The sequence below is a fragment of the Kineococcus rhizosphaerae genome, from assembly GCF_003002055.1.
Lineage (GTDB): Bacteria > Actinomycetota > Actinomycetes > Actinomycetales > Kineococcaceae > Kineococcus > Kineococcus rhizosphaerae.
The window spans coordinates 458,682-516,352 of the sequence record NZ_PVZF01000001.1 but is presented as its reverse complement, the minus strand read 5'-3'; the positions used below and the strand labels follow the sequence as shown (position 1 = coordinate 516,352).

53 protein-coding genes (2 of these 53 cut by a window edge) are annotated in these 57,671 nt (G+C 73.1%); 31 read left to right on the top strand and 22 right to left on the bottom strand.

Translation table 11 applies throughout. From position 1 onward, the window contains the following. A protein-coding gene (locus CLV37_RS02545; RefSeq protein ID WP_106206628.1) for a CitMHS family transporter crosses the window boundary here: on the bottom strand, positions 1 to 1,009 show its 5' portion. 410 nt of this gene lie to the left of the window's left edge; only the first 1,009 of its 1,419 coding nucleotides appear in the window; it begins with the start codon at positions 1,007 to 1,009; its stop codon lies off the left edge, out of view. A 217-nt stretch (positions 1,010 to 1,226) separates the two neighbouring features. Here CLV37_RS02545 and CLV37_RS02540 point away from each other — a divergent pair, with 217 nt between their 5' ends. From CLV37_RS02540 to CLV37_RS02510, 7 genes are all read left to right on the top strand, one after another. Beyond that, positions 1,227 to 2,846, top strand: a complete 1,620-nt coding sequence (locus CLV37_RS02540; protein WP_106206626.1) for a sensor histidine kinase — start codon at positions 1,227 to 1,229, stop codon at positions 2,844 to 2,846. Then, complete coding sequence (locus tag CLV37_RS02535; RefSeq protein ID WP_211298306.1) at positions 2,847 to 3,515, top strand: response regulator transcription factor; 669 nt, start codon at positions 2,847 to 2,849, stop codon at positions 3,513 to 3,515. It begins immediately after the preceding gene. A 107-nt stretch (positions 3,516 to 3,622) separates the two neighbouring features. Beyond that, entirely contained in the window at positions 3,623 to 5,221 is a 1,599-nt protein-coding gene (locus tag CLV37_RS02530) for a putative bifunctional diguanylate cyclase/phosphodiesterase (RefSeq protein WP_170127012.1), read from the top strand. Between the two features lie 79 nt (positions 5,222 to 5,300). Further along, positions 5,301 to 6,860, top strand: coding sequence for a methyl-accepting chemotaxis protein (locus CLV37_RS02525; RefSeq protein ID WP_106206622.1), 1,560 nt, complete (start codon positions 5,301 to 5,303; stop codon positions 6,858 to 6,860). Between the two features lie 98 nt (positions 6,861 to 6,958). Beyond that, positions 6,959 to 7,780: a TrmH family RNA methyltransferase gene (locus CLV37_RS02520; protein ID WP_106206620.1), complete on the top strand. Its 822-nt coding sequence runs from the start codon at positions 6,959 to 6,961 to the stop codon at positions 7,778 to 7,780. A 4-nt stretch (positions 7,781 to 7,784) separates the two neighbouring features. Beyond that, entirely contained in the window at positions 7,785 to 8,360 is a 576-nt protein-coding gene (locus tag CLV37_RS02515) for a Uma2 family endonuclease (protein WP_106206618.1), read from the top strand. A 6-nt stretch (positions 8,361 to 8,366) separates the two neighbouring features. Further along, on the top strand, positions 8,367 to 9,329 hold the full coding sequence (locus CLV37_RS02510; protein WP_106206616.1) for an NAD(P)H-dependent glycerol-3-phosphate dehydrogenase: 963 nt from the start codon (positions 8,367 to 8,369) through the stop codon (positions 9,327 to 9,329). On the opposite strand, the gene CLV37_RS02505 is transcribed toward CLV37_RS02510, so the two are convergent. From CLV37_RS02505 to CLV37_RS02465, 9 genes are all read right to left on the bottom strand, one after another. Beyond that, positions 9,288 to 9,650, bottom strand: coding sequence for a polyketide cyclase (locus CLV37_RS02505; protein ID WP_106206614.1), 363 nt, complete (start codon positions 9,648 to 9,650; stop codon positions 9,288 to 9,290). The genes CLV37_RS02510 and CLV37_RS02505 overlap by 42 nt on opposite strands. Continuing rightward, a complete protein-coding gene (locus CLV37_RS02500) occupies positions 9,647 to 10,186 on the bottom strand; it encodes a YbaK/EbsC family protein (RefSeq protein ID WP_106206612.1) in 540 nt (179 codons plus the stop codon). Before CLV37_RS02500 ends, CLV37_RS02505 begins: the two co-directional genes overlap by 4 nt. Then, on the bottom strand, positions 10,183 to 10,689 hold the full coding sequence (locus CLV37_RS02495; RefSeq protein WP_106206610.1) for a YbhB/YbcL family Raf kinase inhibitor-like protein: 507 nt from the start codon (positions 10,687 to 10,689) through the stop codon (positions 10,183 to 10,185). Before CLV37_RS02495 ends, CLV37_RS02500 begins: the two co-directional genes overlap by 4 nt. A 57-nt stretch (positions 10,690 to 10,746) precedes the next feature. Next, positions 10,747 to 11,157: a flagellar assembly protein FliW gene (locus tag CLV37_RS02490; protein WP_170127011.1), complete on the bottom strand. Its 411-nt coding sequence runs from the start codon at positions 11,155 to 11,157 to the stop codon at positions 10,747 to 10,749. Between the two features lie 207 nt (positions 11,158 to 11,364). Next, a complete protein-coding gene (gene fliW / locus CLV37_RS02485) occupies positions 11,365 to 11,766 on the bottom strand; it encodes a flagellar assembly protein FliW (protein ID WP_146149269.1) in 402 nt (133 codons plus the stop codon). Between the two features lie 68 nt (positions 11,767 to 11,834). Continuing rightward, positions 11,835 to 12,740 carry a flagellar hook-associated protein FlgL gene (gene flgL, locus CLV37_RS02480; protein ID WP_106206604.1) on the bottom strand — a complete coding sequence of 302 codons (906 nt, stop codon included), beginning with the start codon at positions 12,738 to 12,740 and terminating at the stop codon, positions 11,835 to 11,837. Positions 12,741 to 12,770: 30 nt separating this feature from the next. Continuing rightward, positions 12,771 to 14,138, bottom strand: a complete 1,368-nt coding sequence (flgK, locus tag CLV37_RS02475) for a flagellar hook-associated protein FlgK (RefSeq protein ID WP_106206602.1) — start codon at positions 14,136 to 14,138, stop codon at positions 12,771 to 12,773. Between the two features lie 14 nt (positions 14,139 to 14,152). Then, the gene (gene flgN, locus CLV37_RS02470; RefSeq protein WP_106206600.1) at positions 14,153 to 14,644 is read right to left on the bottom strand and encodes a flagellar export chaperone FlgN; all 492 of its coding nucleotides are present in this window, start codon (positions 14,642 to 14,644) and stop codon (positions 14,153 to 14,155) included. 93 nt (positions 14,645 to 14,737) lie between these two features. Next, positions 14,738 to 15,157 (bottom strand): hypothetical protein, encoded by a 420-nt coding sequence (locus CLV37_RS02465; protein WP_106206598.1) that lies wholly within the window; start codon positions 15,155 to 15,157, stop codon positions 14,738 to 14,740. A gap of 171 nt (positions 15,158 to 15,328) precedes the next feature. Between CLV37_RS02465 and CLV37_RS02460 the strand changes: the two genes are divergently transcribed. From CLV37_RS02460 to CLV37_RS02400, 13 genes are all read left to right on the top strand, one after another. Next, positions 15,329 to 16,225, top strand: coding sequence for a sigma-70 family RNA polymerase sigma factor (locus CLV37_RS02460; protein ID WP_245885203.1), 897 nt, complete (start codon positions 15,329 to 15,331; stop codon positions 16,223 to 16,225). Positions 16,226 to 16,352: 127 nt separating this feature from the next. Next, positions 16,353 to 18,020 (top strand): CDP-glycerol glycerophosphotransferase family protein, encoded by a 1,668-nt coding sequence (locus CLV37_RS02455; RefSeq protein ID WP_106206596.1) that lies wholly within the window; start codon positions 16,353 to 16,355, stop codon positions 18,018 to 18,020. Positions 18,021 to 18,049: 29 nt separating this feature from the next. Beyond that, the gene (locus tag CLV37_RS02450; RefSeq protein ID WP_106206594.1) at positions 18,050 to 18,763 is read left to right on the top strand and encodes a phosphocholine cytidylyltransferase family protein; all 714 of its coding nucleotides are present in this window, start codon (positions 18,050 to 18,052) and stop codon (positions 18,761 to 18,763) included. Between the two features lie 105 nt (positions 18,764 to 18,868). After that, complete coding sequence (locus CLV37_RS02445) at positions 18,869 to 20,431, top strand: tetratricopeptide repeat-containing glycosyltransferase family 2 protein (protein WP_170127010.1); 1,563 nt, start codon at positions 18,869 to 18,871, stop codon at positions 20,429 to 20,431. A 280-nt stretch (positions 20,432 to 20,711) separates the two neighbouring features. Next, positions 20,712 to 21,536: a flagellin N-terminal helical domain-containing protein gene (locus CLV37_RS02440; protein WP_106206590.1), complete on the top strand. Its 825-nt coding sequence runs from the start codon at positions 20,712 to 20,714 to the stop codon at positions 21,534 to 21,536. A 133-nt stretch (positions 21,537 to 21,669) separates the two neighbouring features. Continuing rightward, positions 21,670 to 23,157, top strand: a complete 1,488-nt coding sequence (gene fliD / locus CLV37_RS02435) for a flagellar filament capping protein FliD (protein WP_106206588.1) — start codon at positions 21,670 to 21,672, stop codon at positions 23,155 to 23,157. 133 nt (positions 23,158 to 23,290) lie between these two features. Then, positions 23,291 to 23,710, top strand: coding sequence for a flagellar export chaperone FliS (gene fliS / locus CLV37_RS02430; RefSeq protein WP_106206586.1), 420 nt, complete (start codon positions 23,291 to 23,293; stop codon positions 23,708 to 23,710). After that, a complete protein-coding gene (locus CLV37_RS02425; protein WP_146149268.1) occupies positions 23,707 to 24,084 on the top strand; it encodes a hypothetical protein in 378 nt (125 codons plus the stop codon). The genes fliS and CLV37_RS02425 overlap by 4 nt, the downstream gene beginning before the upstream one ends. A gap of 95 nt (positions 24,085 to 24,179) precedes the next feature. After that, a complete protein-coding gene (locus CLV37_RS02420; RefSeq protein ID WP_106206582.1) occupies positions 24,180 to 25,241 on the top strand; it encodes a glycosyltransferase family 2 protein in 1,062 nt (353 codons plus the stop codon). Between the two features lie 96 nt (positions 25,242 to 25,337). After that, positions 25,338 to 28,100 carry a hypothetical protein gene (locus CLV37_RS02415; protein WP_106206579.1) on the top strand — a complete coding sequence of 921 codons (2,763 nt, stop codon included), beginning with the start codon at positions 25,338 to 25,340 and terminating at the stop codon, positions 28,098 to 28,100. Positions 28,101 to 28,509: 409 nt separating this feature from the next. Beyond that, on the top strand, positions 28,510 to 30,942 hold the full coding sequence (locus CLV37_RS02410) for an IPT/TIG domain-containing protein (RefSeq protein WP_146149267.1): 2,433 nt from the start codon (positions 28,510 to 28,512) through the stop codon (positions 30,940 to 30,942). 353 nt (positions 30,943 to 31,295) lie between these two features. After that, on the top strand, positions 31,296 to 31,847 hold the full coding sequence (locus CLV37_RS02405; protein ID WP_146149266.1) for a glycosyltransferase family protein: 552 nt from the start codon (positions 31,296 to 31,298) through the stop codon (positions 31,845 to 31,847). A 57-nt stretch (positions 31,848 to 31,904) separates the two neighbouring features. Further along, a complete protein-coding gene (locus tag CLV37_RS02400) occupies positions 31,905 to 32,462 on the top strand; it encodes a Uma2 family endonuclease (protein WP_106206571.1) in 558 nt (185 codons plus the stop codon). Positions 32,463 to 32,475: 13 nt separating this feature from the next. On the opposite strand, the gene CLV37_RS27355 is transcribed toward CLV37_RS02400, so the two are convergent. Together CLV37_RS27355 and CLV37_RS27350 are read right to left on the bottom strand one after the other, a co-directional pair. Then, on the bottom strand, positions 32,476 to 32,646 hold the full coding sequence (locus CLV37_RS27355) for a hypothetical protein (protein ID WP_170127009.1): 171 nt from the start codon (positions 32,644 to 32,646) through the stop codon (positions 32,476 to 32,478). Beyond that, the gene (locus tag CLV37_RS27350; protein ID WP_170127008.1) at positions 32,643 to 32,804 is read right to left on the bottom strand and encodes a hypothetical protein; all 162 of its coding nucleotides are present in this window, start codon (positions 32,802 to 32,804) and stop codon (positions 32,643 to 32,645) included. The genes CLV37_RS27355 and CLV37_RS27350 overlap by 4 nt, the downstream gene beginning before the upstream one ends. A gap of 195 nt (positions 32,805 to 32,999) precedes the next feature. Between CLV37_RS27350 and CLV37_RS02395 the strand changes: the two genes are divergently transcribed. Further along, a complete protein-coding gene (locus CLV37_RS02395) occupies positions 33,000 to 33,431 on the top strand; it encodes a hypothetical protein (RefSeq protein ID WP_106206570.1) in 432 nt (143 codons plus the stop codon). 4 nt (positions 33,432 to 33,435) lie between these two features. On the opposite strand, the gene CLV37_RS02390 is transcribed toward CLV37_RS02395, so the two are convergent. From CLV37_RS02390 to CLV37_RS02375, 4 genes are read right to left on the bottom strand one after another with little or no spacing between them, the layout of a single operon-like run. Then, complete coding sequence (locus CLV37_RS02390) at positions 33,436 to 34,095, bottom strand: M15 family metallopeptidase (protein WP_106206568.1); 660 nt, start codon at positions 34,093 to 34,095, stop codon at positions 33,436 to 33,438. Continuing rightward, positions 34,092 to 37,448, bottom strand: a complete 3,357-nt coding sequence (gene cydD / locus CLV37_RS02385; protein ID WP_106206566.1) for a thiol reductant ABC exporter subunit CydD — start codon at positions 37,446 to 37,448, stop codon at positions 34,092 to 34,094. Before cydD ends, CLV37_RS02390 begins: the two co-directional genes overlap by 4 nt. Further along, positions 37,445 to 38,479: a cytochrome d ubiquinol oxidase subunit II gene (gene cydB / locus CLV37_RS02380; protein ID WP_106206564.1), complete on the bottom strand. Its 1,035-nt coding sequence runs from the start codon at positions 38,477 to 38,479 to the stop codon at positions 37,445 to 37,447. Before cydB ends, cydD begins: the two co-directional genes overlap by 4 nt. A 10-nt stretch (positions 38,480 to 38,489) precedes the next feature. Continuing rightward, the gene (locus CLV37_RS02375; RefSeq protein WP_106206562.1) at positions 38,490 to 39,935 is read right to left on the bottom strand and encodes a cytochrome ubiquinol oxidase subunit I; all 1,446 of its coding nucleotides are present in this window, start codon (positions 39,933 to 39,935) and stop codon (positions 38,490 to 38,492) included. A 120-nt stretch (positions 39,936 to 40,055) separates the two neighbouring features. Between CLV37_RS02375 and CLV37_RS02370 the strand changes: the two genes are divergently transcribed. Together CLV37_RS02370 and CLV37_RS02365 are read left to right on the top strand one after the other, a co-directional pair. Beyond that, a complete protein-coding gene (locus CLV37_RS02370) occupies positions 40,056 to 40,430 on the top strand; it encodes a BlaI/MecI/CopY family transcriptional regulator (protein WP_106206560.1) in 375 nt (124 codons plus the stop codon). Between the two features lie 10 nt (positions 40,431 to 40,440). Continuing rightward, positions 40,441 to 41,370, top strand: coding sequence for a M56 family metallopeptidase (locus CLV37_RS02365; protein ID WP_106206558.1), 930 nt, complete (start codon positions 40,441 to 40,443; stop codon positions 41,368 to 41,370). On the opposite strand, the gene CLV37_RS02360 is transcribed toward CLV37_RS02365, so the two are convergent. The 3 genes from CLV37_RS02360 to CLV37_RS02350 all read right to left on the bottom strand — a co-directional run bounded on the left by CLV37_RS02360 (position 41,349) and on the right by CLV37_RS02350 (position 45,671). After that, the gene (locus CLV37_RS02360; protein ID WP_170127007.1) at positions 41,349 to 42,347 is read right to left on the bottom strand and encodes a GNAT family N-acetyltransferase; all 999 of its coding nucleotides are present in this window, start codon (positions 42,345 to 42,347) and stop codon (positions 41,349 to 41,351) included. The genes CLV37_RS02365 and CLV37_RS02360 overlap by 22 nt on opposite strands. Beyond that, positions 42,344 to 44,734 carry a putative bifunctional diguanylate cyclase/phosphodiesterase gene (locus CLV37_RS02355; protein WP_146149265.1) on the bottom strand — a complete coding sequence of 797 codons (2,391 nt, stop codon included), beginning with the start codon at positions 44,732 to 44,734 and terminating at the stop codon, positions 42,344 to 42,346. Before CLV37_RS02355 ends, CLV37_RS02360 begins: the two co-directional genes overlap by 4 nt. An 85-nt stretch (positions 44,735 to 44,819) precedes the next feature. Continuing rightward, positions 44,820 to 45,671: an EamA family transporter gene (locus tag CLV37_RS02350; protein ID WP_170127006.1), complete on the bottom strand. Its 852-nt coding sequence runs from the start codon at positions 45,669 to 45,671 to the stop codon at positions 44,820 to 44,822. Between the two features lie 87 nt (positions 45,672 to 45,758). Here CLV37_RS02350 and CLV37_RS02345 point away from each other — a divergent pair, with 87 nt between their 5' ends. After that, entirely contained in the window at positions 45,759 to 47,348 is a 1,590-nt protein-coding gene (locus CLV37_RS02345) for a PP2C family protein-serine/threonine phosphatase (protein ID WP_170127005.1), read from the top strand. On the opposite strand, the gene CLV37_RS02340 is transcribed toward CLV37_RS02345, so the two are convergent. From CLV37_RS02340 to CLV37_RS02330, 3 genes are all read right to left on the bottom strand, one after another. Further along, on the bottom strand, positions 47,323 to 49,608 hold the full coding sequence (locus CLV37_RS02340; protein ID WP_170127004.1) for a diguanylate cyclase domain-containing protein: 2,286 nt from the start codon (positions 49,606 to 49,608) through the stop codon (positions 47,323 to 47,325). The genes CLV37_RS02345 and CLV37_RS02340 overlap by 26 nt on opposite strands. A 149-nt stretch (positions 49,609 to 49,757) precedes the next feature. Next, positions 49,758 to 50,339, bottom strand: coding sequence for a hypothetical protein (locus tag CLV37_RS02335; RefSeq protein ID WP_106206545.1), 582 nt, complete (start codon positions 50,337 to 50,339; stop codon positions 49,758 to 49,760). Continuing rightward, positions 50,336 to 52,465, bottom strand: a complete 2,130-nt coding sequence (locus tag CLV37_RS02330) for a hypothetical protein (protein ID WP_106206543.1) — start codon at positions 52,463 to 52,465, stop codon at positions 50,336 to 50,338. The genes CLV37_RS02335 and CLV37_RS02330 overlap by 4 nt, the downstream gene beginning before the upstream one ends. A gap of 497 nt (positions 52,466 to 52,962) precedes the next feature. Here CLV37_RS02330 and flgB point away from each other — a divergent pair, with 497 nt between their 5' ends. The 7 genes from flgB to CLV37_RS02295 form a co-directional block, all read left to right on the top strand. Next, complete coding sequence (gene flgB, locus CLV37_RS02325) at positions 52,963 to 53,313, top strand: flagellar basal body rod protein FlgB (RefSeq protein ID WP_106206541.1); 351 nt, start codon at positions 52,963 to 52,965, stop codon at positions 53,311 to 53,313. Positions 53,314 to 53,365: 52 nt separating this feature from the next. Next, on the top strand, positions 53,366 to 53,761 hold the full coding sequence (flgC, locus tag CLV37_RS02320; RefSeq protein ID WP_106206539.1) for a flagellar basal body rod protein FlgC: 396 nt from the start codon (positions 53,366 to 53,368) through the stop codon (positions 53,759 to 53,761). Between the two features lie 107 nt (positions 53,762 to 53,868). Continuing rightward, positions 53,869 to 54,204 (top strand): flagellar hook-basal body complex protein FliE, encoded by a 336-nt coding sequence (gene fliE, locus CLV37_RS02315; RefSeq protein ID WP_106207371.1) that lies wholly within the window; start codon positions 53,869 to 53,871, stop codon positions 54,202 to 54,204. Beyond that, positions 54,204 to 55,832, top strand: coding sequence for a flagellar basal-body MS-ring/collar protein FliF (gene fliF, locus CLV37_RS02310; RefSeq protein WP_106206537.1), 1,629 nt, complete (start codon positions 54,204 to 54,206; stop codon positions 55,830 to 55,832). Before fliE ends, fliF begins: the two co-directional genes overlap by 1 nt. Before the next feature lie 3 nt (positions 55,833 to 55,835). Beyond that, entirely contained in the window at positions 55,836 to 56,861 is a 1,026-nt protein-coding gene (gene fliG / locus CLV37_RS02305) for a flagellar motor switch protein FliG (protein WP_106206535.1), read from the top strand. Beyond that, on the top strand, positions 56,845 to 57,591 hold the full coding sequence (locus CLV37_RS02300) for a FliH/SctL family protein (protein ID WP_146149264.1): 747 nt from the start codon (positions 56,845 to 56,847) through the stop codon (positions 57,589 to 57,591). The genes fliG and CLV37_RS02300 overlap by 17 nt, the downstream gene beginning before the upstream one ends. Before the next feature lie 41 nt (positions 57,592 to 57,632). After that, on the top strand, positions 57,633 to 57,671 hold the start of the coding sequence (locus CLV37_RS02295) for a FliI/YscN family ATPase (RefSeq protein ID WP_106207369.1). It continues 1,284 nt past the right edge of the window; only the first 39 of its 1,323 coding nucleotides appear in the window; the start codon lies at positions 57,633 to 57,635; the stop codon falls past the right edge of the window.

Genomic DNA, 57,671 nt, shown 5'->3' with positions numbered 1-57,671 from the left:
CCGCCGCGAACACCATGGACACGACCGAGACGATGCTGGAGGAGTGCTCCTTGATCCGCGCGACCTGCTCGACGGGCCGGGGGAAGTTCACCAGCAGCGCGACGGCGGCGGCCACCATGAACAGGAAGGGCAGCGGCAGCACGTCCATCCCCAGCAGCACGAGCAGCGCGACGGTGAGGGCGCCGTTGAACCAGATCAGCTTCGGGCGCAGGGTGGGACGGTCGGGGTCGAGGGCGCCGCGGGTCATGCCGTCGTCCGCGCCGTCGGTGCCGCCCGCCCCGCCGGACCCGCCGCCGGAGCGGGGGCGCGCCGGGCCGCCGGCCGTGACGAGTTCGCGGGTCTCGACGGTCTGGACGGTGTCCACGTCGAGTTCCAGGCCGAGTTCGAGACCCTGCCGGGCCAGCCGCCGCTTCTCCGAGACCCCCAGCGCCCAGGCCATGAGGACCACCGTGACCAGGCCGGCGAGCATGCTCGGCACCATCGGGTTGAACAGTTCCGAGGGCGAGACGCCCAGGGCGGTCGCGGCGCGCACGGTCGGCCCGCCCCACGGGATGATGTTCATGACGCCGGCCGCCAGGTTCGCCACCACGGTCAGGACGACGGGGGACAGCTTCAGGCGCAGGTACAGCGGCAGCATGGCCGAGACGGTGATGATGAACGTCGTCGAGCCGTCGCCGTCGAGGGAGACGAGGGCCGCCAGGACGGCGGAGCCGATGACGACGCGGACGGGGGAGTTCCCGCACACGCGCAGGATCAGCCGGATGAGCGGGTCGAACAACCCGACGTCGATCATCAGGCCGAAGTAGACGATCGCGAAGAACAGCAGGGCCGCCGTCGGGGCGAACGTGCCGATCTGGTCCATCACCGCGTCGCCGATGCCCGTCCCGGAGCCGGCCAGGACGGCGAAGCACAGCGGGACGAGGATGAGGGCGACGACCGGGGTGAGCCGTTTGGTCATGATGAGGACCATGAAGAGGGCGACCATGGTGAATCCGAGGGCGACAAGCATCGTTGCTCCGTGATCTGCGGGGGTTCTCGGCGGGTTCTCGGCGGGTTCTCTGGCGGTTCTCTGGCGGTTCTGTCGCGGTTCGGCGTCGAACGGGTACGCCGGAACGTTAGGGACCGCCCGGGGCCCGTGCCCGGTTGCGCGCACTGATCGCGACAACGCTCGATCCGTGCGTTGTGCGCGTTCTGCTCAGGCCCGGACGGGGCTACCGTTGCCGACCGTGGACCCCCGACGATGGCCGTTCTCCCGCCAGGTGCTGGCGGTCCTGCTGCTCCTGGTCGCCGTCGTCCTGGCCGTGGGGTGCGGGGGCTCGCTGTACCTGCTGAGGCAGCAGGCCGCCGTGGAGTCGCGCAACCGCAGCCTCGACGTGGCCCGCACCCTGGCCGAGGACGATGCCGTCCGCTCCGCCGTCACCGCCGCCAGCGACGCCGACCCGCTGCCGAACGCGCAGTTGCAGGACGGGCCCATGCAGCGCGAGGCCGAGGCCGTGCGCACGCGCACGGGGGCCCTGTTCGTCGTCGTCACCGACGACCGCGGGCTGCGCCTGGCGCACCCGAACCCGGCCCTGCTGGGGCGGCGGGTCAGCACCGACCCCACGCAGGCCCTCGCGGGCCGCGAGGTCGTGACCGACGAGACGGGCACGCTGGGGGCCTCGGCGCGGGCCAAGGTGCCGGTCTACGCGCCGGGCAGCGCGCGGGTCGTCGGGGAGGTCAGCGTCGGTGTGGGGGCCGCCGCCGTCGCCGACCGGGCCCGCGACGCCCTGTGGCCGGCCCTGGCCGTGGCCGCGGGGGCGCTCGTCGTCGGCCTCGTCGGCGCCGACGTCCTGGCCCGCCGCCTGCGCCGGCTCACCCACGGGCTGCAACCGGAGGAGCTCGGCGGGATCCTGCAGGCCCACGACGCCGTCCTGCACGGCATCGCCGAGGGCGTCGTCTCCCTGGGCCCCGACGGGCGCGTCGTGCTGGCCAACGCCGAGGCCGCGCGGTTGCTGGGCCGTCCGGTCCCGGCCGGGTCGACGCTGGAGGACCTGCCGACCGCCGTCCGGCACGTCGTCGACCAGCCGCCGGCCGTCCCGGCCACCGCCGTCGTCGGCGACCGGGCCCTGGTGCTCTCGGCCCGCCGCGTCGAGCGCAACGGCCGGCTCCTGGGGCACGTCGTCACCGTCGCCGACCGCACCGACGTCGAGCTCCTGACCCGCCAGCTCGACGCCGTCCGGGCCGTCGGGGAGGTGCTGCGCGCCCAGCGCCACGAGTTCGCCAACCGGCTGCACCTGGTCTCGGGGCTGCTGGAGACGGGCCGCGCGAGCGAGGCCGGGAACTACGTGCGGACGTTGCTGGCGACCGGGCCGCTGGGGTGGCGCGTGGAGGGCCTGGACGCCGTGGCCGACCCCTACCTGCAGGCGTTCGTGGCGGCCAAGGCCGCCCACGCCCGCGAGCGCCAGGTGGTGCTCGCCCTCGGGGAGGTGTCGGTCGCCGGTCGCGTCGCCGACCCCGTCGACGTGACGACGGTGCTGGGCAACCTCGTCGACAACGCCGTCGCCGCGGCCGTCGGCAGTGCGGGGGCGCGGGTCGAGGTGGATCTCGTGCAGGAGGGTTCCGACCTCGTCCTGGCGGTCTCCGACTCCGGGGACGGGGTGCCGGAAGGACTGCGGGACAGCGTCTTCGAGGTCGGGGTGACGACGGGGGACGAAGGTCACGGCATCGGGCTGGGGCTGGTGCGGCAGGTGGCCCGGTCCCGGGGCGGGGACGCCTGGCTGGCTCCGGCGGTCCCGGGTCAGGGAGCGGTGTTCGTGGTGCGCCTGCCCGGTGCGCTCACGCCCGTGCACGCCGTGGAGGTGTCCTAGGTGCTGCGCGTCCTCGTCGTCGACGACGACTTCCGGGTGGCGTCGCTGCACGCCGGGTACGTCGAGGCCGTCGCGGGGTTCGAGGTGGCCGGGACCGCCGGGTCGGTGGGCCAGGCCCGTGCGGTGCTCGCGCGGTCGAACCCCGTGGACCTGCTGCTCGTGGACGTGTACCTGCCCGACGGCTCCGGGCTCGACCTGCTGGGCGAGCACGACGCCATCGTCGCCACGGCCGCCGGGGAACCGGCCACCTTCCGCCGGGCCGTCCGTTCCGGGGCCCTGGGGTACCTGCTCAAACCCTTCGGCGAGGCCGTCCTGCACACCCGGCTGCGCGCCTACGCCCGCTACCGGCGGGTGCTGGCCACGGCCGCCGACCACGGCCAGCCGCTGGACCAGGACGTCGCCGACGGGGCCTTGCGGGCCCTGCACGCCGAGAACGGGGCCGCCCGCTCGGCCAGCGCCGCCAGCGGGGCCACGCGCGACCTCGTCCTGCGGGCCCTGCACGAGGCCGCCGAACCGCTGTCGGCCGCCGACGTGGCCGCCGTCACGGGCATCTCGCGCGCCACCGCCCAGCGGCACCTGGCGGCCCTGGACGGCGAGGGCCGGCTGGCGCTGCGGCTGCGCTACGGCGCGACCGGCCGTCCCGAGCAGCGCTATGGCCCGATCGGGTGACTTCGGGGCCGTCCGGGGTGGCCCGTGCTGACGCGGCCGGACGGGTGAAGTAGACAGATCGTGGTCGGACGGTGACCATGAGCAGTTATCTAGGGGAGGAGCCGAGGATGAGCCGCTGGCCCTGGACGGCCCGGCACCAGGCAGGCGACGACGTGCGCACCCGCGTCGTCCCCTGGGCGATCTTCTCCCCGCTCGTCGTGGTCGGCGTCTTCGCCCTGTGGCGGGTCGCCTACGACGGCGGCCCCGAGCTGGGCGAGCTCGTCGCCGCGCTCATGGGCGGCGTCGTCTCCTCGTGCCTGCTGCTCGTCCTGGCCCTGCAGTCCGCCGTGCGCCTGGACGCCGACGGGCGCAACCGCCGCACCGAGCTCGACGCCGCCCTGCGCCAGGCCCTGCACGACCCCCTGACCGACCTCGGCAACCGGCAGCTGTTCACCGACCGCCTCCAGCACGCCCTGGCCCGCCGCGGGTCGAAGGCCTGCGCCGTCCTGTACCTCGACCTCGACGGGTTCAAGACGGTCAACGACACCCACGGCCACGCCGTCGGCGACATCGTCCTCGTCGAGGTCGCGCACCGCCTGCGCGCCGCCGTCCGCCCCGAGGACACCGTCGCCCGCTTCGGCGGCGACGAGTTCGCCGTCCTGTGCGAGGACCTGACCGACGAGCTGAACGCCTCGCGCATCGCCGAACGCGTCGTCAGCTCCATCTCCGACCGGCCCGTGGAGTTCGGCGACGACCGCCGCCTGAACATCACCCCCAGCGTCGGCATCGCCCTGGCCCACGACGAGGCCGACGCCTCCAAGCTCCTGCGCCGCGCCGACGCCGCCCTCTACCGCGCCAAGGAGAGCGGCAAGGCCCGCTCGGAACTGTTCGACGAACGCATGCAGGCCCAGGCCGTCGACGCCCTGCAGACCGAGGACGACCTGTCCCTGGCGCTCGCCGAAGGCCAGTTGCGGCTGCACTACCAGCCGATCGTGGACCTGCGCGACGGCCACGTGCAGGGCGTCGAGGCCCTGCTGCGCTGGCAGCACCCGCGCCGCGGTCTGCTGCAGCCCGCGGACTTCGTGCCGCTGGCCGAACGCAGCGGTCTCATCGTCGACATCGGCAAGTGGGTCATCGACGAGGCCTGGCGGACCCTGGAGAACTGGTACGCGACGATCGAGGACTGCCGGCTGACCATCGCGGTCAACGTCTCGCGCCGCCAGCTCGCCAACGCCGAACTGCTCGACGCCGTCGCCACCAACCAGCCCACCGGCCCCGCCGGGAACGCGCTGCTCGTGGAGGTCAGCGAGGAACTGCTCGTCGCCGACGCGAACGCCGGGTTCTCCACCCTGCACGCGCTGCGGATGATGGGGGTGCGCGTCGCCGTCGACGACTTCGGCGCGGGGGTGTCCTCGTTGAAGCACCTGCAGTCCATGCCCATCGACCACGTCAAGGTCGACCGGCACTTCATCGCCGGCCTCGGCCTGCACCGCCAGGACGAGGCCGTCGTCGCCGGGATCATCGGGATGGCCAAGAACATGGGCGTCGGCGTCGTCGCCGAGGGCGTGGAGTCCCACGACCAGCTCGACGCGCTGCGCCGGCTCGGCTGCGACTCCGCCCAGGGGTTCCTGCTGGGCCGTCCGAGCGCCGACGTCCGCGACGTCATCGACCTGCCGGCCCTGGAGACCGGGCGCGACGGGACGCCCCGCCCGGTCGTCGTCCGCTGACCTCAGGCTTGATCGACACCTGCCGATGAGCAGGTGAGCGGAGCGTCACGGAGGCGCCGGCGGACGGGGGTTCGGGAACATGGGCGAGCGGCGGACCACACTGGCGACGGGCATCGTCGGCGCGGCCGGGTCGGCGGCGGTCGTCGCCTGCGTGCTGGGGACGGTGGGGCTGTCCCAAACCCACGCCCAGGCCAGCCAGCTGTCCACCCTGAAGACCCACGCGCTCGTCGTGCAGGGCGCGGTCCAGGACGTCGCCGAGAAGCACGAGACGGAGGCGCTGAAGTCGCTGTCGGCGATGATCGCGCCGACCCTGGCGGACGCCTACAAGGCCCAGCAGGACGCCGCCTCAGCCGTCGTCGAGACCAGCATGGCGACGCTGAGCGAGAAGACCACCGGCGAGCAGGCCCGGCTCGTCGCCGACATGCAGACCCAGCTCGACGCCATGAACGCGCTGCTGGCCGCCGGGACCAGCGACGACCCGGCTGCCACCAAGGCCGCGAACGAGAAGTACGACGCGGCGAACGAGGCCTACACCCGGGACATCGCCGCCCTCAAGACCAGCTCGGACCGGGCCGTCGCCGACCTGGTCGCCTCCTCGGAGGCGGCCGCGCACCGCACGACCGTCCTCACCCTCGCGCTGCTCCTGGTCGGCCTCGCGCTCTCCGCGGTCGTCTCGGCGTTCGTCGTGCGCCGCGTGCGCGGTGACGCCAACCGCATCGCAACCGTCGCCGAGGCGCTCGAGGCCGGGGACCTGACCGTCACCTCCGGCATCGAGCGCACCGACGAGCTCGGGCGGATGGCCGCGGCCCTGGACCGCTCCATCGCCCGGTTGCGCACCGAGTTCGCCTCCGTCGCCGCCGGCGCCGACACCCTCGGGCACTCCTCGCAGGCGCTGGCCGAGGCGTCCGCGGGCTCCGCCGCCGCCTCCGACCGGGCCGGCAGCCAGGTCCGCTCGGTCTCGTCCGACATCTCCACCGTCTCCACCAGCCTGCAGGCCGTCTCGGCCGGGTCCGAGCAGATGGGCGCCGCCATCCGGGAGATCTCCTCCTCGGCCGCCGAGGCCACCGGCGTCGCCGCGCAGGCCGTCCAGGTCGCCGAGCGGACCACCGCCACCGTCGCGCGGCTGGGCGAGAGCTCGGCCGAGATCGGGTCGGTCATCAAGGTCATCACCGCGATCGCCGAGCAGACGAACCTGCTGGCCCTCAACGCGACCATCGAGGCCGCCCGCGCCGGGGACGCCGGCAAGGGGTTCGCCGTGGTCGCCGGGGAGGTCAAGGACCTCGCCCAGCAGACCGCGCAGGCCACCGAGGACATCTCCCGGCGCGTCACCACCATCCAGTCCGACACCGCCGGGGCCGTCACCGCGATCTCGTCCATCACCGAGGTCATCGCCCGCATCAACGACCTGCAGACCACCATCGCCTCGGCCGTGGAGGAGCAGACCGCCACCACCTCGGAGATCTCCCGCTCCATCGCCGACGCCGCCGACGGCGCCGGCCGCATCACCACCGGCATCGACGGCGTCTCGGCCGCCACCGACGCGACCGACCGGTCCGTCGTCGCGACGCGCACCGCCGCCGACGAGGTGTCGGGCGTGTCCGAGCAGTTGCGGACGCTGGTGGGGCGCTTCCGGCTCTGACGGGTCCGGGAAACGGCACGTTGCCTCCGCGGTCCCCTTCACCGGGCCCGGGGAGGCAACGTGCCGGTTCCGCGTCGGTCGTGGGATAGCGTTCGACCGTGCCGCGGATCGACCTCGACGACCTGACCGATCCGGAGCACTCGGGGTTCCTGCGCGACTACACCTCCCTGCGCGACGTCCAACTGCGCACCCGCCGCGAACCCGCCGAGGGGCTGTTCCTCGCCGAGAGCGTCGAGGTCATCCGCCGGGCCCTGGAGTCCGGGTACGTCCCGCGCTCCTTCCTGATCTCCGCAGCCCGCTACGGCGAGCTCGCCGACGAACTGCCCGCCGACGTCCCGGCCTTCGTCGCCCCGCCGCACGTCGTGGAGGAACTCACCGGCGTCGACCTGCACCGCGGGGCGCTGGGGTCGTTCGTGCGGCCCGCCCCGCGCTCCGTGGCCGACCTGCTCGCGCAGCTGCCGTCGGGCCCGGCGCGCCTGGTCGTCCTGGAGGACATCGCCGACGCGACCAACGTCGGGGCGATCGTCCGGTCCGTCGCGGCGTTCGGCGTGGACGGCGTGGTCGTCTCGCCGCGGTGCGCCGACCCCCTCTACCGCCGCAGCGTGCGCGTCTCGATGGGCACCGTCCTGCACCTGCCGTGGGCCCGGGCGACCTCCTGGCCGCAGGACCTGGACCTGCTGCGGGAGGCCGGGTTCACGGTGGCGGCGCTCGCCCTGTCGGACGACGCGGTGGCGCTGGGGGAGTTCGCGGCCCCCGACCGCCTGGCGTTCCTGCTCGGCACCGAGGGCGACGGGCTCTCCCGGCGGGCCGTCGCGGCCGCCGACGTCGTGGTGCGCATCCCGATGGACCCGCGGGTGGACAGCCTCAACGTGGCCGCGGCCAGCGCCGTCGCGCTGTGGGAGACGCGCGTCCTATCCTGACCGGGTGAGTCTCGGCGTCCCGCAGCTCGGCGTCCCGGTGGACGTGTGGCTCACCGCGCCCGCGGGCTCCGGTGAAGTGCTGGAAGTCGTCGACGGGGCGTTCGTGACCAAGAGGATCGGCGGCAACCCGCACCACTACCTCGCCGTCAGTCTGCTGCTGGAGTTCGAACGCCAGTGGGGTGCCGTGGCCACCGCGCCCGGGAACTGGGCGATCGAGCTGGCGCCGGACGGGAGCGTCGTCCGCGGCCGGGTTCCGGACGTGCTGGTCGACGGTGACGAGCTGCGCACCGTGGACGTGTACGTCGGAGTGCCGGCGGCCGCCGTCGAGGTGTGGTCCCCGGGGAACACGCTGCGCGAGATGAACGAGAAGCGCGGCGAGTACCGGGCCGCGGGCCTGCCGGTCCTGCTGGAGGCGTTCCTCAGCGACTCGGGGGACGTCCACCTGGACTGGATGGTGAACCTGGGTCGGCACTGGTCCACCGTCGCGACGAGCGAGGGTGACACGGTGCTCGACGTACCGGCTCGGCCGGGTGTCCACGAGGCGTTCTCCGTCGTGCCCAACTCCCTCCTGCGGCGCTGATCCGGCGTGGTGCACGTCGCCGTCCTGGGAGCCGGAGCGTGGGGAACCGCCGTGGCCGGGGTCCTCGCGCGCAACGCCGAGAGCGTGGCGCTGTGGTGCCGACGGCCCGAACTCGCCGCCGAGATCACCGCGACGGGGGAGAACACCGGGTACCTGCCCGGGGTGCCGTTGTCCCCCCGGATCGCGGCGACCGCGCAGTTCTCCGGGGCGGTCGACGGAGCGTCCCTCGTCGTCCTGGCGATCCCGTTGCAGCAGTTGCGGTCACGAGTCTCCGGGTGGCGCACGGAGTTCCCCGACGTCCCCGTCGTGAACCTCGCCAAGGGCGTCGAGGCGGCGACGGGGGAGTTCGGCACGGAGATCGTCCGCGACGTCCTCGACGTCCGGCACGTCCTGGCGCTGTCGGGTCCGAACCTGGCCGCCGAGATCGCCCGCGGGCAACCAGCCGCGACCGTCGTCGCGGGCTCGAACCTGTCCGTCGCGCAGGAGGTGTGCGGGTCCTTCAGCACCCCCGCGTTCCACGCGCACGCCGTGACCGACGTCCTCGGCGTCGATGTCGCGGGTGCGTTCAAGAACGTCGTCGCGCTGGCCGTCGGGATGGTCGAGGGCGCGGGGCTGGGCGCGAACGCGCGGGCCGCGGTCCTGACGCTGGGGCTCAGCGAGATGGCCGCCCTGGGGGCCCGGCTGGGGGCCTCGACGTCGACCTTCCTGGGGCTGGCCGGCGCGGGGGACCTGGTGGCGACCAGCACGTCGAGGCTGTCGCGCAACCACCGCGTCGGGCTGGCGCTGGGGGAGGGGTTGCCGCTGGGCGCGGCCGTGGCCCGGGCCGGGGGCACCGCCGAAGGTGTCGCGACCGCGCCCGCCCTGCTGCGTCGCGACCCCGACCTGCCGTTCGTGCGCGACGTCGTCGCCGTGCTCGAGGGCGTGCGCTCACCCGTGGAGGCGGTCTCCCGGCTGCTGTCGGCGTCCTGAGACCAGCCGCCGCAGCGCGATCCAGGCGAACGGCAGGTAGGGCAGCGGACCGTCGAAGGTCGTGACGCACCCCGACGGGGTGGCCCGGACGGCGTGGTGCAGCTCGATCCCCGCCACCCGCCACGTCCACGTCATCGCGGGTTCGTCGACGGCGGTGATCGTGAAGGGGACGAAGTTGACCGTCCCGCGGGTGCCGGTGGCGATGCGCCCGGTGCCGGCGCGGACCCGCAGCAGCTGCGGGGACCAGGTCGTCCAGCGCGCGATCCGGGCGTAGTCCTCCCAGACCTCGACCGCCGACCTGGTGCCCCGGGCGCTGATCACTGCGCCGGCATCGAGACGTCGACGACCTCGGCGTTCGGCAGCCCCGCCAGGTCCGCGCCGCGCACGACGAGCTTGGACCGGCGGACACCGGAGCCGATGAGCAGCCAGTCGGTCTCGACGACCCGCCGGTCGACCAGCACCCGCCAGTCCGCCGGCAGCCCGAGCGGGGTGATGCCGCCGTGCTCCATGCCGGACTCGGCGACCGCGCGCTCCATCGGCAGGAACGAGGCCTTGCGGACCTCGAGCGTCCTCTTGACGGCACCGTTGACGTCGGCGCGCGTGCTGGCCAGCACGACGCACGCCGCGACCCGCTCCTGGCCGTCCCGCCTGCCCGCGACGACGACGCAGTTCGCCGACGCCTCCCGCGGGACGCCGGCCGCTTCGACGAGAGCGGCGGTGTCCGCGAGGTCGGGGTCGATGGCGGTGACCCAGGCTCCCTCGGGCAGTGCCGACCGGACGGTCTCGGGCAGCAGCTCGGGGTGCTCGGCGGCGGGCAGGAGGGTGAGGGTGCCCGCCGCGTGCTGGGCCTCGCTCACCGCGAGTAGACGGGGCTCAGCGTCGCCCGGGCCAGGACGTGGCCCAGCGACGTGAAGGCCGCGACCGTCGGGGTCGCTCCCTCGGGCAGGTCCAGGGACTCCACGTCGAGGGCGTGCACGGCGAAGACGTAGCGGTGCTCACGGTCACCGGGCGGCGGGGCCGCCCCCGTGAAGTCGGGCGAGCCCAGGTCGTTGTTCAGCGTGCGGGCACCCTGCGGCGCCGCCGCACCCCGCTCCAGGCTCGTCACCGAGACCGGGACGTCCACGACCGTCCAGTGCCAGAAGCCCGCCGGCGTCGGGGCGTCCGGGTCGAAGCAGTTGACCAGGAAGCTCTTCGTGCTGTCGGGGAAACCGTCCCAGCTCAGCTGGGGCGAGACGTTCCCGGACGCGTGCCGCTCGTCCAGCTGCTCACCCGAGGTCACGTCGGTGGAGTGCAGCGCGAAGGCGGGGACCGTGGGCAGCAGGGAGTAGGGGTCCGGGGCGATGGGGCGTTCGAGGTCCATGGGGCGAACCTAACGAACGACCGCAGGACCGGCCCGACGGACCGGTCCTGCGGTGTCTCAGCCGCCGTTGCCGGGCTTGAGGGGTGCGTCCAGGGGGTGGTCCTCGCCGTAGAGGACGGCCTGGGCGGCACGGTGGGCCTTGGGGTTGACCACGATCGGGGCCAGGAGGTTCATGGTGGCCTTCTCGGCGCCCTGGGCCATGTTCACGACGGCCAGGACCGCACCGTCGTCCTCGTTGGTGAGCTGGATGGCTTCTGCGGTGCTGCCGTCGATCACCGGGGTGTAGTCCGGGTAGAACGGCATCGGGTCGGCCAGCACGAGGCGCAGGTCGGGGTCGGAGGTCGACTTCAGCGTGTAGAACACGCCGTCCTCGTCCAGCGCGTCCAGCTCGAAGCTCTTGTGCTCCGTCAGTCCAGCCAGCGGAGTCACGAACTCGATCTTGGGAGTGGTGTCGGAAGCGATGCTCACGTCGTCGATCCCTTCGTGTACAGGCCCCGGGTGTCGGTTCCCGGGCGTGTCCTGGTCGCCGGTGGGCCTCGGGACGCTGCTCACCGACTGCTTGACCACCACAGACAGTAGTCGAAACGTGGCAATCCGTCGCGGCAATCGTGTCAAACCTCAGGAACCACGAACGCCCCACCGGTACACCGGTGGGGCGTTCGACGGACGGTCCGCTCAGGCGGCCAGGAGCGGCGCCCGCAGCGGCAGGTCGGTCCCGACGAGCACCGTCTGAGCGGCTCGCATCGTCCGGTGGTTGATCACGATGGGTGCGAGCAGGTTCACCGTCGCGGTCGCCGGGTCGTCGCCGATGTTCACCACGTTGAGGACCGCGGCCTCCGTGGCGTCCTGCAGGTCCAGGGCCGAGACCGTCTCGTCGTCGATCTCCGGGGAGTACCCGGGGAAGAACCTCGACGGCGCGACGACGACGAGACGCAGCCCCGACCCCGCCGCGTCGCGCAGCGACCACAGGGTGCCGTCCTCGTCCAGAGGGACCAGGTGGAAGGCCTTCTGATCGCCGAACCCCATGATCGGGGAGACGAACTCGACGACGGGAGCGGCGACGGGGGCGTCGGTCATGAGGGTCACTCTAGGAACTCCACAGGTGGGGGCGAAGGTGGAACGCTTCCGGGGGTCTTCCGGCGCGATCAGCGCAGGAAGTCCATGAGGGAGGTCTGGACGGTCTTGGCCGTGACCTGCAGGGCCGCCTGGTAGGCGACGTTCTGCTGGGTGAACTCCAGGTAGGCCTTGGCCGGGTCGACACCGGTGGCGTCCTCCAGCTGCGCCTGGAGGTACTGCAGCTGGGAGGTGTTGACGTCCTCGGCGTGATCGACCTGGTTCTGCTTGGCCCCGATCGTCGCCATGGCGTTGGTCGCCGCGCTGATGCGGCCGTCGATCGTGGCGACGTCGACCGCGCTGCCTGCACCGTAGGTACCAGCGGCGATGTCGTCGGCCAACCGGTCCAGCTCGTCGAACACGTTGCTGGTCGCGTCCCCGAAGACCGACGCACCCGGGGTGTTCACCGTCACCGTCACGCCCGCCGAGATGGTCCGGGTGACCGTCCCCCCGTCGTCGTGCGTGACGTAGCCGGTGGCCGGAGGCGTCGCGGCCGCGTAGGCCACGGTGCTGTCCGTCGTCCCCCCGAAGACGGCGCGGCCGGCGTAGTTCGTGTTCGCGTCACCCAGGATCGTGTTCCTGATCTCGCGGATCTCGGACGCGTAGGCCGCTCGGCCGTTGGCGTCGAGCGTGCCGTTGACGGCGCCGACGGCCAGCTCCCTGACCCGCTGCAGGCGATCGACGGTGCTGTTGAGCGCGCTCTCCTGGCTGTCCATCACGTTGCGCGCGTCGGACAGGTTCCGGCCGTAGTCGCCGTTCAGGGCGATCTCGCCGTTCAGGCGCAGCGCGGCCGCGGCCCGGACGGAGTCGTCGGACCCCTTGGTGAGCGAGCTGCCGCTGGTGATCTGCTCCTGGAGCTTCGCCGTGCGGTTCTGGTTGATCTGCAAGTTCGTGAGCGAGTTCATCGCGATGCTGCGCTGGGTGATGCGACCGAGCATGTCAGTCCTCCTCCTCAGGTGTCAGTACGGTCAGCGGACCATGTTCATGAGCGTGTCCAGGGCCTCGTCCATCGTGGTCAGCACCTTGGCGGCGGCGGAGTAGGCGTGCTGGTAGGCGACCAGGTTCGTCATCTCCTCGTCCAGGTTCACCCCGGAGACGCTGTCGCGGACCGAGGCGGACTTCAGGGACACCTGCGAGGCCAGATCGGCGCGGTTCGAGGCGGACTGAGCGGAACTGGCCAGGTTCGTGACGTTCGTCAGCCAGTTCTGCTTCACGGCACCGAACTGCTTGACGACCTCCTTGGCGAAGGCTCGGTCGGTGGAGCCGTCACCGGTGGCGTTGGTGCTGTCCTGCACCGACGTCGCCGCCAGGGTGATGTTGCCCGAGTCGACGGTGCCGCCGCCGGCGGCCGCGAAGAAGGAGGTGCCGGTGGCGGTGTTGACCTTGTCGGCCAGGGTCGCGGCGAAGTCGTCCAGCTTGCTCTTCTGGTCGGCCAGCGTCTTGTTCGCCCCGTCGAGCGTGCCCTTGAGGGAGCCGGCGACCGGAGCGGCGTCCTGGCCGTTGATGCTGGCCACCACCTGGTCGCCGATGCGGGGGTTGCCGATCGTCTGCCCGGGGTTCGACGGGTCGGGGACGCTCAGCGTCATCGTGTACGAGTAGTCGCCGGTGACGATGGTGGCGTTGCCGACGAAGACGTCCACCGTGCCGTTGTCGCGGTTGACCACTCGCGATCCGGTGAGGTCGGACAGCTGGTTCAGGTACTGGTCGCGCTGGTCCATGAGCTCGTTCGCCGACGCGCCGGTGGAGAGCGTCTCGCGGATCGAGGTGTTCAGCTTGGCGATGTTCGCGGCGGCGGTGTTCGCCTGGGTCGCCTGCGCCTGGGCCTGCAACCCGAGCTGGTCGTACTGGGCCTCGAGCTGACCGTTCATGCTGCCGATCGTCGAGACGACGGCCTGGCTGCGGGTGAGGACCAGCTGGCGGTTGCCGTCCTGGCCGGTGGTCCCGTTGTTGTTGGCCAGCGTGTTCCACGCCGAGCCGAGGTCCTGCAGGGCCTGGCTCAGGCCGGTCGCGCCGGTGTCGCCGATGGCGCTCTCGATCGTGCCCCACACGTTGCTCGCGGCAGCCTGCTCCATCGCGGCGGCGGAGTCCTGGCGCGCGGTGGCGGTGGCCAGGGCGTCGGAGACGCGGGAGATGCTGGTGACGACCACCCCGTCACCGGGGGTGTTCTTGAGCGCGTTCGGCCCGCTCTGGCTCAGGACGCTCGCGGACTGCTCGACGCGCTGGCGCGAGTAGCCGTCGGTGTTGGCGTTCGCCACGTTCTGGCCGGTGACGTCCATGCCCAGCTGGGCGGCGGACAGGCCGCGGCGCGCGGTGTTGATGCCGGAGAAGGTGCTCATCGTCAGGGGTCCTCTCAGAAGGCTTCGTCGACGAAGTGGGCGCGGGATCCGCCGGCCGACGCGGCCGTGTTCTTGCCCTGGGCGGTGTAGGTGTCGAGGGGCTTGTCCAGCCCCAGCAGGGTCTCGCGCAGGGCGCGCGAGCCCGCCTTGAGGAGATCGCGGTTGGCGTCGGCCAGGTCCTGGATCTCGGAGGTGAGGGTCAGGAAGGCGTCGCGGTGGCCGCGGAAGATCTCCCCCCACGGGTCCGGGGCGGCGGCGGCGAGGGCGTTCAGGCTCGGTCCCGGCTCGAGCTCGAGCTCGGCGGCGATCCCGTCGACCTGGGTGGCGCGCAGGAGCTCGGTCGCCCGGATCTGCTCCATGACGAACTCGACCTCGCGGGTCGCGTGCGCCAGCCAGCGCGTGCGGCCGCTGGCCAGCACGAGCTGCTCCTCCTCCAGCTTGAACAGGAGCAGCTCCAGCAGCTCCCGCTCCTTCCAGAGGATGCCGGAGACCTCGGCGAGTCCCATGCGTGTCCTTCCCGTTGCCGTCAGTCGGTGGTGCTCGAGCCGTCCATCGGCGGGCGCTACCACGAGCTGAGCGTCAGCGGGCGGGAACGCGGGTCAGCTGCCCGGCTTCTTGACGAACTGGGCGTTCTTCGTCGGCTTGCGCAGGTAGTAGGGCCGGCCGTCCTCGCGGGCGTTGCGCAGCTCCTGGTTGAGGATCCGGGACTCCTCCTCGAGGGCACGGTTCACCGCGGCCTGGTCGACGCCGTGCGTCCGCTCCTTCGCGATGTGGTCGTTGCGACCGATCTCGTGCTCCACGTCGAGGAAGTTCTTCGCGCACAGGGCGTACAGGGCGCTGATGCGCTCCCCGTTCGCCTCGGCGTAGTAGTCCAGGAAGGACGGGGTCAGTCGGCCCTTCTTGTAGGCGAACTCCAGGTCGCGCACGACCTGCCACATCGGTTTCACGAGTACCTCCAGCCACACGTACCACGAGCACCACAGCAGTTCCGGCGTGGTGCGACGTCCACCCTTCGGCACCCGGACGGGTCCTGCTGAAGGGCGTTGCGCCGTCCGGACGGTCCGTCACCCCGGCGGCCGTCCGCGCCACGGACCGTGGAGCCCGGTGGCTCGTTCGGAGCAGTGCGAGCGGGGGAGCCGTCACCCGTTCGGCGCTCAAGTCACGAGGGGGGTCGTGCCGAGAAGGGGTGTGTGACCGCAGACACCGCCTTCGCCGCCCGGGAGCTCCCCATGGTCGAGCTCTCTGCCGCCGAGCGCTCCGCGCTCGTCGAGAAGCACCTGCCGCTCGTCGGCTACATCACCAGCGAGTTCATCGGCCGTCTGCCGTCGCACGTGAGCCGCGACGACCTGACCTCGGCCGGCCTCATGGCGCTCTTCCAGGCCTCCAAGGCGTACGACCCGACCACCGGTGTCCCGTTCAACCGGTACGCCAACACCCGCATCCGCGGCGCCATCCTCGACGACCTGCGCGGTCAGGACTGGGCCTCGCGCGGCGTCCGCAGCCGCCAGCGCAAGCTCGCCCAGACCGAGGACCAGCTGACCGCCCAGCTCGGCCGCACCCCCAGCGGCTCCGAGCTCGCCGCCTCCCTGGGAGTCTCCGAGAAGGAGCTGGCCGAGACCCGCGACGAGGCGCAGCGCTCGATGGTCCTGTCGATGCAGGGCTTCACCGCCGAAGGTGCCTCGCTCGACGACCACCTGCCTACCCACACCCCCGGCCCCGAGCAGGAGCTCCTGCACCGCGAGCGGCTCGGCTACCTCCGCTCCGCCGTCGCGTGCCTGCCCGAGCGCCTGCGCGCCGTCGTCGAGGGCTACTTCATGCAGGAGCGGCCCATGGCCGAGCTCGCCGAGGAGCTGGGTGTCTCCGAGTCCCGCATCTCGCAGATGCGGGCCGAGGCCCTCGTGCTGCTGCGCGACGGCATGAACACGCACCTGTCGCCGGAGATGGTGGCCCAGCTGCCCGGTTCCGGTGCGGCGGTCAAGCGCAAGGAGGCGTACTACGCCGCGGTCGGCACGCAGAGCGACTTCCGGTCGCGCCTGGCCCTGAGCGCCTTCGGGTCGTACGCGGCCCCGGTGGCGCGCACCGCCTGAGGAGGGCGCTGCCGCACGTCGGTCGGTGGGCCGGCCGCCCCTTCCCGGTGGTCCGAGCCGTCGCCCGGGTACCGGCGCCGTCACCCGTTCGGCTCAAGGGTCGTCCCGCAACTGCCGATGGAGTGCTGTGACCACCAGCGACCACGCCGCAGAGCCAGCCGTTCGCCTCCTGCTCACCATCGAGGACCTGACCTCCTTCTCCGCGGAGGTGGCTCTCCAGGCTGTGGCGCGCCTGTTCTCCGTGGCCGACCCCGTCACCGTCTTCGTGGCGGTCCAGGGCGTCGAGGAGCCCACGGAGGAGCTCGTCGCCCGGATCCTGCGCCTGTGCGGTCCTGCAGCCCTGCCGCAGATGGAGCTCGTGGGTTCCTCCGAGCCCGTGGCGGTGACCGGCCGGGTCACCGTGGGGCCCGACGCGGGGTCGGCGGCGCAGGCGGTGGCTCTGCTCACCGGCGTGGCGCAATCGCTGTGGGGTGACGAGGAGCGGGCGACGATCCGGTCGCTGCGCTCCGATCACGAGCGAGCGCTGGCGGAGCTGCAGGCGCTGCACCGCGCCAACGCGACCCTCACGGCGTCGGCGGCACGGAACAGGGCCGAGTTGGCCATCGCCCACCGGGACGTCCGCCGCTGCGGGCGTGACCGGAGGCGTCCCACGGTCGTGGTGCTCTTCGAGCACCTGCACTACTGGGGTTCGGTCGTCCCGGTCGTCACCGCCTTGACGGTCGACGACCGCGTCGACTTCGTCCTCGTCGGTTCCGACGCCCCGCAGACCCCGTCCGGAGGATCGGCCGCGGACTTCCTGCGCGCTCAGGGGTTCTCACCGGTGTCCCCGCAGTGGCTCCTGGGGAGCTTGGACGAGGTCGACGTGCTCATCGTCGACAACCCCTACGACGAGACGCGGCTCCCGGGCCTGCGCACCGCCGACGTCGCCGCCGCCGGAGTCCGTCAGGTGGTCCTCCCCTACGGCAACGGGGCCATCGCCGGGGAGTTCATGGACCGCCTGCTGTGGGACCTCCCGCTGCAGCGGCTGGCCTGGCGCGCCTACCTGCCCAGCCGGGCGCAGCGGGACCTGTTCGCCCGGAACTGCCTCGTGGGCGCCGACCACGTCCGAGTCCTCGGCTCCCCCAAGCAGGACCGGACCGTCAACGCGGTCCCGGGCCCGGGTGCGCGGGCCCTGCGGGAGCTGGCGGGGGACCGCCGCACCGTCCTGTGGAACCCGCACTTCCGGATGGAGCCCGGCGGCTGGTCCACCTTCCACCTGTACGTCGGTGACGTCCTCAGGACCTTCGGCACCCGGGACGACCTCTTCCTGGTCGTGCGTCCGCACCCCCGGCTGCTGACCGACCTGCTCGCCGCAGGGGGGAAAGCGGCGGAACTGGCGCGCCAGTTCTGCGCGACCGTCGAGGAGTCGACCACCATGGTCCTCGACACCGCACCCGACTACCAGGACGCCGTGGACGCCGCGGACGCGCTGATCAGCGATCTGAGCTCGATCGCCACCGAGTTCCTGCTGACCGGCAAGCCCGTCATGTACCTGCAGCGGCTCGACGGTCCCGGGGTCAACGAGGAGGGACGCTACTTCGACGCCATGTACCAGGGCCGGTCGTGGGCGGACGTCGAGGCCTTCCTGGCCCTCGTCGCCCGCGGGGAGGACCCGCGACGCGTCGAACGTGCGGCCACCGTCCGCGAGCACTTCCTGTTCGCCGACGGCAAGGCCACGGGCCGCATCATCGACGACCTGCTGGCCGCCCTGCACGCCGAACGTGCAGCCACCGAGCCGGCCGTCGCCACGCGCTGACCGTTCACCACCCCCGAAGGAGAGCCGACATGAAGAACATCGTCGTCCTGGCCGCCGGCCGCGGGACCCGTCTGGGCGGTGCCTGCCCCAAGCCCCTGACGCCCGTGGGACCGGGGGGTGAGTCGCTCCTGGAGCGCCAGCTGCGTCTGCTCTCCCCGCTGACGGACGAGGGCTGGGTCGCGCACGTGGTGGTGGGCCACCGTCAGGACGAGTTCCGGGCGCGGCTGTCCGGGGTGAGGTTCGTCGAAGCCCCGCGCTACGCCACCACGAACACCTCCCAGTCGCTGCTCGAGGCCGTCGCAGGTCTGGAGGGTGACGTGCTCTGGCTCAACGGCGACGTGCTGTTCTCCCCCGGGTTCGCCGCGGCGGTCCGCACGGCGGTGCGGGCGGAGCAGAGCTTCGTGTCGGTGACCTTCGGACGGGTCGCCGAGGAGGAGGTCAAGTTCCGCCTCGACGGCACCGGCAGCATCCGTGAGCTGTCCAAGACCGTCGTCGGGGGCGAGGGGGAGGCGATCGGCGTCAACTTCGTCAGCGCGGCCGATCGCGCCGACTTCGAGGCGGCCCTGCGCACCTGCCGGGACGACGACTACTTCGAGGCGGGCATCGAGCGCTCGATCGGGGCCGGGGTGCGCTGGCTCGGGCTCGACCTGACGGCCCACTTCGCGGTCGAGGTCGACTTCCCCGCCGACCTGGACCAGGCCGAGGCCTACGCCCGTCAGGAGTGGGCGGCACTGCCGCGCTGAGGTCCGAGTCGCGATCCCCCTGCAGCCCCAGCGGCGGTCCCCGACAGAGTACGCTCAGCGCATCGGCTATTACTCTAGGTGACTCTCGTGGTGGGGGATCGGATCGTGAGCGTCTTCATCAGCGCGTGCTACATCGTCAAGGACGAGGAGCGGGTGCTGGCGGCCTCGCTCGACGCCGTCGCGCCGTTCGTCGACGAGATCGTCGTCTACGACACCGGCAGCTCCGACGGCACGCTGGAGATCGCACGCTCGCGCGGTGCGGTCGTCGTCGAGGGCCACTGGGACGACGACTTCGGGGCCGCCCGCAACCGGGCGCTGGAGCACTGCCGCGGCGAGTGGGTCTTCTCCGTGGACGCCGACGAGGTCGTCCAGGGTGACCCCAGGGCCTTCCGCACGCTGCTGCGCCGGTCGGCCGTCGCCGACGTGGTGCGCGTGCAGGTGGCGAACGCGGTGTGGGACTCGGTCGACGACGACCCGCTCACCGTGCAGATGGTTCGCGTCTTCCGCCGGCGCACGTGCCACTGGACGGGAGCGCTGCACGAGCAGGTCGTCCGGCGCGGGGGGGAGCGACTGAGCGGGACCGTGTCCCCGCTGGTCCTCCTGCACAGCGGGTACACCGTGCAGACGATGGCGGAGAAGGGCAAGACCGACCGCAACCTCGCCCTGGCCCGGCGCGAGCTCGACCGGGCCCTGGAGGACGGTCACCACGACGTGACGGTCCACCGCGTGAACTTCGCCCGCTCGGCCCTGAGCTCGCGCCACTTCCAGGAGGCGCTGGACGCTCTGGAGCCCCTCGACGGCCAGTACGCCGTCCAGCCGCCACCGGCGGACTGGCTGCCCCTGGCGGCGTCGGCGTCCTACTGCGCGATCCAGGCCGCCGCCTCGCTGGGGCGGTTCGAGACGGCGCGCTCCTGGATCGAGCGACTGCAGTCGTGGGGGGAGCGGCCGGGGGCGCTGACCCGGGTCCGGGCGTCGGTGGCGATGGCCGAGGGCGACTTCCGCGGTGCGCTGGACCTGCTGCGCGACGTCACGGAGGTCACCGACCTGCGGGGTGGGCGCGTCACGGAGGTGTCACTCCTGCTGGACACGGCCAACTGCCACGCCGCGCTGGGGGAGTACGACCAGGCCGCGGACGCCATGCTCGAGCACCTGCGGCGGGGGGCGGGCGACATGCCCGCTCCCCAGATGCTCGCCATCGTCCACGGAGCGCACCTGCCGGTCGAGGAGTTCGCCGCGGCCGTCCCGCCGGCCCTCGTCGTACCCCTGCTCGGGCAGCTGTCGACCCTGCCCTTCGCGGAGGTCTCGGACGTGCTGGAGGCCCTGCTCGCGACGGCTCCCTCCCCTGCGCCCGTCCTGGCGGCGGCGGCGTCGATGTGGCCGTCGATGTCGCTGCCGGAGGCTCTGCCGTGGTCCCTGCGCCTGCGAGAGGCCGGTCACCCGGAGTCCTGCCCGCTGCTGGCCATCGCGGGGTCGGCCGAGCGTGAGCCCGTCGACCGGCTGGCGGCGGCCGCCGTCCTGCACGAGGTGGGGGACGAGCGCGCTCTGAGCTTCGTCGAGCACGTCCTCGAGGGCTGGGAGGAGGCCACCTGGCCCCTGGTCGAGCAGGCCGTGGGGATGTACTCACCGCGACTGCGGGACCTGCTGGCGGCTTCCGTCGTCGAAGCCTGAGTCCGGGCGCGACTCCGAGACAACGGCGACTCTGCGTGGTTAGATGGTCACGCAACGAGGTGTCACGCCGGTTCGCCGGATCCTCGGAACGGTGAGAGCCGCGCTCGTCAGCCTGGAGGGACTCCAGGGAGCGCGGTGCGGGAGGGCTCAGGAGAGCATCACCCGATTGCCACACGGCTGAGCACTCAGGTGCTGGGCTCACCGACCGATGGATGAAGTGTCAGGGCCACGGACGGCCCCCACTGACACCCCGACCCCACATCACGGAGGAATCGTCATCATGGGTCTTCGCATTCAGAACAACGTCGCTGCGCTCAACAGCTACAACAACGTGAACCGCACCGACAAGGCCGTCAGCTCCTCCCTGGAGAAGCTGTCCTCGGGCTACCGCATCAACAAGGCTGCGGACGACGCGGCCGGCCTCGTCGTCTCCGAGGGCCTCCGCTCGCAGATCGGTGGCCTCACCGTCGCCGCCCGCAACGCCCAGGACGGCGTGAACGTGGCCCAGACCGCCGACGGCGCCCTGAGCACCGTCACGGACATCCTGCAGCGCATGCGTGACCTGGCTGTCCAGGCCTCCAGCGACGGCTCGCAGGACTCCGAGGCGCAGGCCGCGGCGAACAAGGAGTTCAGCGCGCTGAAGTCCGAGATCGACCGCATCGGCTCCAGCACGAAGTTCGGTTCCAAGGCTCTGCTGGACGGCACGTACACCGGCACCTTCCAGGTGGGCGCCAACAACGCGACCGACAACCGCATCAGCGTCCACATCTTCAACGTCGCCAGCCTCTCGGCGAGCCTGACCACGTCGCTGACCAACACCAGCGACGCGCAGACCGCGATCGACGACATCGACAAGGTGCTCAAGCAGGTCACGGGTGCCCGTGCCGACCTCGGTGCGGTCCAGAACCGCTTCGAGCACGCCATCAACAACATCAACACCTCCATCGAGAACATCACCGCGTCCGAGTCCGCCATCCGCGACACCGACATGGCCAAGGAGATGACGAAGTTCACCAAGAACCAGATCCTCTCCCAGGCGGGTACCTCGATGCTGGCCCAGGCGAACTCCTCGTCGCAGAACATCCTCTCCCTGCTGCGTGGCTGATGCCGGTTCCTGAGCCGATCGGCCGGACCCGTTCCGGCTGACCGTCTCGTGAGGCGGGGGACACCGCACCAGCGGCGTCCCCCGCCTTTCTCACGTCCACCCTCTTCCGACATCCCAGACAGGAGGGACTGTCATGGTTTCATCCGTTTCATCCTCCGCCGTCGACGGGCTGGTCAGCGGGCTCGACACCGCCAGCATCATCTCCCAGCTGCTCCAGGTCGACGCCGCGCCGCAGACGCAGATGAAGAACAGCGTCTCCACGGCGCAGGCGAAGGTCACTGCGCTCCAGTCGGTCAACAGCAAGATGTCCGCGCTGCAGACCGCGGCGCAGAACCTGACGAAGGCCTCGACGTGGGTCGCCGCCACGGCGACCAGTTCGGCCGACGGTGTCACCGCGACGGCGGGAACCACCGCCGCTCCCGGCACCGTCAACGTCTACGTCCAGAACCTCGCCACGAGCCGGTCGGTCATCACCCCGACGGTGCTCTCTACCGACAAGGACGCAGCGGGGACCCTGGGTTTCCCGCTCGACGTGGTCGACACCCACGGCACCCTCGTGGGCACCATCCGCCACACGACGGGCACCCTGTCGGAGGTCGCCGCCGAGATCAACAAGGCCAGCAGCAAGCTGGGGATCACCGCCGTCGCCCTGCGCGTCAGCGACGGCACCTACCGGCTGCAGGTCACCTCGACCAAGTCCGGCAAGGACAGCGAGTTCCACCTCGTCCCGTCGACCGAGGCGAACGTCGACCCCGCTGACATCGCGGGACTGGAGACGGGGGCCGCACCCGGTGGGCTCGCCCTCACCCAGATGGCGCCGGCGCAGGACGCCACCCTCTACCTGACTCCTGGTGCCGTGCCCAGCGGGGGAGCCGTTCCCCCCGGATCCATCCCCGTCACGTCGTCCACGAACACCTTCGCGGACCTCATGCAGGGGGTCACGGTCACCGCGACGAAGGTGGGAGGAGCGACCGTCTCGGTCGCGGCCAACCCCAGCGCGGTGTCGGACTCCGTGAAGGCCCTGGTCGACGCGGCCAACGCAGCGCTGAGCACGATCGCCTCGGTCACCAAGGCCGGCACGATCAGCGCGAGCGGGACCAACAGCGGTTCCGGTCCCCTCAACGGCAACGCCACCCTGCGCGCGCTGAAGACCCAGATCCTGGACGTCGTCACCACCAGGCTCGGGGGTGGGTCGGTCTCCTCGGCGACCTACGGCATCCAGTCCACCCGGGACGGGCAGCTGTCCTTCGACGCCGACACCTTCAAGGCGGCCTACACCGCCGACGCGGCGACGACGCAGAAGATGGTCGCACCCACGAGCATCGACAGTTCCTCCCCCACCAAGGGTCTCGTCGACGGCTTCATCGCCGTGGCCCAGAAGGCCACCGGCATCAGCCCGGTGACCAACGTCGCCTCCGGCAAGGGATCGCTGGAACTGGCCATCCAGGGCCAGAACTCCACCATCTCCGACCTCTCCCAGCGCATCTCCGACTGGGACGTGCGGCTGGCGGCGAAGCGGACGTACTACCAGAAGTACTACTCCAACCTGGAAGTCGCCCTCGGAAAGCTGCAGAGCCAGTCGTCCTGGCTCTCAGGACAGCTGTCCAGCCTGAGCAGCTGATCCTCCGGAGCCGGTCACCGCAGCGCGGTGACCGGCTCCTCCTCGTGCAGGGTCCACCCTCGCCGTTCCTCGGATCGGGGTCGGAGCTGCCGATGGGTCCTGCAACCGACGCCCTCACCAGGAGGACCACCGCATGACCAGTACGACGTTCAACGCGCGATCCACCAACCGCTACCTGGCCGACAGCCTCAGCACCGCCAGCCCGGCGGCCCTGCTGGTGATGCTCTACGACCGGCTCGTCCTGGACCTGCAGCGCGCCGAGGAGGCGCAGCTGGCCGGGAACCGGGGGATCGCCCACGAGAACCTCGTGCACGCACAAGCCATCGTCCTGGAGCTCGAGTCCAGTCTCGACCCGGAAGGCTGGGAGGGGGGAGCGGGCCTGAAGGCGATCTACGCCTGGCTGCTCACCGAACTCCCGCTGGCGAACGTGTCCGGTGACGCGTCGCGGACGGGAGCCTGCCGGGAGATGACCGCCGAACTGGCGGAGGCGTGGCGCCAGGCCGCGCTGGAACACCTGACCGCCGCGGCCGGTGGCAGACACGGCACGGCATGAGGAGCCAGGAGCGCACTTCCGACTCGGCAGCGCCGGCGACCCGACAGCGCTGGGACGGCAGCTGGGACGGCAGCTGGGACGCCGCCTTGCGCGCCGTCGAACTGGACGTGGACCAGGCCGAACTGCTCATCGCCCGCATGCACGACGGGCACGAGGTCAGCCCGGCACCACCCGCCGCGGACTGGGTCGCACCCGCTCTCCTCGAGCCGTTGCCCGTCGAGTTCGCGGAGCGGGCCCGCGCACTGCTGCGACGGCAGCAGGACGTGAGCCGACGTCTGGCCGAGGCCATGGTCAGCGCCCGTGTCCAGACGCGGGCTCTGGGCAGGTTCGAGGAGTCCGAACGACCACCGGTCTTCGTCGACCGGGCTCTGTGACAGAGGTACGGGCACAGGCAGGTAGCGTTCTCACGGCGACCCCCGCAGGAAGGACGGCGTCGGGCGCCGACGCGGTCCGGACGCACGATCGAAGGATGTCCATGGTTCTGCTCACGGCGTGTCTCGTCGTCCGCGACGAGGCGCCCCGCATCGCGGCGACCCTGGCGGCCCTGGAGCCCCTCGTCGACGAGATCGTCGTCCACGACACCGGCTCCCACGACGACACCCCCGGCATCGCCCGGCGTGCGGGGGCCACGGTTCTGCGGGGGCAGTGGCGCGACAGCTTCGCTGAGGCGCGCAACGTCGCGCTCGCGGCGGCCCACGGGGACTGGGTCCTCAGCGTCGACGCCGACGAGACCGCCACCGGGGAGCCGGCAGCCCTGCGCGCCCTGCTGACCGGGGCGTCCGAACCGGACCTGGCGGTGACCCTGCACAACCTCCGCGAGGACGACAGGACCTCGGGCGGGGGCTACACGTCCACCGCCGTCCGACTGTTCCGTCGCGCCGGCGCCCGGTGGTCCGGTCGGGTCCACGAACGCGTCGAACGGGACGGAGCGGTCCCCGGTCGAGCGCCCCGGCTCGTCCCCGCGACCCTCCTGCAGCTGGAGCACCACGGCTACGCGACCGAGCAGGTGGTGCGGACGAAAGCGATGCGCAACGGACAGCTGGCCCGGGTGGAGCTCGACGAGCTGGTCGCCGCCGGAGCCCCAGCACCTGAACTCGCCCGGGCGGTATTGAAGGTGGGCCGGGCTGCGGTCGGAACCGGTGAGGTCCAGCGGGCCGTCGACGCGTTCGAGGCGGTGCGCGAGCTGGTACCGGCCGGGGGGACACGTCAGGAGGCGACCGACTACCTCGCACGAGTCCTGCTCGGAGCAGGTGAGGCCGAGCTCGCCGTCGTCCTCGCCGACGAGCTCGAGCAGGCCGGGGCCGACGTGTCGTACTGCCGGTGGCTGCGGGCGCAGGGCCTGGCGCAGAGCAACCGGCCCGTGGCAGCCCTGGAACAGCTCGAAGGGCTGACCTGCATCGTCGACACCGCCGGTCGGCGCCACGACCCTCGCGCGCTGGAGGCGTTGCGGGGGTTGTGCCGGGAGCTCCTCGAGGCCGCGGCACGGGATCGAGCGGCGCACCTGGCCTCGTCCCGAGGCGGCGCCCGGTAGGAGGTGCCGAGGTGCAGGAACCCGGAGCCCGAGCTCAAGCCAGCTGACGCTACGCCGATTGGGTGACGTACCCCTCCCTCACAGGTAAGGCGTCCGATGTCCTCGATCCTGCAGCAGAACCCCGCCGTCCTCGACCGCTCGCCGCGAGCGGCCACCGAGACGATCGTCCTCATGGGTCTCACCCCGGTGCGCGATGCCTGCGGCGAGCTGGTCCACGAGCGGGTCCGCGGCACCACGGAGCCGGATCTGCTGCTCTACCGGGCCGAGGAGGTCGAGGGCGGGGACGACGACGCGCCGGCACCGGCCGACGTCCGTGCCCGCCTCGCCGTCCGTGTGCCCTCCGAACCCTCGTGGCTCCAGGTCACCGGCCTCCTGGCCGACGTCCTGCCGCGCATCGACGGTCTGCAGGCCGCCAACCGTCAGCCGTACCGAGAAGTGCGCAGCATCGGCGCCTCCCCGTTGGAGCACCTGACCGCCGCCTGCGTCAGGCTCGTCCAACCGCAGACGCGCTGGATCGCCGAACCGGTGACGGCGCCGCCCGGAACCGTCGTTCCCGGTGCGACGACGCAGGCCGAGGACCACGCCTGGGTCCAGCTCCTCGGCTCCGGGTTGATCGCGGCCGGCTACCAGCTGGACGAGCTCCCCGAGCGACTCGACGAGCTCGTGGAGCTCGTCGTCCTGGGGCTGGCGGACGTGGTCGTGTTCGAGACCGCGGCACACGCCGCCGACGTGCTCGGGCGTTGCCCCGTGCCGGACGTCGCGGCCCGGGCACGGGCCATCGCGCAGGTGAGACGGCAGCCGGTGGAGATCGTCAAGCTCGTCGTCTGGGACCTCGACGACACGTTCTGGGAGGGTACCCTCGCCGAGGACGGCGTCGTCCGGGTCCCCGAGGAGAACGCCCGCGCTCTCGTGGAGCTCACCGGCCGAGGAATCGTCAACTCCATCTGCTCGAAGAACCACCACGACGCAGCCCTCGCCGTGCTCGCCGACCACGGCCTGTCGGACTACTTCGTGTTCCCCCGGATCGCCTTCGTCCCCAAGGGCCAGGCGGTGAAGCAGCTCATCGCGGACATGGGACTGCGACCGGTCAACGTGCTCTTCATCGATGACAACCCGGGAAACCTCGCGGAAGTCGCCTACTACAACCCCGGCATCCAGACCCTGGACGCCCAGGAGCTGCCGAGGCTGCTGTCCCTCCCCGGTCTCGAAGGGAAACCCGATCCGGACCACACCCGGCTCGGCCACTACCGCCTGCTCCAGGAGCGGCAGGTCGCTCGAGCAGCGGCGAGCTCGAACGAGGACTTCCTGCGGTCCAGCGGGTTGCGCATCCAGTTGCGAGCCTCTCGCGTCGAGGACGCCGACCGCATCCACGACATGATCGTGCGGACGAACCAGCTGAACTTCACCAAGCGACGCGCGACCCGCGACGAGGTCGACGCGCTCCTGGCCGACCCGGCGGGGCGCAGCGCGACGGTCCGGGTCCAGGACGACTTCGGCGACTACGGGATCGTCGGCTGGTACTACCTGCGCCACGGGGTCCTGGAGCACTTCCTCTTCTCCTGCCGGACGATCAACCTCGGCATCGAGCAGCACGTCTACGCTCACCTCGGACACCCGCCCCTGACGGTGGTGGGGGACACGGCCGTCGAGGTCTCGGCCACCGACCAGCTCCGCGACTACATCGTGCTGGAAGAGGTCGAGGAGGCGGCGGCGGGTGCTCCCCGGTCCACCGGGGCCACGGCTGCCCTGGTGCCGGCCGACGCCCGGCTGAGCGTCTTCGCCCTGAGCGCGTGCGACCTCTTCCAGGCGGTGGGCCGGCTCGCCCTGCCGATGGTCGACCTGACGTTCGAGTGCAACACCTTCCGCGGTCGTCAGCGCGGGGTGAACACCGGAACCGAGTACATCCGCAGCTGCGTCGAGATGGGGATCGAGGACCAGGAGTTCTGCCGGGAGAACTTCCTGAACTACCAGGGTTCGAGCGCCTTCGCCACGAAGATCTTCGACCGCCCCTACGACTACGTCGTCCTCGGTCTCCACGACGACCTGACCTTCGCGCAGTACCGTCACAAGCAGCGGCGTGACCTCGTCGTGCAGCTGGACCTGGATCTGCGGGAACGGTTGCGCGGTGCGGGGGCCGCCTCGCACTGGGCTCCCCTCGTGGACGGCCACGACGCCGGTGAGCTCGAACCAGGTGCCACGTGGGTGCGTGAGGAGTTCGACGACGAGGGCTTGATCACGCCCGAACGGCTGCAGGAGAACCTGACCTGGATCCTCGAGCGACTGCACCCCGGGACCCGGCTCCTGCTGACGACGGCTCCTGAGATGCCGTACTTCCGCTCCATGGCGCCGGACTTCCCCCTGATGCGGGAGCGCGCAGTCGTCCTCAACCGGGCGGTGCGCGACTTCTGCGCGGTCGAGCCCCGAGCTCACGTCGTGGAGATGAACGACGTCGTGTTCGATCGGAACCACGTCACGGACTACGTCATGCACCTGACGGCCGAGCGTGGGCACGCCCTGGCGCAGAGCATCCTCGAACAGATCGCCGCCCACCCGAGCCAGGTGCTCGACCGTCGTTCTGCGCTCGGCATCGGCACGCGTCCGATCGCGCTGTGGGACCCGAACCCGAACCGGGTGGGTGCCGTCGCGCGCGTGATGGCGGGGGCAGGCATCGCCCCGGCCGTCCTGCTCGGCCACGACGGGGGGACCGCGGACGCCTCGGCCTTCGTGCTCGCGGTCTGCGAGGAGGACGACGACCGCATCGAGCGCACCCTGGACCGGTCGGGGTGGGTACCCGTCGACGACTACCGGGTCGCCCGACCGTGGGTCTTCTCGCCCGACTGGCAGGAGCAGTCCGCCTGACCGGTCGTCCCGTTGGTCCGGGACCCTGCTCACCGGTGGGACGGGGGTCGGCCTCCTCCGGTCCGGTGTGCCCTCTCCCGCCCCGCAGGCAGACGCCGTCGGCGTACCTCGCCACGAGTGACGCGGAGCGCTCGTCACGTTCAGTGCTCACCACGGTGACCGGTGGACCCCTCGGGTCCACCGGTTCGGCCGTTCGGGGCCGGTGAGGGTCCTGCGCCTCGCCGATCGTCACGTTGCGTGACGGGAAATCATGGGACGCGACGGTCGGGTGAAACCGGAGGCGAAGCTCAAGGGCGCCTTCCACGCAGACGATGAACGGGGTGCAAGCCGCTCCGCTTGCCGGAGCAGGCCCTCTCACTCCGCAACTGCAGCAGGCCTCCCAGATCACGGAAGACACAGGAGAAACCCCATGCGCTCCACCTCCACCAAGACGACGCTTCGGATGGCGGCCGTCTTCACCGGTTTCGCGCTCTCGGCCGGTCTGGCGGGCCCCGCGTTCGCCGCCGCCCCCGCCGCCGCCCCCTCCGCCTTCGGCGCGGCTGTCGCCTCGGCCGACGCGCCCGCGCCGTCCACGGACGCGAAGATCACGCGCCTGTCCACCACGACCGGTCCGCAGGCCGGCGGCAACAAGGTCGTCGTCTTCGGCACCAACCTGACGACCGGCTCCGGCGACGACCTGGCCGCCAAGGCCGTCACCTTCGGCGACGTCGCCGTCGCCGCGGACGCCGTCAAGGTGCTGTCCGCCACGGCTCTCGAGGTCACGGTCCCCGCGGCCGTCTCCGCCGACGGCAAGGACGCCGCCAAGCTCGCGGTCCTGGTGAAGGTCGGTGGCAAGGGCGACTTCAAGTACAACTACACCCAGGCCGCCCCGACGATCTCGGAGGAGGCCGCGGACGAGGACGGGTTCTCCCCCGACTACGGCTCGCTCGCCAGCACCATCAAGGGTGAGGGCTTCGAGCCCGGCACCACCAAGGTCCTCGTCGGCGGCAAGCCCGCCAAGGCCACCGTCACCGTCGTCAAGAGCGGCGACGACAGCATCCTGTTCGACGCCCCGGCCGGTCTCACGGGCATCCAGGACGTCCTCGTCACCACCAAGGGCGGCACCGCCTACGCCGGTTTCGTCGACTACGAAGCCGTCGCCCCGGCCTTCACGACCGACGTCTCCTCCGGCCTGACCACGCTGGCGACGACCGTCACCGTCAAGGGCACCGCCCTCGACCTGGTCACCACGGCGACCCTGAACATCAAGGACAAGGACGACAAGGACGTCAAGGTCCCCGTCGCGGTCAAGAAGAACGTCGACGCCACGACCAAGAAGGTCACCAGCCTCACGCTGACCGTGCCCAAGCTCGCCGCCACGATCAAGCTCAAGGACGCCACCGGCGTCACGGGCGACCTCGTCCTGAACACCAAGTACGGCAGCAGCACCAGCGGCGACGACTCCAAGTTCGAGTGGGACGCGCCCGAGCAGGCCACCGTCTCGAAGATCGAGCAGGCCGCCGGCGCCACGGGCAAGACCAAGTTCACGGTCACCGGTGAGCACCTCACGGGTCTGGTCAGCATCACCCTCACGCCGCGCACCGGCGTCCTGGGCAAGACCACGCCCGTCACGGCCTCCCTGGTGAAGGTCGCCAGCGACACCTCCGCCACCTTCGAGATCCCGACCCTGGCGGCCGGCAGCTACGACGCGGTCGTCAAGACCACGGCCGCCACCGACTCGGACAAGTTCGAGGTCGTCTCGGCCGGTCTGCCCGCCACCCTGACGAAGGCCACCTACACCGAGACGACCGTGGGTGCGGACAAGAAGCCCGTCCCGGCCCGCGTCACCCTCGGCGGCACCAACCTCAGCAACTCGCTGACGGCTCGTGTCTACCTCGCCAGCACCTCCGCCGACGACCTCGCCGACGTCGAGGGCGTGGCCGTCAAGGCCACCGCCGTCGGTGCGGCCACGATCGACCTGGCGGGCAACCTGCCGGCCGGTGACTACAAGGTCGACGTCAGCATCGACGGGAAGACGTGGGGCACCGCGACGACCTTCAAGATCGCGGCCCAGACCCTGACGAAGGTCACCGTCGCCGACAAGCTCGTGACCTTCGAGGGCACGAACTTCACCAAGGCCACCGTCGCCCGCGTGTTCGGGAGCGACGCCACGGACGACGAGAAGGGCGCCGGCGCGGTCTTCACCACCTTCGGTGCGGCCAAGTCCACGCTGACCCTCTCCGAGGCCCTGACCCCCGGTGACTACACCGCCGAGGTCAGCCTCGACGGCAAGACCTGGGTGGCGAAGGACTTCACCATCGCCAAGCCGCTGGCGGTCTCCGACGTCGCCTACGACGGCAAGGTCGTCACCCTGACCGGCGACAGCTTCGACACGGTCACGGCCGCGACGCTGTTCAAGGGCACCACCGACACCAAGGCCGCGTGGGACAAGGCCAAGGGGACGTTCACCCTCGGCGCCGACATCACCGCGGGGACCTACAAGGTCACCCTCAAGGCCGGCACCACGGTCGTGACCAAGGAGTTCACGGTGGCCGCTGCCCCGGCGCCCGCTCTGGAGACTGCCGACTACACCCCCGGCTCGGCTGACGCCGACGGCGGGATCTCCTTCACCGGTACGGACCTGCCCGCCAACGTGAAGGTCCGCTACTACCTGAAGTCCGACGGTGCAGCCAAGGCCGTCGAGACCACGGTCGCGACCCAGGACGGCACCGACGGTTGGATCAAGACCTACGACTACACGGACGCTGACGCCAAGGACCTCGCCAGCGGCGTCTACGTCCTGCAGGTCTGGGACGGCGCCAAGTACGCCGAGGCGGGTGTGGAGTTCACCGTCAGCGCGTGATCCCCGTGCGACCCGCCGTGACCTCACGGTGAGTCCTCGCTGACCACCGAACGCCCCGGGAGCACCCGCTCCCGGGGCGTTCGGCGTTCACGAGTCCCACTGCGCCAAATGTGCTCTTCGGCGGTCGCGAGGCTGGGTGACCAGGTTTCCGTCCTGCCGGTCTGCCGGGAGGACGACGACCAGATCGCCCGGCCGTGGGTCTTCTCCCCAACGGGCAGGAACCGCGCGGGTGAGGCGCAGATGTCAACACTGCGTAAAAGGTGTGTGACACGCGAAACGCTCCGCCTCTCCCGGTCGATGGTTCACCCGAGGGCGCGGACAGGCGCTCGCACCGACCGACGGAGCTGATGTTCGTGACCACCTCCCGCACCACCCTCGCCGCCTGCCTCGTCCTGCAGGGCGCCGCGGACACCGCGACCCTCGCCCCTGCTCTCGAGCAGGACCTGCGCGGTCTCGTCGCTGTCGCCGACGAGGTCGTCGTCTACGACACCGCCGACCACCTCACCCCCGGCAGTGCCGCCTTCGAAGCGACGCTGCACCCGGCCGTCACCGTCGTCTCGGGTTTCTGGGCCGACGACCGCGAGCGGGCGCAGGAGGCGGCGCTCGCGCACGTCGGCGCGGACTGGGCGCTGTGCGTGCTGGCGGGGGAGCGGGTCACGACGGCACCGGACCTGCTGCGCGACCTGCTGCAGCGTGCGGTGGACGTGCCGGCGATGTCGGTTCGCGTCGACGACGTCGTGCGCGGCACCCACCGCTCGGCGCGGTTGCTGCACCGGGGTTGCGTGTCCTCCGGTGCGTTCACCGGTGCGGTCGCCGAGGTGCCGAGCTCGGTCCTGACGGTGCACCAGCCGGTGGCCACGACCGCGCGGGTGCCGGCGCAGCGCGGGGTGTTCGACCGGGTCTGACCCCGGGAACGCTCCCGCGGTTAGGCTGGCGCGCACGAACCCGAGGGAGGTGTCCGCGTGACGGAGCAGGTCGCCGAGCCGTACGTCACGGCCGGGCGGGTCCTGAGCTGGGACGAGTACGAAGACCTGCCGGAGGACGTGCGGGCGGAGTACATCGACGGGCAGTTGGTCGTGAGCCCGAGCCCGTCCGGCCGACACCAGAAGATCGCTTTCCGGTCGCAGGTGCTCTTCACAGCGGCGCTGCCCGCCACCCACGACGTGAACGCAGGCTGGGGCTGGAAGCCCGGCCGCGACGAGTTCGTGCCCGACGTCATGGTCTACGACCGCGCGACGGCGGAGGCCGGCTCCGACGCCCGCTTCACCGCCACCCCGGACCTCGTCGTCGAGGTCCTCTCGACCAACCGCGGGGACGACCTCCTGCGCAAGATGGCCAAGTACGCCGCGGCGGGCCTGCCCCGCTACTGGATCGTCGACCCGCGGGCGCAGACCCTCACCACGTACGCCCCCATCGACGGGGTGTTCGCTCCCACCGCCGTCCACGGCCGCGACGCGGTCGTCGACCTGGACCTGGGCGCCGCCTCGGTGCGCGTCGACGTGGCCGCCCTGCTGGGCTGACCCACCCGCGGTGTCACTCCGGGGGTGGTTTGCGCGCCGACCGCCCGAGGATGCTGGCCGGGGAGAACGGCAGTCGTCGCGGCTGGAACCCCCGCGCGCGCCGTCGCAGCCAGGCGGCCTGCCGGGCGGCGAGCAGCGCGGCCCGGCGGGCGGCCCGTTCGTCCGGGACGCGGTCGGGTTTCACGCGGTCCCCGCCTCCTGCAGCGCCTCCCGTGGGACGGCGTCGGCGCGCGGAGCCGGGACCGTGGTGACGGGGCGGTCGGAGAACCATGCCGCCTCCATCCGCACCGCGGCGACGAACCCCGCGACGACGAGCACCAGGCAGCACACCACGACCAACACCCCGTACAGCCCTTCCGTGGACGACGAACCTCCTGCGGCGACCCGTGACCGGGTACCGCTGGACACCGTCCCGCCGTTCCCGCCCGCACGCATCCGGAAGGTACCCCGGGCAGCGGGTGCGGGAACCCGTTCGGCGGCGTAGCTTCACGGGCAGTCGGGACGTGGCTACTGCATCCGACACCAGGAGCCCACGCCGTGTGCCACGACCCGCTGGACCGGCTCACCCGCACGCTCGTCGAGCACGTCCGCGACTCCTTCGCCGGCTACCCCGACGTCGACCTCACCGTGGCCACCGAGGACGGGCAGTTCCGGGACTGGCTCGAGACCGGTGCCCGCGCCCCCGGTGCCGTGGCCGTCGGCGTCTGCACCCGGCAGGACCTCACCGGTCCTCTGCTGCACGCGGTCGAGGAGGTCCGGCGCGGGGGCGCGGTCCTCGTGGTCTGCGACGTCGGCTCCACCACCCCCCTGGACGTCGTGGCCCTGCGCGGCGTGGACCTCGTGGAGGTGCGGCGCGCGTCCGAGATCGCCGGAGCGGTGGCCGAGTCGACGGCCGGTGACGTGCCGCTGGTCGTCGACGTCCGGCTCGAAGGCGCGGACGTCACCGACGTGGCCCGCGGCCGGTCGTGAGGCCTCAGTCGCCCGAGACCGAGAAGTGCTGGTAGTCCTTCAGGGACGACCAGTCCCCGCCCCAGGAGAACCCGTGCTCGGCGAACGTCTGCACGACGGCGTCCCCGGCGACCACGACGCCCGGGGCGGGCCGGCGCTCCAGGAACGCCCGGCCCGCCGACGGCAGGACGGTCGTGCCCTTGACGTACGGGTTCTCGACGGGGTTCAGGTCGATCGCGGTGCCGTAGGAGTGCTCGGAGAACCCCGAACCACCGGTCGTGGCCCGGCAGTTGAACGCCGAGGTGTTGTCGGCGGCCATGGAGGCGTCGTCCGAACCCCCGTACGCCTCGACGGGCTGCATCCTCGTGACGAGGAAGCGCTGGGCGTACAGCCGGGCGAAGACCGCGACGACGTCGGCCGCGACATCGGCGTGCACGACGAGCCGTCCGGTCGCCGGGTGCCCCGCCGGGTCGACGTAGCCGACCGCGACGGAGCGCAGGTCCGCGGGCCCCACGGGGCAGCCGGGCCGCCACGACGCCGACAGGTCCGCGGCGGTGACGGGGGAGACCGAGGAGGTGAACGGCGGGACGGGCGGGGTGCGGACCTGCCGGGCGCCCCGGTCCAGGACGGGACCGGTCAGCAGGAGGGGGAGCACGGCGAGGGCGACGGAGCGTACGAAGCTCATGACCGCACGGTAGTCGTCTGCGTCGCGACCACGAGGCGTCCGCCGGTCAGGTCGTAGACGCGGTCGGCCCGCTCGACGCCCTCGGTGCGGTGGGCGAGCAGCAGCACGGCCTGCTCGCCGCGCGCGTCCAGCAGGTCGGTCACCAACCGGGTGCCGGTGGCCTCGTCCAGGCCCTCGGACGGTTCGTCGAGGACGAGGACGCGCACGTCGGCCAGCAGCGCCCGGGCCATCGCCAGCCGCCGCCGCTCCCCGCCCGACAGCGGGGCGCCGCCGTCCCCGAGCCGGGAGTCCAGCCCGTGCGGCAGCGCGGCGAACCAGTCCTCGAGCCGGACCCGGCGCAGGACGGCGAGCAGGTCGGCGTCGGGCGTGCCGGGCGCGGCCAGCAGCAGGTTCTCGCGCAGCGACGTCGCGAACACGTGCTCGTCGTCGCCGACGCGGCCCACGACGGAGCGGACGTCGTCGCCGGCGAGGGCCGTCAGGGACACCCCGTCGAGCAGGACGTCGCCGGCGGCGGGGTCGAGGAACCGTTGCAGGAGCGCGGCCAGCGTCGACTTCCCTGAGCCGGACGGCCCGCGCACGGCGACGACGTCCCCGGAGGTCAGGTCGAGGTCCAGACCCCGCAGGCACGGCTCGCCCCAGCCGGCGACGACACCGCGCAACCGCAGGGTCGACCCCGCAGGGAGGGGCTGCGGCGCAACGGGTTCGGTCGCGGCCGGGGCAGTGGCCAGGAGCGTGGCGGCGCGGGCCGCGGCGCGGCGGGCCCGCTCCCGTGCGCGCGCCGCGTCCGGCAGGACGCGGGTGGCGTCGGCGACGGTGATCCCCGCCAGGACGGCGGCGGCGACCCAGGCGACGGGACGCGTCGAGGCGTCGGCGCCCCACGCCAGGCCCAGGACGACCAGGCCGGTCCCCGCGGCCCCGAGGGCGGCGGTCGCGGCGACGGCCCGGGCCCGGCGACGTTCGGCGTGCGCCAGGGCGGACTGCCGGCGCCACAGCGTGTCCAGCGGGTGCACGGCCCGCAGGGTCTGCAGGTCCTCGACGGCGTCGAGGGTCTCGACGGTCGCCGCGGCGAGCGCACCGACGTCCTCGCGGTGCGCGGCGTCACGACGTTCGGCGGTTCCCGCGAGCACGGGGGCGACCACGACGGCCAGCAGCAGACCCGGGACGGCGGCCAGCGCCAGCCGCGGGTCGAGAGCGGCGACGGCGGCCAGGGCCAGGAGCACGGCGACGACGGTCACGGTTACCGGGTGGCGGTGCCGCAGGATCCCGTCGACACGGGCGTCGACGTCGTCGACGAGCTGGACGAGGAGTTCTCCCGAGCGCCCGGACCGCTTGCGGGACAACGGACCCGGCAGGCGCGGGACGAGCGAGGCGACGACGTCGGAGCGCCAGCGGGCGAGCCGGGAGAACGCGTCGTCGTGGCTGAGGAGGCGTTCGGCGTAGACGAGCAGGGGGCGGGCGGTGGCGCTGGCGCGCACGACGACGGCGGCCACCGACAGGGTCAGCACGGGGGGCCGGCCGGCGGCGGTGACCAGCAGCCACGTCGCGGCGGCGGTGAGCGTGGTGGCGGCCAGGACCGCGGCGATCCCCGTCGCGACGGCCAGCGCCCCCTTGCCCCGGCCCCCTCCCGGGCGCCGGTCGAGGGCTCGGTCCGGGGTCGAAGGCACACCTCGGGCCCGGCCGGACGGCGTGTCGAGGGCGCGAGGTGTGCCTCGCGCGGGAAGGGGGGCGGCGGGCAGGGGGGCGGGGCGGGTGAGGGTGGTGGTGCGGTCGGCGGCGGCGAGCAGGGCCGGGCGGTGGGCGACGGCCAGGACGGCGACGCCGTCCTCGTGGGCCAGCCGCTGCAGGGTGGCGACGACGACGGCCTCGCCGGCGGGGTCGAGGTGGGCGGTCGGTTCGTCGAGCACGAGGGCGCGGGCGCCCAGGTGCGCGGACAGGAACGTGCGGGCGAGCGCGACGCGCTGGCGCTGCCCGGCCGACAGGCCCGCGGCGTGCTCGCCCAGGGGCGTCGCGGGGTCGAGGTCGGCGGCCGCGGCGTCGGCCAGCGCCCGGGCGAGCAGGTCGTCGCCGGCGTCGCGCCCGGCGCGGACGGCGTCGGCGACGGTCGCGGCGTGGGGGAACTCGGGCCGTTGCGGCAGGTGCGCCGTCGCGTCGGGGTGCCCGACGGAGCCCGCGTCGGGGACCAGGGCACCGGCGGCGACGCGGGCCGCGGTCGTCTTGCCGGCGCCGCTGGGACCGGCCAGGACGTGCAGCTCGCCGGGCGCGACGTCGAGGTCGAAGTCCTCGAGCACGGCCGAGGCGTCGGCGCGCCGGACGCTCACCCCGCGCAGCCGCAGACCGTCGGCGGGACCGTCAGCGGGCGCGGGCGCGGGCGCGGGCAGCGGGGCGCTGAGGACCTCGTCGACGTCGTCGACGACGGAGGCGGCGTCGGCGGAGTCGTGGAACCGGGCACCGACCTCGCGCAGGGGCCGGTAGGCCTCCGGGGCCAGCAGGATGACCAGCAGGGCCGTGCGCAGGTCGAGGGTGCCCCCGGCCAGCCGCATGCCCGCGGTCACAGCGACCAGGCCCACCGACAGCGTCCCGACGAGGTCGAGGGCCGTGGAGGACAGGAACGCCACCCGCAGGACGGACAGCGTGGCGCGGCGGTGCGCGTCGGTGGTCGCGGCGACGGCGCCGACCTGGCGCTGGGCGCGGCGGTGGGCGCGCAGCGTGGGCAGGCCGCGGACGGTGTCGAGGAAGTGCGCGGCCAGCGTCCGCTGGGTGCGCCACTGCCGGTCGGCGCGGGCCTGGGTGGCCTTGCCGAGCAGGACCGCGAAGACGGGAACCAGGGGCAGCGTCAGGAGCACCGTGACCGCGGACTCGAGGTCGTTCAGCGCGAGCAGCACGAGCACGGCCGGGGGCAGCAGCACGCCGGGCACGAGGGCGGGCAGGTAGCGGGTGAACCAGCCGTCCAGCGCGGGCAGCCCCTGGGTCAGGACGGCGGACAGCCGGGCGCGGCCGAACCGCTCGACCCAGGCCGGGCCGAGGTCCAGGGCCCGGGCCAGGACGCGGGTGCGCAGGTCGTCGCGCACGGCGGTGGCCGTGCGCTGGGCGAGGCGCGCCGCGGCCCAGGAGGTCACGACCCGCCCGGCCACGGCCCCGGCGAGCAGGCCCAGGCCCTGCGCCCGGCCGTGCCAGAGCCCGGTGACGAGGTCGGCCAGGGCCACGGCCTGCGCGACCAGCAGCGCGGCGGCGACGGCCTCGACGGCGGCGGTGGCCGCGATGCCCGCCCGCGCGGGCCGGGCGTGCCGCAGCAGCCGGGGGTCGACGGGACCCCTCGAGCGGCGGGGCTGGGGTGGACGCTGGCCCGAGCTCACCGGCTCACGCGCACCCGGCGGCGGGCGGCGGGGAACCCGGTGGCGACGCGGCGGCGGAACACCACGTACGACCAGGCCTGGTAGGCGATCACGCCGGGCAGGATGACGAGCCCGGCGGCGGTGATGAGGTGCAGGGCCCCGTCGGAGGCGGCGGCCGCGCGCAGGGTCACGTCGCCGGCGGGGGACAGCGTGGAGCGCAGCAGCACCCAGGAGCCCTCGCCGAGGTGGGCGGTGAACACCGCCACGACGGTACCGGCGACGGCGGTCGTCGTCGCCGCGAAGGCCAGGACCTCCGCACGGCGCCAGGCGGCCACTGCGGCCAGGGCCGCGAGGGCGGCGCCGGCGGCGACGACGGCGTGCCCGGCCGCGATGAACACCGCCAGGGCGATGACCACGAGGACCGGCGCGGTGGCGACGGTGAGGTGGCGGGCCCGGGCGCGCAGCACGCCGGTGGTGCGCAGCGACAGGAACGTCGCACCGTGGACGGTGGCCAGCAGGACCCCGGCGAACCCGCCGAGGACGGCCCAGGGCCCGAACAGCGGGGCCAGCGAGCGGGTCAGGCCGCTGCCGTGGACCTCCCCGTCGGGCCCCAGGGCCAGCCCGGAGGCCAGGACGCCCAGGACCGCGCCCCACGTCCCGGCCAGCAGCAGGGAACTGGCGGCCAGGAACGCGTCGCAGCCGTTGCGCCAGCGGGCGGTGTCGTGCTTGCCGCGGAACTCGATGGCGACGCCGCGCACGGCCAGCAGCAGCAGGATCGCGATCATCGGCAGGTACGCCCCGGACAGCAGGGCGGCGTACCAGTCGGGGAACGCGGCGAAGGTGACGCCGATCGCGGCGACGAGCCACACCTCGTTGCCGTCCCAGACGGGCCCGACGGTGCGCACGGCGGCGCCGCGCTCGGCCTCGGTGCGCCCCAGCAGCGGGCCGAGGAACCCGACGCCGAAGTCGAAGCCCTCCAGGACGAAGAACAGCACCCAGGCCAGGACGGTGACGCAGTACCAGAAGACGGGCAGGTCCAGCCACGAAGTCATCGCGGTCTCCTCAGTAGCTCGGGGCGAACTCGTCGTCGGCCTCGCCGGCCTCCTGGGCCGCGGGGGCCGGCATCTCGGGCAACCCCTTGCGCACCAGGCGGACCGCGAGCTTGACCCAGACGTAGGCCAGGGCGCCGTAGACGAGGGTGAAGGCGACGAGGCTGGCGGCGACCTCGGCGGTGGTCAGGCCGGGGGAGACCCCGTCGGCGGTCTTGAACAACCCGAACACCAGCCAGGGCTGGCGGGCGGTCTCGGTGAAGATCCAGCCGAAGGAGTTCGCGAACAGCGGCAGCAGCGGCAGCAGGCCGACCGACCACAGCAGCCCCTGCGCCAGCCGCGGGTCTGGATCCAGGACCCTGGCCTTCCGGGTCACCCACAGGTGCACGAGGGCGACGAGGGCGGCGAACATCCCGACGCCGATCATCAGCCGGAAGCTCCAGAACGCCACGGGCACCCAGGGCGTGTAGTCGCCGGGTCCGAACTGGGCGGAGTAGGCGTCCTGCAGGTCCTTCAGGCCCAGCACCTTCGCGGTGAAGGACCCCTTGGCCAGGAAGGACAGGAACCCGGGGACCTCCAGGGAGAACGTCGGGTCGTCCTGGCCGACGGGCGCGTAGGAGAAGATCGAGAAGGGGGCACCGCTGGTGGTGCGGTACAGCGCCTCGGCCGCGGCCATCTTCATGGGCTGGACCTGGGTGATGACCTTGCCGAGGGTGTCGCCGCTGAGCGAGACGGCCGCCCCGGAGACCAGGGTGAACCAGGCCCCGAACCGCGACAGCGTCCGGAAGGCGGTGAACTCGGCCGAGCCGCGGGCGTACTGCCCGCGCAGCAGGTGCCACACCCCGACGGCCATCACGAGGGCGCCGCCGGCCATGAGCGCACCGGCGTAGGTGTGGGGGAAGGCGGCGAGGTTGAGCTCGTTGGTCAGCAGGTCGAAGAAGCTGCCCAGCCTCGCGCGCCCGGTCGTGGCGTCGACCGTGTACGCCACGGGGTTCTGCATGAAGGAGTTGCCCGCGAGGATGACGAAGGCGCTGATCGCGGTGCCGATCGCCACGACCCAGATGGTGGCCAGGTGCACGAGCGCGGGCAGCCGGTCGCGGCCGAACCACCACAGGCCCAGGAAGGTGGCCTCGAGGAAGAAGGCGAGCATCCCCTCGATGGCCAGGGTCGGGCCGAAGACGTCGCCGTAGAAGCGGGCGAAGGCGCTCCAGGACAGCCCGAACTGGAACTCCTGGACGAGGCCGGTGACGACGCCGACGGCGAAGGTCGTCATGAGCAGCTTGCCCACCAGCAGGGACAGCCGGCCGTAGGTGTCGTCCCCGCCGCGGGCCACGCGCCGCACGTGGGCGGTCTGCAGGATCGCGGTGAACAGCGCCAGGCTGATCGACAGCGGGACGAAGAGGTAGTGGTACAGCGTCGTCACGGCGAACTGCAGGCGGGTCAGCGCCTCGATGGTCACGGTCGGTCTGCCTCTCCACGGCACGTCTACGACATTCCGTCGTACTACGACCAACTGTAGTACTTCTGTACGTAGTACGACGGGTCGCGTTCGCGGGTGTGGTTGACGTAACATCCAGCCGTGGCCCTGGGAGAACTCGAACGCGACGTCATGGACCGGCTGTGGGCGGCCAAGGAGCCGCTGACCGTCCGCGAGGTCCACGAGCAGCTCGCCGAGCACCGCAAGATCGCCTACACCACGGTCATGACCGTGCTCGACCGCCTCGCCAAGAAGCACGTCGTGCGCCAGGAGCGCGAGGGCCGCGCCTTCCGCTACACCCCCGCCGCCACCCGCGAGCAGATGGTCGCCGAGCTCATGCTCGACGCCCTCGGCGGTGTCCCCACCGTCGACGACCGCCAGGCCGCGCTCGTGCACTTCATCGGCGGCGTCTCGCCGGCCGAGGCCGCCGCCCTGCGCGAGGCCCTCGACGCCATGACGGGCACCGACACCCCGTAGGTTCGAGCGCGTGACCGCCGTCTGGTTCGCAGCACTGGCGCTGCTCCTGGCGGGTCCCGTCCCGGCCCTGCTGGCCCGGGCCCGGTGGACCTGGCAGGTGCCGCGCGCTGCCCTCGTGCTCTGGCAGGCCATCGCGCTCGGTGCCGTCCTGGCCACCCTCGGCGCCGGTCTGGCCTCGCTGTCCCTGCTGTTCACCGAGGAACCCGGGTTCCCCTTCCTCGAACGTCACGGCCCCGTCCAGACCACCCTCATCGGTCTCGGCTCGGCGCTCGTCGCCGTCGTCACCGTCCGGTTCTGGGTCGTCGCCACCCTCGTCGGCATCCGCACCCGCCGCCGTCGCAACCGTCACCGCGAGATGGTGGACCTGCTGCACCGCAAGGAGTCCACCTCCGAGGTCGACGCCGCGCTGCTGTCCGAGACCGGCGTGCGGGTCCTGACCGGCCCCGGCCGCGTCGCCTACTGCGTGCCCGGCGTGCACTCCCGCGTCGTCGTCTCCGACGCCATGCTGAACTCCCTGACCCCCGAGGAGGTGCGCGCCGTCCTGGCCCACGAACGGGCCCACCTGCGCGCCCGCCACGACCTCGTCCTCGAGGGGTTCACCGCCCTGCACGCCGCCTTCCCCCGCGTCGTGTCCAGCCAGGCCGCCCTCGACTCCGTGCGCCTGCTCGTCGAGATGCTCGCCGACGACTCCGCCCGCCGCCGCGCCGGCTCGGTGCCCCTGGCCCGCGCCCTCGTCGCCCTGGCCGGCGGCCCGGCGGGGGAGTCCGAGATGCTCGTCGGGTCCGCCGCCCTGGCCCGCGTGCGCCGCCTCGCGGCCCGCCCCGCCCGCAAGGGCCTGTCGGTCGCCGCCTACGCCGCCGCCGCGGCCGTCCTCGGCGCGCCCACCCTGGGCATCGCCGTCCCCTGGCTGCAGGCCAGCTACCGGGCGCTCGCGCGCTGAGCCGCCCGGCGCACCGCGGTGCGCGGCTCGAACCGGCTCACCGTCAGCAGCGTCTCGGGGGCCACCCCCGTCATCCAGTCCACGACCTGCACGTCCGGGTCGGTGAAGGCGTGCTGCAGCACGGCGTGCTCCAGCACCCGGCCGGGGGAGTAGCGCGCCCACCGGGTCACGAAGCGCCCCTCGAAGATCCCGTACCGCTGCGCGCCGGGCACACCGACGACGTACGCGGCGAGCTCGCCGTCCAGGCGCAGCTCGGCCAGCTCCCGCCGCCCCAGGTTGCCCAGGGCCTGCAACCGCGACCACCACGTCCGCCGGCCCTGGGGGGTGTCCAGCGCGCACGCGATGCCGTGCACCGCGTCCCGGTCGCGGTAGGCCGTCTCCAGCTCGGGCAGCACCGCCGCGAACCGGGCGGGGTCCTCGCTGATGGTCACCTCGGCGCGGACGCCGTCGGCGGCCAGCCGGTTGGCCGTCTTGCGCAGGTTCTTGCGCACCCCGGCGCTGACCAGCTGCTGCCCCTCGCCCGGGCGCTCTACGACGGGGACCGCCAGCCCCGGCACGACGTCCGCACCCGCACCGGCCGCGAAGGCCCGCACGTGCGGGTCGTCGGGCAGCTCCTGCAGGTCCAGCGCGGCGCCGCGCCGGGCGGCGGCGTCCGCCACGGCCGCTCCCAGGGCCGCCGCCGCCGCCGGGGAGGTCGAGGGCAGGCCGGCCGCGTAGCCGCCCCCGCCGGTGAGCAGCCCGGTCCGGCGTCCACCGTCGTCCACGTGGTCGACCAGCGCGACGAAACCCTCGTCGCCTCCCAGGTCCACGCCCCACACCGCCGCCGGCGGGACGACCTCCAGGGCCGAACGCACCCACGCGGCCGACGCGGTGGGCGAACAGCGGGCGTCGAGCACGTCGGCGCGGCGGGACAGGGCGGCCAGGACCGCGTCGAGGTCCTCCAGGACCTCGACGAGCGCGGTGGTGCTGGTGGTCACGAGAACTTCCCGGGGAGAGCAGGGGCGGGGACGGTGGTCAGGACGGTGTCCGGGGCGGTGCCCGGGGTGGTGTCCGGAGTGGCGGCGGTGCCGCGCACGACGGACCGGGGGTCGTGCTCGAGCAGCCAGTGGTCGAGCTCGTCGGCGGGCAGGGCCTTGGCGTACAGCCAGCCCTGCATGACGTCGCACCCGGCGGCCGCGAGCTCGCGGCTGGTGGCCTCGTCCTCGACGCCCTCGGCCACCAGCCGCAGTCCCAGGGAGTGGGCCAGCATGATCGTCGAGCGGACGATGGCCAGGGCGCGGGGGTCCCCGACGAGGTCGTCGAGGAAGGACTTGTCGAGCTTCAGGTCGTCGATGGGCAGCTGACGCAGGTAGGCCAGGGAGGAGTACCCCGTCCCGTAGTCGTCGACCGCGACGCGGATCCCCCTGCGGCGCAGACTGTCCAGGATGCCCTGGGCGCGCACGCGGTCGGCCATGAGGAAGTCCTCGGTGATCTCGATCTCCAGCAGGTGCGCCGGCAGCCCGCGCTCGGCGAGCAGGTCCGCGACCCGGCCGGGCAGGTCGGCGTCCCCCAGCGAGGAGGCCGACAGGTTCACCGCCACCGCCAGCGGGGCGCCCGCGCGCCACCAGCGCGCGGCCTGGTCCAGGGCCTGCTCGAGGACCGCGCGCGTCAGCTCCTCCATCAGCCCCGCGGTCTCGACCACCGGCAGGAACGCGTCGGGGAACAGCAGCCCGCGGCGCGGGTGCTGCCAGCGCACGAGCGCCTCGACGCTGCGCACGACGCCCGTGGCGACGTCGACCTTCGGCTGGTAGTGCAGGAGCATCCGGCGCGCGGTGATGTCCGAGCGCAGCAGCTCGGCGGTCTCCAGCCGCTCGCCGGAGGCGAACTCGTCGACGTCCACCGAGTAGGAGAAGGTCCCCAGCCGCCGGCTCTTGGCGTGGTACATCGCCACGTCGGCCTGGCGCAGCAGCGTCGCCAGTTCCGCGGTCGCCGCGGGCAGGACGGAGACGCCGACGCTGGCCCGCGCCCGGACGTGGACCCCCTGCAGGTCGTAGGGCTCGTCCAGGGCCGCGTGGACCGCCTCGGCCAGCCCCAGCGCCCCGCTCGGGCCGGCAGCCTGCACGAGGGCGAACTCGTCCCCGCCCAGGCGCACGACGATCGTCTGCGCGGAACCGGGGAGCGAGGTGTCCGTCACCTGCCGCAGGCGGCGGCCGATGTCGCGCAGCAGGGCGTCACCGGCCTGGTGCCCGAGGCTGTCGTTGACCTCCTTGAACCCGTCGAGGTCCAGCAGCAGCAGGGCCACGGTGGCCTCCGGCGCCCCCGCGGTGGCCTCGGCCAGCAGCAGCGGGGTCCGGCGGTACAGGGCGCGCCGGTTGCCCAGCCCCGTCAGCTCGTCGGTCTGCGCCAGCTCGCGCTGCTCGGCGAGCTTGGTCACCTCCCGCAGGGTGAACAGCAGCCGGGCCAGGGCGCTGAGGATCGTCGCCGCCGCGACCGCGACGGCCACCGGGTGCAGGGCGTACCGGTGGTCGGTGACCAGGACCCCCAGGGCCACCGCGGTGGACAGCACCGGGATCGACAGCAGCGCCCAGGTGGGCAGCTTCGGACCGGTCGGGGCCGACGTCCAGCCCGGGGTGAACCCCATCAGCACCACACCGCTGACCCAGACCCCGTCGGTCAGCCCGCCCGAGACGTACGTCCCCTTCGCCGTGGCGAACAGGTACGCCATGTCGGCGACGACGAACACCACCAGGCCCGCGGCCAGCAGCCACAGCCCCTTCGGGGGCTGCCAGCCGTACAGGGCCAGCACCGCGGCCAGGACCATCAGCAGCACCAGGTCCAGCGCCGGGTAGGCCGACGTCGTGGCCACCGCCGCCCACGAACCGCGCGCGGACACGATGGGCCCGATGACCGCGGCCGCGGCCACGGCGCCCACGGCCAGGGCCCCCACCACCCCGTCCAGCCACAGGCTCCGGGCGTGCCGGGCGTCGCGGTGCTTGGCCAGCAGGATGAGGGCCACGAACACCAGCGGGTAGAAGAGCAGGAACCCCGCGTCGGCGCCGGAGGGGTACGGCTGGTCCGGCAACGGGCGCACGAAGAACGTCCAGAAGACGTTGCCCGAGCCGTACACCGCCAGGGCGATCGACAACAGGTACCCCCCGCGCCGGGAACCGGTCAGGCCCAGGGTCCGCACCAGGCACAGCCCCGCCGCCGCCTCGTAGGCCAGGTTGTTGAGCAGCCCGTCCAGCACGAAGGAGTAGCCCGACCCCGACCGGACCCCGGGCACCGTCGAGACGACGAAGGCGACCGGGACGCACAGCAGCAGCGCGTGCAGGACACGCCGCCAGCGCAGCGGCAGCACCAGCCGGTGCGGTGTGGTTGAAGCCACGACTACCTCCAAGGTCACTAGAGGTGTCGGTTGCACGGGCGCACCGCTCGACCCGCCGAACGGGTGGACCAGAGGCTCCCCCTGCTCAGCCCACGGACGTCAGGACCGCCCCGAGCAGCACCACCACGACACCGGCGACCTGCACCCGGGCCAGGCGCTCACCGTGGAAGCGACCGGCCAGCAGCACCGTCACCGCCGGGTACAGGGAGGCCAGGACCGCGACGACGCTGACCAGACCCGCGGTGGAGGCCAGCGCGTAGGCCGCCGTCGCGCCCAGGTCCAGCACGCCCAGCCCCAGCAGGGCCGACAGGTCCCGCCGGCCCACCGGCGCGGCGTCGCGACGGCGGGCGAACGCCACCGCCACGACCAGCACCACCGAGGTCAGCCGCATGCCCAGCAGCGAGCCGGCCACGGACGTCTCGCTGGCGCGGGCCAGCGCCTCGATCTCGACCCCGAACAGCAGGGCCGCCAGCAGCGCCAGCCCCACGGCCAGCGGCGGCGTCCGGGTCGACGGCGACAGCTCCGGACCCGCCACCCCCACCACGCCCACCAGCGCGAGCACCGCCCCCACCACCTGCAGCGCCCCGGGTCGCTCACCGGCGACCAGGCCCGCCACGAACGGCACGAGCATCCCGCAGGAGGCGATCGGGGCGACCACGCCCATCGTCCCGCGGGCCAGCGCGGTGTACAGGGCGGCCATCGCCCCCGCCCACGTGAGACCGGCCACCACCGCCCAGCCCACCCAGCCCCCCAGCGGTACCCGGACCACGTGCCCCGAGGCCACCAGCAGCGGCAGGGCCACCAGCAGCACCAGCGCGGACAGAGCCTGGGAGACCGCGAGGACCTGACCGGCCCGCAACCGCCGGCTCACGCTGCCGCCGACGAAGTCCGAACCACCCCACAGGAAACTGGCCATCAAGGCCAAGGCGACGCTCACCCGATCCCCTCGACCGGCACCCGGCCGTCCTTGAGGCCCGTCGCGCCGCGTCTTGACGCCGACCCGGCGCGACGGGTGGATGGGAGGGTGAGCCCTCAGGCCCGCCGGCGCGCGGCCCGGTCCCCGATCTGGTCCCCGGGCTGGTCGCTGACCCGGCTCGTGGCCACCGTCAGCTGCGTGGCCCTCGTGCTCGCCCTGGCCGCCGGCACCCTCGTGCTCACCACCCTCGCCCAGGTCGCGACCGCCCGGCAGCAGCAGGACCTCGCCCGGTCGGCCCGGCACACCCTCGGCGCCGTGCTCACGGGCTACCTCGACGAGGAGACCGGGCTGCGCGGCTACCTGGCCACCGGCGAGGACCAGTTCCTCGAACCCCTCACCACCGCCGAGACCGCGCTGCCCGCCCTGCAGGACACCCTGCGCCGGCAGGCCGGCGCCCTCGGGGTCCCCGACGGCCTGCTCACCGCGCCCCTGGACACCCACGCCCGCTGGAGCGCCTGGGCCCAGCGGGAACGGGCCCGCCGGCAGGCCGGTGACCCCACCGTCGCGGCCGCCCTCGACCAGACCCTGGCCGGCAAGCAGCTCTTCGACACCCTGCGCCGGCAGGTCGACGCCCTCGACGCCTGGCTGAGCGAGCGCGAGCGCCGGCACCGGGACCGCTTCGACACCCTGGACCGGCGGCTGCAGGCGTCCGTCGCGGTGTCCCTGGCCGTCCTCGTGGCCGGCCTCGCCGGCGGCTACCTCTTCCTGCGCCGCACGGTGACCGCCCCGGTGGCCCGCCTGGCCCGCGCCAGCCGCGCCGTCGCCCACGGCGACCTCGACGCCCGGCTGCCCACCGGCGGCGCCCCCGAGGTCGACGCCCTGGCCGGTGACGTCGCCGACATGCGTGACCGCCTCACCGCCGACCTGGGACGCACCCGGCAGGCCCTGGAGGCCCTGGCCCAGGCCGACCCGGCGCTCGCCGCCCTGCAGCGCGAGCTGAGCGCGGACGCACCACCGGGACCGTCGGCGTGGGCCGGGCTGAGCGTGGAGGTGCGCGCCGAGGCGGCCGAGGGGGTCCTGGCCGGGGACTGGTGCGACGTCTTCGAGGTCACGACCCGCGAGCTCGCCGTCGTCATCGGCGACGTGAGCGGGCACGGCGCGGCCAGCGCGGTGTTCGCCCTGCGCCTCAAGCACACCCTGCGGACGGCGCTGCACGTCACCGCCTCACCCGCCCAGGCGCTGCGCGTCCTGGCCGCCCGCTCGGCCGACACCGACCCGGAGATGTTCGCCACGCTCTTCGTCGGCCTCCTGGACCTCGTCGGCGCCCGGCTGACCTACGTCAACGCCGGCCACCCGCCCGGGCTGCTGCAGACCCCCGACGGCCGGTGGCAGGAGCTGGCGGCCACCGGACCGCTGCTGTCGCCGGTCCTCGTGGACGCGGAGTGGACCGAGCGGGCCGTGGACTTCGTGCCCGGTCAGCGGCTGCTGCTGTACACCGACGGCGTGCTGGAGGCCCGCGACCCCGGCGGCCGCGAGTTCGGCCTCGAGGGGGTGCGCCGGTCCCTGGCGCAGGTGCGCGACCGGCGTGCCGGACTCGTCGACGCCGTCGAGGCCGCGGCCGTGCGGCACAGCCGCTTCCGGGCCCGCGCCGACGACCACACCCTGCTGCTGCTCAGCCGCGCGACGGGACCGGCCTGACCCTGCCGCGCCGCTTCGCGGCGTACATCGCCTCGTCCGCCACGGCCAGCGCCGCCTCGGCCACGTCGGCGTCGTCGCGGCCGGCGACCGGCCTCGCCCACGTCGTCCCGACGCTGGCCCCGACCGAGTAGGTCCCCGCGGTGAGCGCGAAGGGAGTGGCCAGGCACTCCCGCAGCCGGTCCGCGATCGCCTGCAGCACCGTCTCCTCCTGCCCCCGGCCGGACAGGACCAGGTCGGGGCAGACCACCGCGAACTCGTCCCCGCCGCAGCGCGCCAGCGTGTCCTCGGGGCGCAGGCACGTGCTGAACCGGTCGGCGACCTGCTGCAGCAGTTCGTCACCCGCCGCGTGACCGGCGGCGTCGTTGACGGCCTTGAACCCGTCGAGGTCGATGAACAGCACTCCCACCTGCGCCGGCTCGCGCCGCGCCGCGGCCAGCGCGTGGGTCAGGCGGTCGCGCAGCAGGACCCGGTTCGGCAGACCCGTCAGGGAGTCGTGCAGCGCCTGGTGCCGCAGCAGCCGCTCGGCGGCCTTGCGCGCCGTGACGTCCTCGATGAGGCACAGCAGGTAGGGCTCGTCGCCGGTCCCGGTGGCACCGCCCCAGCCGGCTTCGGTCAGCATGGTGGCCGACATCAGGCCCCAGCGGGTCCGGCCGTCGGCGTGCTGGTAGCGCTTCTCCTGGCGGGCCTGCGTCACGTCCCCGGACAGGAAGGGCGCGAACGCGCTGACGCAGTCGGCGCGGTCGTCGGGGTGGGTCAGGGCGTGGACGTCCAGCTGCAGCAGTTCCCAGGCGGCGAACCCGGTGAACTCGCACAGCGTCGCGTTGACCTGCAGGATCTGCGCGGCCTCCGCACCGGCCAGGCCGACGACCATCATCCCCACGGGGGCGGTGTCGAAGGCGGCTCGGAACCGTCGCTCGGACGCGGCGAGCCGGGCCACGGCCGCCCGCTCGGCCGTGACGTCGCGCGCGGCCACGACCGCGCCGCCGGCCCAGTGCTCACCGGTGCTGGCCGGCAGCGGGTGGGCGCCCACGCTCAGCAACCCCTCCGCGGCGCCCGCGGTCCGCACCAGCATGTCGGTCGGCTCGACCGTCTCCCCGCGCAGGGCCCGGGCGACCGGCAGGTCGGCCGTCTCCCACGGCCGCCCGTCGGGCCGCCGGACCTGGACCTGCCCGCTCCAGCGCTCCATCGGGGCCCCGGCGGCCAGGTAGGGGAACAGCGCCGCGGCGGCCGGGTTGAGCAGCAGCGCCGTGCCCCGGGCGTCGAACACGCTCAGGGCGTCCCCGGTGCTCTCGAAGACGGTCTGCAGCAGCGCGGCCTGGGCCTCGGACTCCTCCTGAGCCCGGCGCAGGCCGGCCACCAGGACCAGCCGGTCGTCGCGGATCAGGGCCAGGACGAGGGAGGCCAGCGCGACGACCGTCACGAACCCCTGGGCCAGCAGCACCCGTGTCACCGGGGTGCCCACCGAGAACGGGCCCCGCCCGGCCATGGTGAGCGTCACGACCCACACCCCGACGACCAGGACGTGCCCGGCGGTGGCCGTGGTGCGGAAGCGCAGCGCGATCCACATGCTGGCCGGCAGCAGCGTGAAGGCCACCGGCAGGTGCTGCGGCTGGGCGAAGACCACGGTGTAGGCGGCGGCGACGACCACGACGGCCGCGAGGACCTCAGGGCGCCCGGGGCCGGGCGTCGTGCGCGCCAGGCCCCGGTCGCCCAGCCGCAGCGCGAGCGCGGCGAAGACGAAGGTGCTGGCCGCGTTGCGCAGCAACCAGGCCCCGGCCGACTGGGTCCAGGGGACCCCGTCCAGCAGGAGCAGGGCCAGGGGCCCGATGCACGTCGCGGCCGCCGCCCCGGCCGTGGACCCGACGACCAGGGCCGACAGGTCCGCCGGGACCCGCAACCGCCACGGCTGCGTGCCCGCCCGGGTCTGCAGCCGGTGCGTCACCGCGCACGAGACGAACGCCTGCGCGCCGTTGGCGAGCCCGAACACCGCACCCAGCGCCGGTCCGGTGCCGGTGACGGTGTTCAGCAGCCCCGACAGCACCGCGACCGCGGCCGTGACCGCCGCCACCGCGCGCCGGTCGCGCCAGACCTGGGCCAGCCACACGAACGCCACCGCGGCGGCCGGCCACACCAGGGCCAGCGTCGAGCCGGGCAGCCGGGTGCCGCGGCCGACGACGACGGCGAGGGTGTAGGCGCACGCGAACCCCACGTGCACCGCGACGGTGCGCGCGGTGCCCGGCGAGGGCGGACGAGGGGCCACCTCGCACGGATCGACCACTGGGCCCACCGCCTTGAGCGTCCCGGGCTCCGCCGCACGCGGGCCGCAAGCGGATCGAGGCCCCCACCCGGCGGGTGGGGGCCTCGATCGAGGGGTGGCGGTGCCCGCTCACCCGGCCCGGTGCGGCCGGCTCACTGCTGCAGCAGGTACAGCTCAAGCTGCACGACACCGGCCTGCGGGGACTGGGCGTTGACCGCGCGCCAGAAGTCGCGCTTGGCCGAGCCCTGGAAGACGCCGGGGGAGGCGACGTCGAGCTGGGCGTTGACCCTGCGGGCCAGCGCGGTCCCCGCGCCGGGGTCGGTCGCCGTGCCGAAGGTCAGCACGAAGGCGGCCCGGCGGCCCTGGGCGGCCAGGTCCTGCACGGCGGCGGCGACCGAGGCGCGGATCGCGTCGTCGGAGGAGCTGTCGACGCTGACCTGCAGGACCACGGGGGCCTGCGCGACGCCCGCGGGCATCGAGGGCACCGGGTCCGGGGCGGGGGCCGTGACCGTCACGGTGGGCACGGGGGTCGGGGCGGGGGCGACGGTTGCGGCGACCGCCGTCGCGGCGGTGCGCGACTCACCGGCGGAGTCGTCGCCGGCGTGGACCGCGCCACCGGCCGCGAGGCCGATGATCGTCAGCGCGAGCAGGGCGTCGGCGAAGACCCAGCCGGCCAGGCCGACGGTCGCGTTCTCGCGGCGGCCGCGCCCGCGGCCCGCGGCGGGGCGCCTCACTGGCCGACCCGCTGGTAGCGACGGGCGGCCAGGTCCTGCAGGGTGCGGGGCGCGACAGCCACGAACTGCTCCTCGACCTCGGGCTCGGGGGCGCGCACGACGCGGCGCTGGGGTTCGGGCTGCGGCTGCGGGGCGCGCTCGACGCGGGGCTCGGGACGCGGCTCCGGACGGAGCTCGGGACGCGGCTCGGGACGGCGCTGCGGCTGGGGCGCGACGGACGCGCGGACGGGAGCGTGGGTGGGCGCCGGGGCTGCGGGCGCGGTGCGCTGCTGCTGGCGCGCCGAGGCGATCGCGATGCGCTCGGGCAGCGTCTCCACCTGGCGCGACAGGCCGTCCATGACGTGGTCGACGACGGTGCCCAGCTCGTTGTTCAGGGTCTGGGTGAGGTCCTGGGTCAGGGAGCGCGCGGCGTCGCGGTAGGCGCGGTTGACCTGCCGGACGTGGTCCTCGCCGGCCATGGCCAGGGTCTGGCCGACCGCGGCCGAGACGTCCTCGCGCAGCGTCGAGCCGATGCTGCGCAGCGCGCGGCCGGTGGCGTCGGCGTGCTCGTGCTGGACCTTCTCCAGCCAGCGCGGCACCGAGCGCATGTCGTGGGCGGCCTCGACGAGGCGGTTCTCGATGCCCCGCCAGGAGTCCAGGACCTCGTTCTGGGTGGCGAGCAGGTCCGCGAGGCGCTCCTCGTGGCGCACGCGGCGGTCGGCGGCCTCGGTGGCGGCGGCCAGGACGTCGGTGGCGGTGCCCAGGGCGACCTCGGCGGCCTCGGAGGTCCGCTCGACGTCGCGGCGCAGGGTCTCCATGGTGCGCGCGGCGTTCTCGGCCGAGGCCGAGACGTGCTCGCTGAAGGCCTCGCCGGTCATGGTCGTGACCTGCTGGACGCTGGCGACGACGGTCGCGTGCATCGTCTCGACGGACTCGCGGGCCGTGGTCGACAGGGCGGCGACGTGGCCGGTGACGGCCTCGCCGAAGTCGGCGGAGTGCCGGCTCATGGTCGCCGCGGCGCTGGACAGCTCGGTGATGGACTCGCGGGTCTGGGTCGAGAGGGCCTCGACGGCCGAGGAGACGCCCTCGACGGCGGACAGGACCCGGTCGCGGCCCTGCAGCCCCTCGCGCAGCGCCTCGGCGGTGCCAGCGCGCACGGATTCGAGGTGCTCGGTCAGCGTCGTGGTCGACTCGGCCAGGGTGCGGGTGTGCTGCTCGCGGTCGGCGGCGATGAGCGCGCCGTGGGTGCTGACGGCCTCGGTGACGGCGGTCTGCAGCTCGGTCGCGGCGCGGGCGACGTCGGCGCCGCCGGTGTTGGCCAGCTCGGCGGCGGTGATCGCGTGCTGGGCCGAGGCGCGGACGGTGGCGACCAGCTCGCTGGTGTCGGCGTGCAGGCGGATGGTCTCGGAGACCAGGCGCCCGAGCTCGGTCAGGCCGCGCTCGAAGTGGGCGCCGAGCTGTTCGGCGGCGTTGCTGCGGAAGGGGGCCAGCACGAGGGTGGCGCGAGCGGCGAAACCGCGCAGGAGTTGCCGGTGGGACTCGTCGGCGTGGGCGGCGGCCAGGTCGTCGACGCGCTGGCGGCGGTCGGTGGCCACCGCGACGGTGATGGCCGCGGTGATGAGGACCACGGCGAGCTCGGCGACGCGGTCCAGGGAGAAGAACGTGCGCCCCCCGAACCCCGTCAGCCACAGCTGCAGGAACGACTCCCCGCCGTCGGCCTGCCCGGCGGCGCTCATGGCGCCGTAGGCGCGGCCGGCGAACAGCAGGCCGATCCACGTCACCATGATCGGCGCGAAGACCAGGATGGTGCGCAGCGAGCCCGAGCGCAGGACGCTGCGGCGCAGCTCCAGCGGGGCGACGGCGGCGTCGACGTCGAGGACCTCGAACAGGTCCGCGTCGGCCCACCGGCCCAGCCGGCCGTCGCCGCCGTCGGCCTCGGTGCGCACGGCGAAGGCCAGCTGCCGCAGCACCTCCGCGCGGTGCTCGGAGGGTTCGGCGCCGGCCAGCTGCAGGGCCTGGTCGGCCAGCTGCGACAGCTCTCCCCCCGGCTCGGCGGAGCTCTCGGTGGAGCTCTCGACGAAGCTCTCGGGGGAGCTCTCGACGGGGGTCTCGGGGGAGCGCTGGGGGAGCAGGTGCGCGTCGTCCATGGTGGTGGCGGTTCCTTCTCGTCGACTTCACGTGGCAACAGGTCCGGCAACTGGTCCGGCAGCACGTCCGGCAGCACGTGGGACTCGGGCGTGACGGGTGTTCGCTGCCCCGTGTCTCGGCAGTCCGGCGCAGGACCTTGAGGGGGCGGGTGCGCTGATCGGGGGTCACCCGTCCGGCGCAACGGGCACTCACCGTGAGCCCGGCCGGGCCGGTCGAGGCACCGGCCGAGGCCGCCGGTGGAGTGGTCGTCCGGCGCCCGCAGGTGGTGCTGGTGGGGCGCCGGTGCCCACGGAGCGTGGTGGGTGCAGTGGGGGTACCGCCGTTCGAGTGACGCCCGTGACCACGACCGGAGGACCCACCGCAGATCGGTGGTCCCGCACACCGATCGGGGCTCAAGGACCCGCCCCGGTGGGCCGAAGGAGTGTCTGAGCCTCAAGAACCCCGGCCTCACGGCCAGAACGAAACCCAGCAGTTCGAAACCCCGGAGGGTGGCCCCGTGTCCGATCTCACCAGCGTCGCACTGCACACCGCGTTGAACGGTCTGCAGGCGCGCCAGCGGGCCATCGCCGACAACATCGCCAACATCAACACCAAGGGCTACCTCGCCAACAAGGTGCAGTTCGAGGACGCCCTGGCCGGCGCCATCGCCAGCGGGGACCCGGCCTCGGCCGCGACCTCCGGCATCTCCACGAAGAAGTCGCTGGAGCCGACCCGCGAGGACGGCAACAACGTCAACCTCGACGAGGAGACGATCTCGAACATCTCGACCAACCTCAGCTACCAGACGGTGCTGAGCGCGCTGAACTCCAAGTACTCGTTGCTGCGCACCGCGATGAGCAGCCAATGACGCCGGATCGGCACTGATCCCCGTCCCCTGACCTGACATCCGGAGCGAACCCATGAGCATCTTCGACGCGATCGGCATCGCCGGCACCGGCGTCACCGTGAACCGCAAGTGGATGGACGCCGTCAGCGACAACCTGGCGAACATCAACACCGCGACCCGCACGTCGGACCCCGCCTACGAGGCCAAGTACGTCGTGGCCGCCGAGGCCGCCGACGGCAAGGGCACGCAGGTCGCCGGCGTCGTCACCGGCAGCGCGGAGGGCCGGCGGGTGTACGAGCCCACCAACCCCCTCGCCGACGCCCAGGGCTACGTCAAGTACCCCGACATCGACATGTCGAGCCAGATGACGAGCCTGATGATGGCCCAGCGCGCCTACCAGGCGAACCTGCAGACCATCACCACCGCCAAGGAGGCCTACACCTCCGCCCTGCAGCTCGGGAAGGGGTGAGGTAGGTGAGCATCGAATCGATCGGTGGCGTCGGCGACGTCGCCAGCTCCCTGGGGACGCTGGCCGCCGGCTACGGCCAGGGGATCGCCGACACCGACAACGCCCAGATGACCAGCGCGATCGGCGGCGGGTCCGGGACCACCTACACCGGCTCGGTCTCCGCCCTCGCCCCGACGGGCATCAGCGGCATCGGCACGAACACCTCGGTGGACGGCTCCTCGGGCACGGACTTCGCCTCCCTGCTGTCGGGGGGGATCGACAAGCTCCAGGGCCTGCAGTCCACCTCCGACGACCTGGCGGTCAAGGCCGCCACCGGTGACCTCACCAACGTCCACGACTACATGATCGCCAGCAACGAAGCGCAGCTGGCCACGCAGCTCACCGTCGCTGTCCGCAACAAGGCGGTCGACGCCTTCAACGAGATCATGAGGATGCAGGTCTGATGGCCAAGGCCAAGGGAAGCGCGGCGATCGTCGAGAACGCCAAGAACTTCGTCTCCGGTTTCCGGACGTTTTCGACCGGCCAGAAGGCCGTCGTCATCGCGGTGGTCGCCGCCCTGCTCGGCGGCGCCGTCCTGTTCTCGCAGTGGGCCTCCAAGCCGTCGTACTCGCCCCTGTTCTCGAACCTGTCGGGCACCGACGCCAGCGCCATCACCGACAAGCTGAGCGCCGACGGCGTGAAGTACCAGATCGCCGACGGCGGCAAGTCGATCCTGGTGCCGGCCGACAAGGTCGACGCCGAGCGCCTGGCGATGGCCGGCGCGGGGCTGCCCGCCGACACCGGCTCGGGCTACACCCTGCTCGACGACAGCGGCGTGACGACCTCGGAGTTCATGCAGCAGAAGAAGTACCAGATCGCGCTGCAGTCCGAGCTCGGGACCACGATCGAGTCGATCGACGGCGTGCAGAAGGCCATCGTGAACCTCGCCGTCCCGCAGAAGGACGTCTTCCTCGACGAGCAGAAGCCGACCACCGCCTCGGTCCTGCTCAAGCTCAAGCCGGGCACGACGCTGTCCAACGACAACGTCACCGCGATCGTCAACCTCGTCGCCGGCGGCGTCGAGGGCATGGACCCCAAGAACGTGTCCGTGGTCGACGACCAGGGCAACACGCTGTCCTCCGACGGCACCGGCTCCAGCGCCCAGAACGAGAAGACGACCGACTACAACGCCTCGGCCTCCTCGGCCCTGCAGACCTACCTCGAGGGCATCTACGGCCAGGGCAACGTCAAGGCCACGGTCAAGGCCACCCTGGACTTCGACGACAAGACCGTCCAGTCCAAGACGTACACGCAGCCCACGAAGATCGACCCGCTGGCGCAGACCACCAGCACGGAGGTCTACAACGGCAACGGGTCGGGCTCGGCGGCCGCCACGGGCGTCCTGGGCCCGGACAACATCGCCGTGCCCTCGGGCACCTCCACGGCCGGCTCGGGCAACGGCGGGTACTCCAAGACCTCCGGGTCGTCCAACCCGGCGATCGACGAGACCAACACCGTCGTCAAGCAGGCCCCCGGCAAGGTCACCAAGCAGACCGTCTCGGTCGTGCTGAACGCCGGCGCCAAGGGCGCGGCGGGGGCCGCGGACGTCAACCAGGTCACGCAGATCGCCACCCAGGCCGCCGGCGTGGACGCGACCCGCGGGGACCAGATCACGGTCGTCAAGACGGCGTTCGACAACACCGCCTCCACCGCGGCCGCCGCCGAGCTGGCCAAGGCCGAGAAGGCCGACCAGCAGGCGCAGCTCATCAGCTACGGCAAGACCGGTGCGCTGGCCCTGCTCGTCCTGATCATGCTGATCGTCATCCTGATCGCCTTCCGCCGCCGCAAGGTGGAGACGGTCGACGTCCTGGACGTCGACCCCCTCCAGCTGGGCGACATCACGGCCCCGGCCGACGGGCTCAAGGAGATCGCCCCGGCGGTCGAGAAGCCTGTGGCGCTCGAAGCAGCACCGGTGGACCCGGCCCTGGAGGCCGCGGCCGCCCGCCGCACCGAGGTCGTCGAACTCGTCTCCCGCCAGCCCGAGGAAGTCGCGGAACTGCTCCGCGGCTGGCTCGCCGATCGGAGGTCCTGACCCGTGGTGTCCACCGAGCTCGAGGTCGCACCCCTCACCGGGGCGCAGAAGGCCGCCGTCCTGCTCCTGCAGGTCGGTCAGGAGAACGCCGCGAAGGTGCTCGGGCACCTGCGCCCGGCCGAGATCGAGGAGCTGACCGCGGAGATCCTGCGGCTGCGCTCGGTCACCCCCGAGGTGGCCGGCGTGGTCCTGGAGGAGTTCCACGGGATGATCGCCTCCCCGCTGCGCGGCGGGCTCGGCGGTCTGGACTACGCCCAGTCGCTGCTGGAGGGCGCCCTGGGCGCCGAGGGCGCGGCCGAGGTCCTCGGCCGCGTCGCCGAGGCGGCCGTCGTGCAGCCCTTCCAGTTCCTGCACCAGGCCGACCCGCAGCAGATCCTCACGTTCCTGACGGGGGAGCACCCGCAGACCATCGCCCTGGTCGTGGCGCACCTGCGCCCCGACCAGGCCTCGATGATCCTCGGCGGGCTCACCGCCGAGATGCAGGCCGACATCGCGCTGCGCATCGCCACGATGGAGGCGACCAGCTCCGAGTACGTCCGCCTCGTCGAGGACGTCGTCCAGCGCCGCACGTCCACCGTGCTGCAGGCCAAGACGAACACCGCCGTCGGCGGCGTCCAGCCCCTGGTCGACATCATCAACCGCGCCGACCGCGGTACCGAGCGCTCCATCCTCGAGGGTCTGGCGGCCAAGAACGCCGCCCTGGCCGAGGAGATCCGCGGCCTCATGTTCGTCTTCGAGGACATCACCACCCTCGACGACCGCGCGATCCAGCTCGTGCTGCGCGGGGTCGAGACGGCCGACCTGGCCACGGCCCTCAAGGGCGTCACCGAGACGGTCCGGGACAAGATCCTCAAGAACGTCTCCGAACGCGCCCGCGAGAACCTCCTCGACGAGATCGAGCTCATGGGCCCGGTCCGCATGTCCGCGGTCGAGGAGTCGCAGCAGAAGGTCGTCGCGATCATCCGTCAGCTGGAGGAGTCCGGCCAGATCGTGCTGACGCGTGGCGGTGACGATGACTTCGTCTCGTAACTTCCAGCCGGCGAGCACGACCCCGGCGGGCCGCGAGCCCCGCGTGTTCGTCGCCGTCCCGGCGGCGACGAGCACGTCCCCCCGCGGCTTCGTGGGCCTCGACCTCGCCCAGCGCGAGGACGGCGAGGAGCTGGTGCGGCTGCGCGAGCAGGCCCGCACCGAGGGCTACGCCGCCGGCTGGGCCGCCGGGATGCGCCAGGCGGCCGAGAAGGCCGCCGCGGAGCTGGAGGCCCAGAAGGAGGCCGCGCACGTCGCGGCCCGCCTCGACCGCGACGAGCGCCGCGCGGCCCGCACCCGGGCCGAGGAGGCCCTGCTGGCCGCCGGCGACGCCCTGCGCGCCGAGCGCGAACCCGCGATCGGGGCGCTGGCCGACACCGTCCTGGAGCTGGCCCTGGAGCTCGCCGGCGCCGTCCTGGACCGCGAGGTCCAGCTCATGGACTCCCAGGTCGGGGAGGCCGTGCGCCGCGCGCTGAAGCCCCTGGACGCCGAGAAGCCCGTCACCGTGCGGGTCAACCCGGCCGACTTGATGGTCCTGACGGGTGACGCCCTCAAGGGGAAGCACTCACTGTCCGACACAGAACTCGTGAGCTTCCTCCCCGACCCCACCGTCCAGCCGGGTGACGCGATCGCGCGCCAGGGTGACACCGAGGTGGACGCCGGCCTGCGCGCCAGCGTCTCCCGGGCCCTGGCGGCTCTCGTCGGAGAGGGCGCGGACGGAGTCCAGGCGTGAACGCCCCGACGAACCTGGTGTCGCACCGCCTCGCCGCCGGCGTGCGCGAGCTCCTGGCCCCCCAGGTCGCCCGCGCAGCC

What these genes read in the sequence shown, in the direction of transcription:
- CLV37_RS02530 (WP_170127012.1), top strand. Translation starts at nt 3,623, where the DNA reads ATGAGCCGCTGGCCCTGGACGGCCCGGCACCAGGCAGGCGACGACGTG.
- CLV37_RS02525 (WP_106206622.1), top strand. Translation starts at nt 5,301, where the DNA reads ATGGGCGAGCGGCGGACCACACTGGCGACGGGCATCGTCGGCGCGGCC.
- CLV37_RS02495 (WP_106206610.1), bottom strand. Translation starts at nt 10,689, where the DNA reads ATGGACCTCGAACGCCCCATCGCCCCGGACCCCTACTCCCTGCTGCCC.
- fliW (WP_146149269.1), bottom strand. Translation starts at nt 11,766, where the DNA reads ATGACCGACGCCCCCGTCGCCGCTCCCGTCGTCGAGTTCGTCTCCCCG.
- flgL (WP_106206604.1), bottom strand. Translation starts at nt 12,740, where the DNA reads ATGCTCGGTCGCATCACCCAGCGCAGCATCGCGATGAACTCGCTCACG.
- flgK (WP_106206602.1), bottom strand. Translation starts at nt 14,138, where the DNA reads ATGAGCACCTTCTCCGGCATCAACACCGCGCGCCGCGGCCTGTCCGCC.
- flgN (WP_106206600.1), bottom strand. Translation starts at nt 14,644, where the DNA reads ATGGGACTCGCCGAGGTCTCCGGCATCCTCTGGAAGGAGCGGGAGCTG.
- CLV37_RS02450 (WP_106206594.1), top strand. Translation starts at nt 18,050, where the DNA reads ATGAAGAACATCGTCGTCCTGGCCGCCGGCCGCGGGACCCGTCTGGGC.
- CLV37_RS02440 (WP_106206590.1), top strand. Translation starts at nt 20,712, where the DNA reads ATGGGTCTTCGCATTCAGAACAACGTCGCTGCGCTCAACAGCTACAAC.
- fliD (WP_106206588.1), top strand. Translation starts at nt 21,670, where the DNA reads ATGGTTTCATCCGTTTCATCCTCCGCCGTCGACGGGCTGGTCAGCGGG.
- fliS (WP_106206586.1), top strand. Translation starts at nt 23,291, where the DNA reads ATGACCAGTACGACGTTCAACGCGCGATCCACCAACCGCTACCTGGCC.
- CLV37_RS02425 (WP_146149268.1), top strand. Translation starts at nt 23,707, where the DNA reads ATGAGGAGCCAGGAGCGCACTTCCGACTCGGCAGCGCCGGCGACCCGA.
- CLV37_RS02420 (WP_106206582.1), top strand. Translation starts at nt 24,180, where the DNA reads ATGTCCATGGTTCTGCTCACGGCGTGTCTCGTCGTCCGCGACGAGGCG.
- CLV37_RS02415 (WP_106206579.1), top strand. Translation starts at nt 25,338, where the DNA reads ATGTCCTCGATCCTGCAGCAGAACCCCGCCGTCCTCGACCGCTCGCCG.
- CLV37_RS02410 (WP_146149267.1), top strand. Translation starts at nt 28,510, where the DNA reads ATGCGCTCCACCTCCACCAAGACGACGCTTCGGATGGCGGCCGTCTTC.
- CLV37_RS02390 (WP_106206568.1), bottom strand. Translation starts at nt 34,095, where the DNA reads ATGAGCTTCGTACGCTCCGTCGCCCTCGCCGTGCTCCCCCTCCTGCTG.
- cydB (WP_106206564.1), bottom strand. Translation starts at nt 38,479, where the DNA reads ATGACTTCGTGGCTGGACCTGCCCGTCTTCTGGTACTGCGTCACCGTC.
- CLV37_RS02330 (WP_106206543.1), bottom strand. Translation starts at nt 52,465, where the DNA reads ATGGACGACGCGCACCTGCTCCCCCAGCGCTCCCCCGAGACCCCCGTC.
- flgC (WP_106206539.1), top strand. Translation starts at nt 53,366, where the DNA reads ATGAGCATCTTCGACGCGATCGGCATCGCCGGCACCGGCGTCACCGTG.
- fliE (WP_106207371.1), top strand. Translation starts at nt 53,869, where the DNA reads ATGACCAGCGCGATCGGCGGCGGGTCCGGGACCACCTACACCGGCTCG.
- fliF (WP_106206537.1), top strand. Translation starts at nt 54,204, where the DNA reads ATGGCCAAGGCCAAGGGAAGCGCGGCGATCGTCGAGAACGCCAAGAAC.
- CLV37_RS02300 (WP_146149264.1), top strand. Translation starts at nt 56,845, where the DNA reads ATGACTTCGTCTCGTAACTTCCAGCCGGCGAGCACGACCCCGGCGGGC.